This window comes from Microbacterium immunditiarum, from assembly GCF_013409785.1.
GTDB classification, from domain to species: domain Bacteria; phylum Actinomycetota; class Actinomycetes; order Actinomycetales; family Microbacteriaceae; genus Microbacterium; species Microbacterium immunditiarum.
In genome coordinates this window covers 2,502,241-2,557,936 of sequence record NZ_JACCBV010000001.1, presented here as the reverse complement: position 1 = coordinate 2,557,936, position 55,696 = coordinate 2,502,241, and the positions used below count along the sequence as shown (strand labels likewise).

The 55,696-nt window shown below is 70.3% G+C and carries 56 protein-coding genes, 1 tRNA gene and 1 pseudogene (2 of these 58 running past the window's edge); 19 read left to right on the top strand and 39 right to left on the bottom strand.

Features of this window, described 5'->3' with window-relative positions; translation table 11 throughout:
• Positions 1-1,011, top strand: the end of a protein-coding gene (gene polA, locus BJ991_RS11915; RefSeq protein ID WP_179490257.1) for a DNA polymerase I. The gene continues 1,632 nt to the left of window position 1, outside the view; the window shows 1,011 of its 2,643 coding nt (coding positions 1,633-2,643); its start codon lies off the left edge, out of view; the stop codon is at positions 1,009-1,011.
• A gap of 240 nt (positions 1,012-1,251) precedes the next feature.
• Positions 1,252-2,922, top strand: coding sequence for a DUF885 domain-containing protein (locus BJ991_RS11910; RefSeq protein ID WP_179490255.1), 1,671 nt, complete (start codon positions 1,252-1,254; stop codon positions 2,920-2,922).
• 37 nt (positions 2,923-2,959) lie between these two features.
• On the opposite strand, the gene BJ991_RS11905 is transcribed toward BJ991_RS11910, so the two are convergent.
• Positions 2,960-3,625, bottom strand: a complete 666-nt coding sequence (locus BJ991_RS11905) for a phosphoribosyltransferase (RefSeq protein ID WP_179490253.1) — start codon at positions 3,623-3,625, stop codon at positions 2,960-2,962.
• 130 nt (positions 3,626-3,755) lie between these two features.
• Here BJ991_RS11905 and BJ991_RS11900 point away from each other — a divergent pair.
• The 4 genes and pseudogenes from BJ991_RS11900 to BJ991_RS11885 form a co-directional block, all read left to right on the top strand.
• Positions 3,756-4,811, top strand: a pseudogene (locus BJ991_RS11900) (LLM class flavin-dependent oxidoreductase); the annotation flags it as partial.
• A gap of 40 nt (positions 4,812-4,851) precedes the next feature.
• The gene (locus BJ991_RS11895) at positions 4,852-6,222 is read left to right on the top strand and encodes an MFS transporter (protein ID WP_179490251.1); all 1,371 of its coding nucleotides are present in this window, start codon (positions 4,852-4,854) and stop codon (positions 6,220-6,222) included.
• Positions 6,223-6,242: 20 nt separating this feature from the next.
• Entirely contained in the window at positions 6,243-7,019 is a 777-nt protein-coding gene (locus BJ991_RS11890) for a GDSL-type esterase/lipase family protein (protein WP_179490249.1), read from the top strand.
• Positions 7,016-8,095, top strand: a complete 1,080-nt coding sequence (locus BJ991_RS11885) for an FUSC family protein (RefSeq protein ID WP_179490247.1) — start codon at positions 7,016-7,018, stop codon at positions 8,093-8,095. The genes BJ991_RS11890 and BJ991_RS11885 overlap by 4 nt, the downstream gene beginning before the upstream one ends.
• 15 nt (positions 8,096-8,110) lie before the next feature.
• Here the strand turns inward: BJ991_RS11885 and BJ991_RS11880 are convergent, their stop codons facing one another.
• Genes BJ991_RS11880 through BJ991_RS11870 form a run of 3 tightly spaced genes read right to left on the bottom strand, consistent with a single transcriptional unit; the run spans position 8,111 to position 10,492 of the window.
• Positions 8,111-8,671, bottom strand: a complete 561-nt coding sequence (locus tag BJ991_RS11880) for a dihydrofolate reductase family protein (RefSeq protein WP_179490245.1) — start codon at positions 8,669-8,671, stop codon at positions 8,111-8,113.
• Positions 8,672-8,717: 46 nt separating this feature from the next.
• The gene (locus BJ991_RS11875) at positions 8,718-9,560 is read right to left on the bottom strand and encodes a carbohydrate kinase family protein (protein WP_179490243.1); all 843 of its coding nucleotides are present in this window, start codon (positions 9,558-9,560) and stop codon (positions 8,718-8,720) included.
• Complete coding sequence (locus BJ991_RS11870; RefSeq protein WP_179490242.1) at positions 9,560-10,492, bottom strand: pseudouridine-5'-phosphate glycosidase; 933 nt, start codon at positions 10,490-10,492, stop codon at positions 9,560-9,562. The genes BJ991_RS11875 and BJ991_RS11870 overlap by 1 nt, the downstream gene beginning before the upstream one ends.
• Positions 10,493-10,776: 284 nt before the next feature.
• On the opposite strand from BJ991_RS11870, the gene BJ991_RS11865 reads away from it, so the two are divergent.
• A complete protein-coding gene (locus tag BJ991_RS11865) occupies positions 10,777-11,040 on the top strand; it encodes a DUF6458 family protein (RefSeq protein ID WP_179490240.1) in 264 nt (87 codons plus the stop codon).
• A 94-nt stretch (positions 11,041-11,134) separates the two neighbouring features.
• Here the strand turns inward: BJ991_RS11865 and BJ991_RS11860 are convergent, their stop codons facing one another.
• Genes BJ991_RS11860 through BJ991_RS18445 form a run of 3 tightly spaced genes read right to left on the bottom strand, consistent with a single transcriptional unit; the run spans position 11,135 to position 12,678 of the window.
• Complete coding sequence (locus BJ991_RS11860; protein WP_343048739.1) at positions 11,135-11,914, bottom strand: class I SAM-dependent methyltransferase; 780 nt, start codon at positions 11,912-11,914, stop codon at positions 11,135-11,137.
• Positions 11,911-12,276, bottom strand: coding sequence for a cupin domain-containing protein (locus BJ991_RS11855; RefSeq protein WP_179490238.1), 366 nt, complete (start codon positions 12,274-12,276; stop codon positions 11,911-11,913). Before BJ991_RS11855 ends, BJ991_RS11860 begins: the two co-directional genes overlap by 4 nt.
• 9 nt (positions 12,277-12,285) lie before the next feature.
• The gene (locus BJ991_RS18445) at positions 12,286-12,678 is read right to left on the bottom strand and encodes an NUDIX domain-containing protein (RefSeq protein ID WP_343048737.1); all 393 of its coding nucleotides are present in this window, start codon (positions 12,676-12,678) and stop codon (positions 12,286-12,288) included.
• A 328-nt stretch (positions 12,679-13,006) separates the two neighbouring features.
• Between BJ991_RS18445 and istA the strand changes: the two genes are divergently transcribed.
• Together istA and istB are read left to right on the top strand one after the other, a co-directional pair.
• Positions 13,007-14,212 (top strand): IS21 family transposase, encoded by a 1,206-nt coding sequence (istA, locus tag BJ991_RS11845; RefSeq protein ID WP_179489685.1) that lies wholly within the window; start codon positions 13,007-13,009, stop codon positions 14,210-14,212.
• Positions 14,212-15,000, top strand: a complete 789-nt coding sequence (istB, locus tag BJ991_RS11840; protein ID WP_179487034.1) for an IS21-like element helper ATPase IstB — start codon at positions 14,212-14,214, stop codon at positions 14,998-15,000. Before istA ends, istB begins: the two co-directional genes overlap by 1 nt.
• A gap of 368 nt (positions 15,001-15,368) precedes the next feature.
• Here istB and BJ991_RS11835 read toward each other — a convergent pair whose 3' ends face one another.
• From BJ991_RS11835 to BJ991_RS11800, 8 genes are all read right to left on the bottom strand, one after another.
• Complete coding sequence (locus tag BJ991_RS11835) at positions 15,369-15,788, bottom strand: PIN domain-containing protein (protein WP_179490233.1); 420 nt, start codon at positions 15,786-15,788, stop codon at positions 15,369-15,371.
• The gene (locus tag BJ991_RS11830) at positions 15,785-16,036 is read right to left on the bottom strand and encodes a type II toxin-antitoxin system Phd/YefM family antitoxin (RefSeq protein WP_179490231.1); all 252 of its coding nucleotides are present in this window, start codon (positions 16,034-16,036) and stop codon (positions 15,785-15,787) included. Before BJ991_RS11830 ends, BJ991_RS11835 begins: the two co-directional genes overlap by 4 nt.
• A 59-nt stretch (positions 16,037-16,095) precedes the next feature.
• Positions 16,096-18,474 (bottom strand): ATP-binding cassette domain-containing protein, encoded by a 2,379-nt coding sequence (locus tag BJ991_RS11825; protein ID WP_179490229.1) that lies wholly within the window; start codon positions 18,472-18,474, stop codon positions 16,096-16,098.
• A 74-nt stretch (positions 18,475-18,548) separates the two neighbouring features.
• Positions 18,549-18,959 carry a VOC family protein gene (locus BJ991_RS11820; protein ID WP_179490227.1) on the bottom strand — a complete coding sequence of 137 codons (411 nt, stop codon included), beginning with the start codon at positions 18,957-18,959 and terminating at the stop codon, positions 18,549-18,551.
• Between the two features lie 9 nt (positions 18,960-18,968).
• Positions 18,969-19,415 (bottom strand): helix-turn-helix domain-containing protein, encoded by a 447-nt coding sequence (locus BJ991_RS11815; protein ID WP_179490225.1) that lies wholly within the window; start codon positions 19,413-19,415, stop codon positions 18,969-18,971.
• Between the two features lie 49 nt (positions 19,416-19,464).
• On the bottom strand, positions 19,465-19,737 hold the full coding sequence (locus BJ991_RS11810) for a DUF6510 family protein (protein WP_246301090.1): 273 nt from the start codon (positions 19,735-19,737) through the stop codon (positions 19,465-19,467).
• Positions 19,734-20,459 carry an FAD-binding oxidoreductase gene (locus tag BJ991_RS11805; RefSeq protein ID WP_179490223.1) on the bottom strand — a complete coding sequence of 242 codons (726 nt, stop codon included), beginning with the start codon at positions 20,457-20,459 and terminating at the stop codon, positions 19,734-19,736. Before BJ991_RS11805 ends, BJ991_RS11810 begins: the two co-directional genes overlap by 4 nt.
• Positions 20,456-21,049, bottom strand: coding sequence for a sulfite oxidase-like oxidoreductase (locus tag BJ991_RS11800; RefSeq protein WP_179490221.1), 594 nt, complete (start codon positions 21,047-21,049; stop codon positions 20,456-20,458). Before BJ991_RS11800 ends, BJ991_RS11805 begins: the two co-directional genes overlap by 4 nt.
• A 183-nt stretch (positions 21,050-21,232) precedes the next feature.
• Between BJ991_RS11800 and BJ991_RS11795 the strand changes: the two genes are divergently transcribed.
• Positions 21,233-21,790: an HdeD family acid-resistance protein gene (locus BJ991_RS11795; protein WP_179490219.1), complete on the top strand. Its 558-nt coding sequence runs from the start codon at positions 21,233-21,235 to the stop codon at positions 21,788-21,790.
• 58 nt (positions 21,791-21,848) lie between these two features.
• On the opposite strand, the gene BJ991_RS18930 is transcribed toward BJ991_RS11795, so the two are convergent.
• The 3 genes from BJ991_RS18930 to BJ991_RS11785 form a co-directional block, all read right to left on the bottom strand.
• Positions 21,849-22,955, bottom strand: coding sequence for an alpha/beta hydrolase family protein (locus tag BJ991_RS18930; protein ID WP_425487534.1), 1,107 nt, complete (start codon positions 22,953-22,955; stop codon positions 21,849-21,851).
• A 125-nt stretch (positions 22,956-23,080) separates the two neighbouring features.
• Positions 23,081-23,842, bottom strand: coding sequence for a TolB family protein (locus BJ991_RS18925; protein WP_425487533.1), 762 nt, complete (start codon positions 23,840-23,842; stop codon positions 23,081-23,083).
• 1 nt (position 23,843) lies between these two features.
• On the bottom strand, positions 23,844-24,608 hold the full coding sequence (locus tag BJ991_RS11785; RefSeq protein ID WP_179490217.1) for an SDR family oxidoreductase: 765 nt from the start codon (positions 24,606-24,608) through the stop codon (positions 23,844-23,846).
• A gap of 122 nt (positions 24,609-24,730) precedes the next feature.
• Between BJ991_RS11785 and BJ991_RS11780 the strand changes: the two genes are divergently transcribed.
• From BJ991_RS11780 to BJ991_RS11765, 4 genes are all read left to right on the top strand, one after another.
• Positions 24,731-25,249, top strand: coding sequence for an NfeD family protein (locus BJ991_RS11780; RefSeq protein ID WP_179490215.1), 519 nt, complete (start codon positions 24,731-24,733; stop codon positions 25,247-25,249).
• Entirely contained in the window at positions 25,246-26,460 is a 1,215-nt protein-coding gene (locus BJ991_RS11775; RefSeq protein WP_179490213.1) for an SPFH domain-containing protein, read from the top strand. The genes BJ991_RS11780 and BJ991_RS11775 overlap by 4 nt, the downstream gene beginning before the upstream one ends.
• Positions 26,447-27,250, top strand: coding sequence for a glycerophosphodiester phosphodiesterase family protein (locus tag BJ991_RS11770; protein ID WP_179490211.1), 804 nt, complete (start codon positions 26,447-26,449; stop codon positions 27,248-27,250). Before BJ991_RS11775 ends, BJ991_RS11770 begins: the two co-directional genes overlap by 14 nt.
• A 136-nt stretch (positions 27,251-27,386) precedes the next feature.
• Positions 27,387-27,779 (top strand): RNA polymerase-binding protein RbpA, encoded by a 393-nt coding sequence (locus BJ991_RS11765; RefSeq protein WP_179490209.1) that lies wholly within the window; start codon positions 27,387-27,389, stop codon positions 27,777-27,779.
• A 5-nt stretch (positions 27,780-27,784) separates the two neighbouring features.
• Here the strand turns inward: BJ991_RS11765 and lnt are convergent, their stop codons facing one another.
• From lnt to BJ991_RS11720, 9 genes are all read right to left on the bottom strand, one after another.
• Positions 27,785-29,389 (bottom strand): apolipoprotein N-acyltransferase, encoded by a 1,605-nt coding sequence (lnt, locus tag BJ991_RS11760; RefSeq protein WP_179490207.1) that lies wholly within the window; start codon positions 29,387-29,389, stop codon positions 27,785-27,787.
• A gap of 21 nt (positions 29,390-29,410) precedes the next feature.
• Entirely contained in the window at positions 29,411-31,909 is a 2,499-nt protein-coding gene (locus tag BJ991_RS11755; protein ID WP_179490205.1) for a DEAD/DEAH box helicase, read from the bottom strand.
• Positions 31,906-32,667, bottom strand: coding sequence for a twin-arginine translocase subunit TatC (tatC, locus tag BJ991_RS11750; RefSeq protein ID WP_179492756.1), 762 nt, complete (start codon positions 32,665-32,667; stop codon positions 31,906-31,908). Before tatC ends, BJ991_RS11755 begins: the two co-directional genes overlap by 4 nt.
• Before the next feature lie 65 nt (positions 32,668-32,732).
• Positions 32,733-32,990, bottom strand: coding sequence for a Sec-independent protein translocase subunit TatA (tatA, locus tag BJ991_RS11745; protein WP_179490203.1), 258 nt, complete (start codon positions 32,988-32,990; stop codon positions 32,733-32,735).
• An 85-nt stretch (positions 32,991-33,075) separates the two neighbouring features.
• Positions 33,076-34,041, bottom strand: coding sequence for a helix-turn-helix transcriptional regulator (locus BJ991_RS11740; RefSeq protein ID WP_343048736.1), 966 nt, complete (start codon positions 34,039-34,041; stop codon positions 33,076-33,078).
• Positions 34,038-34,979, bottom strand: a complete 942-nt coding sequence (locus BJ991_RS11735) for a helix-turn-helix transcriptional regulator (RefSeq protein WP_179492752.1) — start codon at positions 34,977-34,979, stop codon at positions 34,038-34,040. The genes BJ991_RS11740 and BJ991_RS11735 overlap by 4 nt, the downstream gene beginning before the upstream one ends.
• Positions 34,980-35,099: 120 nt before the next feature.
• On the bottom strand, positions 35,100-36,059 hold the full coding sequence (locus tag BJ991_RS11730; RefSeq protein ID WP_179490201.1) for an FKBP-type peptidyl-prolyl cis-trans isomerase: 960 nt from the start codon (positions 36,057-36,059) through the stop codon (positions 35,100-35,102).
• Between the two features lie 40 nt (positions 36,060-36,099).
• Complete coding sequence (locus tag BJ991_RS11725; protein ID WP_246301088.1) at positions 36,100-37,143, bottom strand: tRNA (adenine-N1)-methyltransferase; 1,044 nt, start codon at positions 37,141-37,143, stop codon at positions 36,100-36,102.
• Entirely contained in the window at positions 37,140-37,820 is a 681-nt protein-coding gene (locus BJ991_RS11720) for an HAD family hydrolase (protein ID WP_343048734.1), read from the bottom strand. The genes BJ991_RS11725 and BJ991_RS11720 overlap by 4 nt, the downstream gene beginning before the upstream one ends.
• A 120-nt stretch (positions 37,821-37,940) precedes the next feature.
• Here BJ991_RS11720 and BJ991_RS11715 point away from each other — a divergent pair, with 120 nt between their 5' ends.
• Complete coding sequence (locus tag BJ991_RS11715) at positions 37,941-38,807, top strand: PAC2 family protein (protein ID WP_179490198.1); 867 nt, start codon at positions 37,941-37,943, stop codon at positions 38,805-38,807.
• 22 nt (positions 38,808-38,829) lie between these two features.
• Here BJ991_RS11715 and BJ991_RS11710 read toward each other — a convergent pair whose 3' ends face one another.
• The 5 genes from BJ991_RS11710 to BJ991_RS11690 form a co-directional block, all read right to left on the bottom strand.
• Complete coding sequence (locus BJ991_RS11710) at positions 38,830-39,660, bottom strand: undecaprenyl-diphosphate phosphatase (protein ID WP_179490196.1); 831 nt, start codon at positions 39,658-39,660, stop codon at positions 38,830-38,832.
• A gap of 69 nt (positions 39,661-39,729) precedes the next feature.
• The gene (locus BJ991_RS11705; RefSeq protein WP_179490194.1) at positions 39,730-41,025 is read right to left on the bottom strand and encodes a M20/M25/M40 family metallo-hydrolase; all 1,296 of its coding nucleotides are present in this window, start codon (positions 41,023-41,025) and stop codon (positions 39,730-39,732) included.
• 116 nt (positions 41,026-41,141) lie between these two features.
• Positions 41,142-41,226: transfer RNA gene (locus tag BJ991_RS11700), tRNA-Leu, on the bottom strand.
• Positions 41,227-41,306: 80 nt separating this feature from the next.
• Positions 41,307-42,419: a VIT1/CCC1 transporter family protein gene (locus BJ991_RS11695; RefSeq protein WP_179490192.1), complete on the bottom strand. Its 1,113-nt coding sequence runs from the start codon at positions 42,417-42,419 to the stop codon at positions 41,307-41,309.
• 133 nt (positions 42,420-42,552) lie between these two features.
• Positions 42,553-44,448 (bottom strand): DEAD/DEAH box helicase, encoded by a 1,896-nt coding sequence (locus tag BJ991_RS11690; RefSeq protein WP_246301086.1) that lies wholly within the window; start codon positions 44,446-44,448, stop codon positions 42,553-42,555.
• 120 nt (positions 44,449-44,568) lie between these two features.
• Here BJ991_RS11690 and BJ991_RS11685 point away from each other — a divergent pair, with 120 nt between their 5' ends.
• The 3 genes from BJ991_RS11685 to BJ991_RS11675 are packed head-to-tail and all read left to right on the top strand — an operon-like array spanning position 44,569 to position 47,188.
• On the top strand, positions 44,569-45,462 hold the full coding sequence (locus BJ991_RS11685; protein WP_179490189.1) for an SGNH/GDSL hydrolase family protein: 894 nt from the start codon (positions 44,569-44,571) through the stop codon (positions 45,460-45,462).
• Positions 45,463-45,468: 6 nt separating this feature from the next.
• Positions 45,469-46,293 carry a TrmH family RNA methyltransferase gene (locus tag BJ991_RS11680; RefSeq protein ID WP_179490187.1) on the top strand — a complete coding sequence of 275 codons (825 nt, stop codon included), beginning with the start codon at positions 45,469-45,471 and terminating at the stop codon, positions 46,291-46,293.
• 49 nt (positions 46,294-46,342) lie between these two features.
• Positions 46,343-47,188, top strand: coding sequence for a Sir2 family NAD-dependent protein deacetylase (locus BJ991_RS11675; RefSeq protein WP_425487532.1), 846 nt, complete (start codon positions 46,343-46,345; stop codon positions 47,186-47,188).
• A 124-nt stretch (positions 47,189-47,312) separates the two neighbouring features.
• Here the strand turns inward: BJ991_RS11675 and BJ991_RS11670 are convergent, their stop codons facing one another.
• The 5 genes from BJ991_RS11670 to BJ991_RS11650 are packed head-to-tail and all read right to left on the bottom strand — an operon-like array spanning position 47,313 to position 53,507.
• The gene (locus BJ991_RS11670) at positions 47,313-48,131 is read right to left on the bottom strand and encodes an aldolase/citrate lyase family protein (RefSeq protein WP_179490185.1); all 819 of its coding nucleotides are present in this window, start codon (positions 48,129-48,131) and stop codon (positions 47,313-47,315) included.
• Positions 48,128-48,628, bottom strand: coding sequence for a MaoC family dehydratase (locus tag BJ991_RS11665; RefSeq protein ID WP_425487531.1), 501 nt, complete (start codon positions 48,626-48,628; stop codon positions 48,128-48,130). Before BJ991_RS11665 ends, BJ991_RS11670 begins: the two co-directional genes overlap by 4 nt.
• A 44-nt stretch (positions 48,629-48,672) precedes the next feature.
• The gene (locus tag BJ991_RS11660) at positions 48,673-49,824 is read right to left on the bottom strand and encodes an acyl-CoA dehydrogenase family protein (protein ID WP_179490181.1); all 1,152 of its coding nucleotides are present in this window, start codon (positions 49,822-49,824) and stop codon (positions 48,673-48,675) included.
• Positions 49,825-49,848: 24 nt separating this feature from the next.
• Entirely contained in the window at positions 49,849-51,897 is a 2,049-nt protein-coding gene (locus BJ991_RS11655; protein WP_179490179.1) for an acetyl/propionyl/methylcrotonyl-CoA carboxylase subunit alpha, read from the bottom strand.
• A 5-nt stretch (positions 51,898-51,902) separates the two neighbouring features.
• Positions 51,903-53,507, bottom strand: coding sequence for a carboxyl transferase domain-containing protein (locus tag BJ991_RS11650; protein WP_179490177.1), 1,605 nt, complete (start codon positions 53,505-53,507; stop codon positions 51,903-51,905).
• A gap of 105 nt (positions 53,508-53,612) precedes the next feature.
• Here BJ991_RS11650 and BJ991_RS11645 point away from each other — a divergent pair, with 105 nt between their 5' ends.
• Complete coding sequence (locus tag BJ991_RS11645) at positions 53,613-54,209, top strand: SACE_7040 family transcriptional regulator (RefSeq protein ID WP_179490175.1); 597 nt, start codon at positions 53,613-53,615, stop codon at positions 54,207-54,209.
• Positions 54,210-54,275: 66 nt separating this feature from the next.
• Here BJ991_RS11645 and BJ991_RS11640 read toward each other — a convergent pair whose 3' ends face one another.
• Positions 54,276-55,688 carry a 2-oxo acid dehydrogenase subunit E2 gene (locus tag BJ991_RS11640; protein ID WP_179490173.1) on the bottom strand — a complete coding sequence of 471 codons (1,413 nt, stop codon included), beginning with the start codon at positions 55,686-55,688 and terminating at the stop codon, positions 54,276-54,278.
• A protein-coding gene (locus tag BJ991_RS11635) for an alpha-ketoacid dehydrogenase subunit beta (protein ID WP_179490171.1) crosses the window boundary here: on the bottom strand, positions 55,685-55,696 show its end. Its footprint extends 1,047 nt past the window's final position; 12 of the gene's 1,059 nt are visible here — the last part of the coding sequence; its start codon lies off the right edge, out of view; its stop codon occupies positions 55,685-55,687. The genes BJ991_RS11640 and BJ991_RS11635 overlap by 4 nt, the downstream gene beginning before the upstream one ends.

Sequence of the window (55,696 nt, the reverse complement as noted above, 5' to 3'; positions counted from 1 at the left end):
CTGCAGCTGCCGAAGACCCGCAAGACCAAGACGGGGTATTCGACGGATGCCGCGGTGCTCGCCGACCTGCAGGAGACGAACCCGCATCCGTTCCTCGACCTGCTGCTGCAGCACCGCGAGGCGACGAAGCTGCGTCAGATCATCGAGTCGCTCGACACCGCGATCGGGCCCGACGGGCGCATCCGCACCACCTACTTGCAGACCGGAAGCCAGACCGGCCGGCTCTCGAGCACCGACCCGAACCTGCAGAACATCCCGATCCGCACCGAGGAGGGTGCCCGCATCCGCGCCGCGTTCGAAGTGGGAACGGGCTACGAGGCGCTGCTCACCGCGGACTACTCGCAGATCGAGATGCGGATCATGGCGCACCTGTCGGGCGACCCCGGCCTCATCGAGGCGTTCAACTCGGGCGAAGACACGCACCGCTACGTCGGCGCGCGCGTCTTCGGCGTCGCCCCCGAAGACGTCACGCCGCTCATGCGCACGAAGGTCAAGGCGATGTCGTACGGGCTCGTGTACGGCCTGTCGGCGTTCGGCCTGTCGAAGCAGCTGCGGATCGACCAGTCCGAGGCGAAGCAGCTCATGATGGAGTACTTCGCGCGGTTCGGCGCGGTGCGCGACTACCTGCGCTCATCGGTCGAGCAGGCGCGCATCGACGGCTACACCGAGACGATCTTCGGTCGCCGCCGGCCCTTCCCCGACCTCACGAGCCCCAACCGCGTGCTGCGCGAGAACGCCGAGCGTGCGGCCCTCAACGCGCCGATCCAGGGCAGCGCGGCCGACATCATGAAGATCGCTCTCTTCCGCATCCACGACGAGTTCGTCGCCGAGGGTCTGCGGTCGCGCGTGCTGCTGCAGATCCACGACGAGCTCGTGGTCGAGGTCGCGCCGGGGGAGTGGGACGCGGCCGAGCGCATCGTCCGATCACGTATGGCGGATGCCGCGGAGCTGACGGTCCCGCTCGACGTTCAGATCGGCCGCGGCGCCGACTGGAACGAGGCCGGTCACTAGGCGCAAGCGGTTTTTCCGTGGTCGCGGGGCGGTCCCCGCGAGGACTCGCTGACGCTCGTCGGCGGCTTCGCCGCGCCCCCTGCTTGTTTGGTCGCGGGGCGGTCCCCGCGAGGACTCGTTGACGCTCGTCGGCGGCTTCGCCGCGCCCCCTGCTTGTTTGGTCGCGGGGCGGTCCCCGCGAGGACTCGCTGACGCTCGTCGGCGGCTTCGCCGCGCCCCCTGCCCCCTAGGCTGGACGGCATGACTGAACCACGGACTCCCACGGAGATCGACAAGATCGCCGAGACCTGGGTCGACACGCTCGCCGAGCTCGAACCGACGATCGCGACCTACATCGGCCGTTCCGAGTACAACGACCGCTTCGGCGACTACTCGCCCGAAGGCGTCGAGCGCGTCCTCGACGCGGCGCGCAAGACGCTCAAGGAGCTCGAGGCGGCCACGCCGGTCGACGACATCGACCTCGTCACGAAGGACGACCTCTCGAGCCAGCTCAAGCTCGAGCTGGATGTACACGAGGCCGGATGGCCGAAGCGCGACCTCAACGTGATCGCGTCGCCTCCGCAGGACATCCGCTCGGTGTTCGACCTCATGCCGACCGACACGGTCGACGACTGGTCCGTGATCTCGAAGCGTCTCAGCGCGCTCCCGGCAGCCATCGAGGGCTACATCGCGACGCTGCGCACCGGGATCGCCGAAGGCGTCGTTCCCGCGCGGCGGCAGGTGACGGAGGTCGTCACGCAGATCGCGCGCTACACGTCCGACAGCGGCTTCTTCGCGACCTTCGTCGGCGAGGCGAACCCGAGCGAAGGACAGCTCCCCGCCTCGCTCGCCCGCGACCTCTCCGACGCGGCGGGCAGCGCCCGCGTCGCGTACGACGAGCTTGCGGCGTTCCTGGGCAACGAGCTCGCGCCGGTCGCATCCGAGAAGGATGCCGTCGGCCGCGAGCTGTACGCCCTCCAGTCGCGCCGCTTCCTCGGCGCCACGATCGACCTCGACGAGACGTACGAGTGGGGCGTCGAGGAGCTCGCGCGCATGGTCGCCGAGCAGGAGGCCATCGCGAACGAGATCAAGGCCGGGGCATCCGTCGAAGAAGCCGTCGCGTTCCTCGAACAGGACGAGAAGCGCAAGCTGCACGGCACAGAGGCCCTGCAGCGCTGGATGCAGGAGACGAGCGACCGCGCGATCGAAGAGCTCGGCAAGACGCACTTCGACATCGCCGAGCCCATCCGTCGCCTGGAGTGCATGATCGCCCCCACGAAGGAAGGCGGCATCTACTACACGGGTCCGACCGACGACTTCTCGCGCCCCGGCCGCATGTGGTGGTCGGTCCCCGAGGGCGTCGACTCGTTCGACACGTGGCGAGAGCTCACGACCGTGTACCACGAGGGCGTCCCGGGACACCACCTGCAGATCGCACAGGCGGTGTACAACCGCGCGCAGCTGAACTCGTGGCGGCGCCTGCTCGCCGGCTCGAGCGGTCACGCAGAGGGATGGGCGCTGTACGCCGAGCGGCTCATGGACCAGCTCGGCTACCTGAGCGACCCCGCCGATCGTCTCGGCATGCTCGACGGGCAGCGGATGCGTGCCGCGCGTGTCGTGCTCGACATCGGCGTGCACCTCGAGAAGCCGCGCCCCGATGGCCAGGGCACATGGGACGCGGACTACGCACTGGCGTTCATGCGCCGCAACGTCAACATGTCCGACGAGTTCGTGATGTTCGAGGTGAACCGCTACCTCGGCTGGCCCGGACAGGCTCCGGCCTACAAGGTCGGCCAGCGCATCTGGGAGCAGCTGCGCGACGACGTCAAGGCGGCGCAGGGCGACGCGTTCGACATCAAGGCGTTCCACAAGCGCGCGCTCGACCTCGGCGGCGTCGGCCTCGACACGCTGCGGGCGGCGTTCGCGCGCTGATCCCCGCGACGGCCGGTTCCTGGTCCCCGTTGCGGGGTCAGGCACCGGCCGTCGTGTCTCCCGCGGCCGCCTCCGCGCCGCCGCTCGACGCGGCCAGCAATCTGATGACCTCGTCGTCGGTGGTCTGGCGGAAGTCGCGGAAGAACTGCCCGACGGCCCAGAAATCGCGGACGCGGTTGGGGCAGACGTACTCGTCGACGGCCTCCTGTTCTGGTGAGAAGTCGACCGGTGCCACCGGAACGGCGAGCACGATGGTCGATGCGCCTCGCGCCCGCAGCGAGCGACAGGCGACGGTCGCGGTCGCCCCGGTCGCGATGCCGTCGTCGACGACGAGCGCGGTCCTCCCCGAGACGTCGATGGCGGATGCCCCGAACAGCCGCGTCCGCCGGGCGAGCTCCTCGCGCTCCCTCTGTTCGACGGCGGCGAGCTCGTCGGGTGTTGTGAAACCCGTGCGCACGGCCTCCGGGCTGATGAAGCGCACGTCCTCGGCGATCGCGCCGACGGCGAACTCCTCGTGGTGAGCGGCGCCGAGCTTGCGCACGACCACCGCCGCCAACGGCAGCGACAGCACACGCGCGACCTCGGCGGCGACGACGACTCCGCCTCGCGGGATGCCGAAGACGATGGCATCCGTTCCCCTCCAGCGCTCCAATGCGGCGGCGAGCACTCGCCCCGCGTCGGCGCGGTCCGCGAAGATGGCCATGCCTCCAAGGTACGCCGACGCCCTCGCCGGCGGGGGAGGCCGTTGGTCCGGCGGTCGGTCGCGAGTCCGTCGGGAATGCGCACTGTGCGCGGCATGTTGCATGCGCGTGAATGCAAAGGAGACCATGCTCATGACCAACCAGCCCGACACCCCCTCCACTGCGGATGACGTCGCCTTCGGGCTCGACACATTCGGCGATGTGACTCTCGACGAGCAGGGAAACCGGCTGACCGGGGCCCAGGTGATCCGCAACATGGTCGAGGAGGCCGTGCTCGCCGACGAGCTCGGGCTCGCTTCGTTCGGGGTGGGGGAGCATCACCGGCGCGAGTTCGCCGTCTCGAGTCCCGAGATCGTGCTCGCGGCCGCCGCGGGGCGCACGCGCGGCATCCGTCTCGGCACCGCCGTCACCGTGCTCTCGTCCGACGACCCGGTGCGTGTGTACGAGCGCTTCGCGACGCTCGACGCGGTCTCGAACGGGCGCGCCGAGGTGACGCTCGGGCGCGGCTCGTTCATCGAGTCGTTCCCGCTGTTCGGGTACGACCTCGCCGACTACGAGATCCTCTTCGAGGAGAAGCTGGACCTCTTCTCGCAGCTGGTCACCGAGAAGCCGGTCTCGTGGCAGGGCCGCACGCGTGCGGCCCTCACCGACGCCGACGTCTACCCGAAGACCGAGAGCGGCCTCGCGGTGTGGGTCGGCGTGGGCGGTTCGCCCGAGTCGGTCGTGCGCGCGGCGCGGTATGGGTTCGGACTGACGCTCGCGATCATCGGCGGTCCTGCGGCTCGGTTCCGTCCGTTCGTCGATCTGTTCCACCGCTCGGTGGCGTCCTTCGGACACGACCCGCTGCCGGTGGCGGTCCACTCGCCGGGTCACATCGCCGAGACGGACCAGCAGGCGTGGGACGAGGCGTACCCGTCGTTCGAGGGCATGTACAACACGATCGGAAAGGAGCGCGGCTGGCCGACGTACAACCGCCTGCGCTTCCAGCACGACGTCGGGCCGGAGGGCGCGCTGTACGTCGGTTCGCCGGAGACCGTCGCGGCCAAGATCGCCGACACGATCCGCACGCTCGGAATCGCTCGCTTCGACCTCAAGTACTCGAACGGCACGCTCGCCCACGAGAAGCTCATGCGCTCGATCGAGCTGTACGGCACGCGCGTCGTGCCCATGGTGCGCGAAATGCTCGCACAGCGCGCGACGGCGGCCCGCACGGCTCTACGATTCACTCATGTCGGTCCCGACGCCACCCACGCCCGCCACGGCCGCGTCGCTGTCGCAGAGGCTGGATCGCCTGCCGTTCACGCGCGCGCACCTTCGTGTGCTCACCGGCTCGGGAATCGGGTGGGCCCTCGACGCGATGGATGTCGGGCTCATCTCCTTCATCCTTGCCGCGCTCGCCCAGGAATGGAGCCTGGCGCCCGAAGAGACCGCGTGGATCGCGTCGATGGGCTTCGTCGGCATGGCGGTCGGCGCCGCGCTCGGGGGACTGCTCGCCGACCGCTTCGGGCGCCGCCAGGTCTTCGCGCTGACACTCCTCGTGTACGGCGTCGCGACGGGTGCGAGCGCGCTCGTGGGCGGCATCGTGCTGCTGCTCATCCTGCGCTTCTTCGTCGGGCTCGGACTCGGCGCCGAGCTGCCGGTGGCGTCGACGTACGTGAGCGAGTTCGCGCCCGCGCGCATGCGCGGCAGGCTCATCGTGATCCTCGAGGCGTTCTGGGCCATCGGCTGGACAGCGGCGGCGCTCATCGGGTTCCTTGTGATCCCGGCATCCGACGCCGGCTGGCGCTGGGCGTTCGCGCTTGGTGCGATCCCCGCGGCGTACGCGCTGATCGTGCGGTGGGGGCTCCCGGAGTCGCCGCGGTGGCTCGAGCGGCGCGGTCGCCATGACGAGGCGGAGTCCGTCATCCGCGCGTTCGAGGAGTCGTCGTCCGTGACCGCCGAGGCGCCCCGACGCCTCACGACCGGCCCGATCGAGCTGCCGCCCGCCGCGCAGACCGCGCGCGAGCGACTCGGAGCGCTGTGGTCCGCGGAGTTCCGCGTGCGCACCGCGTGCCTGTGGCTCGTGTGGTTCTGCGTGAACTTCTCGTACTACGGTGCGTTCATCTGGATCCCGTCGATCCTGGTCGCGCAGGGCTACGACCTCGTGCGGTCGTTCGGCTTCACGCTCGTCATCACGCTCGCGCAGCTCCCGGGCTACGCGGCCGCGGCGTGGCTCATCGAGGTGTGGGGGAGGCGGCTGACACTGTCGGTGTTCCTCGCGGGCTCGGCTGTCTCGGCGATCCTCTTCGGGACGGCCGGCGCGGAGTGGTCGGTGCTGGCCGCGGGCATGGCGCTGTCGTTCTTCAACCTCGGCGCGTGGGGCGCGCTCTACGCCGTCACGCCCGAGATGTATCCGACCTCGCTGCGCGCGACCGGCTCGGGGTGGGCTGCCGGCGTCGGCCGCATCGCGTCGATCGTCGCCCCGCTGTCCGTGCCGCCGCTGCTCGCTTTCGGCGGCGCGCCCGTGCTGTTCATCGTGTTCGCGCTGTTCTTCGTGATCGCAGCCGCGAGTGCGTGGGGTCTCGTCGACCGGCGCGGACGGTCGCTCGACGACCGTTGAGCCGCCGTAGGCTGAGGGCCGTGGCATCCGTTCGATATGTCGCCATAGGCGACTCGTTCACCGAAGGAGTCGGCGACGAGCTTCCCGACGGGCGCGTGCGGGGATGGGCCGACCTCGTCGCGCAGGGGTGGGCGGATGCCGCGGGCGAACCCATCGAGTACGCGAACCTGGCCATCCGCGGCAAGCTCGTGTGGGCGATCGTCGAAGAGCAGCTCGAGCCGGCTCTCGCCCTGAAGCCCACGCACCTGTCGTTCAACGGGGGCGGCAACGACATGCTGCGCCCGCGCACGTCTATCGCGAGCGTCGCCGACGCGTTCAGCCTCGTGCTCAAGCGCTGCGACGACGAGGGCGTCACGCTGATCCTCCTGTCGGGGGCGAACCCCTCGGCGCAGCTGCCGCTCAGCCGCGTGATCCAGCGGCGCGGGGACCTGCTCTCGGCGGCGGTGGTCGCGCGCGTGAGCGAGCGGCCGGACGTCGTGCGCGCCCTCAACTGGCCCGATCGCGAGCTGTCGACGCCGCCGTATTGGTCGGAGGACCGCCTGCACATGAACGCGCGCGGTCATCACCGCGTCGCCGCGCGCGTGCTCGAAGCGCTCGGGCTGAATCCACCGGAGGAGTGGTGGTCGCTGCCGGAGCTGCCGCCCGCGGCGGTGCGCGGAGCCACGTACTATCGCGCGCACGTCGGGCCGTGGGTGCGACGTCGCCTCACGCGCACCTCATCGGGCGACGGACGCGAGCCCAAACACCCGGACTGGGTGACGGTCGAACCGTCACCCCACGAGACAGCCTCGTCATGAGGGTGCCGTCGCGCCACTGGGCTTCGCGCCTCTTCGGCGCGACGGATGCCGCGTGGAGCGTGTCGTTCGCCGTCCACATCCTCATCGGGCTGATCGTCGGGGTTGCTGTGCTGCTGCCGTTCTTCCCGACGCCGGCCGCGATGCTCGGGGGACTGTGCGCGGGGCTCGTGGCCGGTGTGGGCGCGCGCGTGCCCGCCGCGGTCGCCGGGTTGGTCGCGCTCATGACCGGTCTCGTCGCGCTCGTGTGCGCGGGGCTGGGGGTGCTCACCTCGCCGATCCCGGTGCTGGCCGCGGTCGCCATGGGCGCGATCGTGTTCTCCTCGTCGCTCGCTGCCGCGGGCGGGCCGCTCGGGGCCGGACTCGGCCTCGTGGGCTCCTTCACGTTCGCCTTCGCGACGTCGGTGCGCGTCCTCGGCGGCGAGCGTGCGGGCGGTGTCTCCGACCTTCTCGGCGTGGTCGCCGCCGGAGCGGCGGTCGGTGTCGTCGTCGGATTCGTATCGGCGTTGTTCCGCGCGAAGGGCCGGCTCGCGAGGCTGCCGCGGTCGGAGGAGTCGTTGAGTGTGCGGATGCTCCACGCGCTGCGCGCGCGTGATGAGCACTTCCGCGACGGGGTGCGACGGGCGATTCCGCTCGCCGTGGCGATGCTCGGCTTCAGCGCCTTCGGTGGACGGGATGCCTACTGGATCTTCCTCGCCGCGTTCACGATCCTCCTTCCGACGGGCAAGCCGCCCACCTCGGTGCTCATCACCCGGATCGCAGGGACCGTCGTCGGCGTTGTCGCGGTCGGCCTGCTCGCGCTCGTGGTTCCGACGATCGCCCTGGCGGCCATCGCCGTCGTCGCGCTCATCGTCGGGATCGCGGCGCAGGAGAGGTACCCGACGTACGGAGCCGCGCTGAGCTCGATCGGCGCGATCATGTTCGTCGGATTGCCGAGCGGCGCCGTCACGGAGTGGGCGGCGCACCGGCTGCTCGATACTCTCATCGGGTCGGCGCTGGCTGTCCTCGCGCTGCTGGTGCTGTGGCCGCGCGACCGACCGAAGCGCGAGGCGGAGGCGGGAGTCGGCGTGCCGGGGTGACTCGCGGGCGCAGCGTCAGCTCGAGATCGAGAAGGTGAGCTCGGCGAACTGGCCCATCTGCCGCACAGCCTGCAGCGTCAAGCGATCGGAGCCCAGGTTGCGAGGCAGCAGCGGCTTGCCGGACACGAGCGTCGCGGGCGCGACCGACACGCGGATCTCATCGAGCAGCCCCGCATCGGCGAACTGACCCGCGAGGTCGCCCCCGCCGACAACCCACACGTCACGATCGCCCGCCGCGTCGCGGATCTCGGGCCAGGCATCTTTCACATCGCCCGTGATGAACCGGATGTCGGCACCCGGCACATCCGGCAGCGTACGGCTCGTGAAGACGTAGGTCGGGCGATCGCCGTAGTACTTCGGCCACTTCTCGGGGTGCGCGAGGAGGTCTTCGTGTTCGACGACCCACTCGTAGGTGGACGAGCCCTGCACGAGAACTCCGATCCCGTCGAGGAACGCCGTGAAGTCGGCGTCGCCGCCCTCGCCGCCCGGAACAGCGAAGAGCCAGTCGAGGGAATGGTTGTCGTCTGCCAGGAATCCGTTCAGAGTCGTTGCGGTGTAGTAGACCACGCGATGCATGCCGACACGGTAGCGGCGGCCGCCGACATCCGCGCCCGTCGTCGAGCTAGAGCGCGCCGAGCTCGGTGAGCGCCCGACGGGCGAGGTCTGCACCGGCTCGCGCGGCGGATGCCACATCCGCTCCGCTCATCGCGGTCGCGATGTACCCGGCGGCGAACGCGTCGCCGGCACCCGTCGAGTCGATGAGACCTTCCACGGGCTCCACCGCAACGTGCACCTCGTCGCCGCCCACCGTGACGACCACGGGCTCGCCGCCGCGCTTGACGATGTACGCCTCGACGGACGAAAGGTCGAGGGCGAGGGCCCCCGCGCATGCGGCCTCGTCGCGGTTCGCGAACACGACGTCGGGGCGGACGCGCGCGATGAGGGCACGCAGCTCGCGGGTGCCCAGCTCGCGCATCGTGGCGACGCTCGAGAGGTCGAGACTCACGCGGACCGGTGGCCGAAGCATCCGGTCGATCGCCTCGACGACCGCGGAGCGCGACGGCTCCGTCGAGAACCCGTACAGCGGGACATGCACCCACTCGACGTCGTCGAGCCAGGCCGGATCGATCGGGCCGAGCTCAGCCGCAGCTCCGCGATCGGTGATCATCGTACGTTCGCCCTCGTCGTCGACGAGGATGACGATCGTCCCGGTGCGCCCACCCCGCTGCACGCGGACATCGACTCCGGCCTGCTCCAGCCTTCGCACGAGTGCATCGCCCGCGGGGTCGTCGCCCACGCACCCGATGAATCGAGTGGCGACGGATGCGGCCGCCGCTGCTGCGACGTTCGCGGCGCTTCCGCCGCGCGCGTGACGGATCGTGGCGACGTTGTCGGTGCCGCGTTCGAGCCCACCCGCGCGCCGGACGAGCACGTCGTCGATCAGGTCGCCGATCGTGAGCAGCATCAGCCGGCGGGGGAGAGGGGAGTGGTCGAGAGGGCGGCGGCGATGCGTGCGCCGAGTTCGACGTTGCCGCGGTAGACGTCGACGTTCACGTCGAGGCTTCGTCCGCCGGTCTCGCGCTGGACGAAGTCCAGCAGGAATGGCGTCGTGTCGTGGCCGCTCACGCCGAGCCGGTGCGCTTCGTCGAGGGCACGCGTGAGCACGTCGTCGTGGAGTTCGCGCGGAAGCTCGCGCTCGGCGCCGACGGGGTTCGCGACGAGGAGGGCGGAGCTGATGCCGAGACTGTCGCGCGCCTCGACGACTCGCGCGATCTCTCCGGGAGAGTCCACCGAGAAGTCCAGGTCATATCCGGAATCCGAGATGTAGAACCCCGGGTAGTCCGTCGTGCGATAGCCCACCACCGCGAGGCTCAGGGTCTCGAGACGCTCGAGCGTGAGCGGGATGTCGAGGATCGACTTCACCCCGGCGCTCACGAGCACGAGGGGGAGTGCGGCCAGGGTAGGCAGGTCGGCCGACTCGTCGAACGTCTGCTGCGCGCCTCGATGCACGCCGCCGAGCCCTCCGGTCGAGAAGACACGGATGCCGGCGCGATCGGCGAGGAACGCGGTGGCTGCGACCGTCGTGCCGGCGCTGAGCCCCTTCGCCATCGCGAGAGGCAGGTCCCGCAGGCTCGCCTTCATGACGCCGTCTGTGGTCGCGAGGCGCTCGATCTCGTCGGGGGATAGGCCCACGGTCGGGCGCCCGTCGACGACACCGATCGTGGCGGGCACGACCCTGAGCGAGCGCACGAGGTCCTCGGCCTCGCGCGCGACCGCGATGTTGCGCGGACGCGGGAGCCCGTGCGTGAAGATCGTCGATTCGAGCGCGAGCACGGGCGCGCCGCGCTCGATCGCGTCGCGCACCTCCTCCGAGATGGCGAGGGGAGTGGGTGGCACAGCGGCTCCTTCCGGGGTCTTCTCACACCCTATTCGCGAGCAACGAAGCCTCACGTGCAGAACTTCAGGGATCAGCGGCGGTCCCGGGTGGCGGGTCTGTTCGGATACCGGTGACGAGCGCACATCCGTGGAGTTCTGCACACCCGAGGAGGCAGCCGGAACCGGAGCATCCGCGATTTGTCAACCCCTTGGGTCCGATCGAGGCGACCCGGAATCGTGGATTGCGGGCCAAAACAGCCCGCAGCAGGGGAGGGGTGACCCCCGGACCCCGGAAAGGAGCTCGCATGAGCATCGGAGCCGGAATCGCGCTGTTCGCCATCGGCGCCATCCTGACGTTCGCCGTCAACGTCGAGACCGAGTGGGTGAACCTCGACCTGATCGGATACATCCTGATGGGCGCCGGAGTCGTCGTCTTCATCGTGGGGCTGGTGCTCCTCATGCGCCGCCGGCGATCCGACACGGTCACGCGCACCGCTGTGGACCCCGCCGCGGGCGAGCGGGTCACGCGCCAGAGCACGGCGACGACCGACGACGACCCGTACGTCTGAGTCGTCACAGAGGCCCGGGCCTGGGCATGACCCGCCGCCCGGGCCTCTGCTGTTTCCGTTGTTTCCGTGCGGGGTCGGTTCTGGCTTCGCCGAGTCAGCTCTCGGGAAGACGCCAGACGGAGATGTGCGAGTCGCTCTCGCTGGAGAACGGCGTCCTGTCCCAATCCCCGAATCGGCCCTCCAACTCGAAGCCCGCGATCCGGGCCATGAGGTCGAGTTCCGACGGCCAGACGTATCGGTAGTTGTGCGGGCTGTACCGGTAGCTGCCGTCGGATTGTCTCCGGTAGTGGTGCGAGATGGCGCGCTGCGACACGAGATCGTACGTATCGAAGCCGAGGTGCTGCTCTGAAACATCGAAGGGGACCGCATTCTGTCCTGGGGGCAGGCGTCGAAGTTGCGGCACGAGGACCTCGACGACGAATCGACCGCCGGGCCGGAGATGCCGGGCGGCGTTGCGGAAGCACTCCACCTGGGCGTCCTGGGTATAGAGGTTTCCGATCGTGTTGTAGACGAGGTAGACGAGCGAGAACTCTCCGTCCACGCGAGTGGTCGCCATATCGCCGATCGCGGTCGGGATGGTCTTCGTCTTCTTCATCAGCTGCTCGACCATCGCGGGTGAGTACTCGATGCCCGACACTTCGACCCCGCGGGACTGCAGGGGAACGGCCACACGACCCGTCCCGATCGCGAACTCGAGTGCTCGGCCGCCCTGTGCGAGCTCCGCGAGGAACAGCGTCGTGCGCTCGAGCAACTCCGGCGAGAACATGGGGTCGTCGGGCGAGTCGTATGCCTCGGCGTCTCGGGCCGTCCAGAGATCGCTGGGGACGTTGCGGTCGTCACGCGTGTGAGCGCTCTGCTGCACGGGACTGCTCACGGCAGCTCCCGCAGGGGAGAGGTCATCTCCCCGCCCGCTGAGCCTGTGTTCACGGTGCCCTTGGGTTCGAACAGGAGCGCGTGGACCTCCTCATCCGCCTTCGGGCGGTGTTCGACGCCGCGGGGGACGACGAACACGTCGTTCGGGCCGAGGACGACATCGCGATCGCGGAGCTGAATGATCAGTTCGCCGTTCAGGACCATGAAGAGCTCGTCGGTGTCGGGGTGGTCGTGCCACACGAACTCCCCGTGGATCTTGACGACCTTCACGTCGTAGTCATTGATGCTGGTGAGGCGGTGGGGCTGCCAGTAGGCGGTGATGCGGGACAAGGCGTCGTCGATGTTCCGAACGTCATCGCTCATGCGGCAATCCTATGGCGCGGTGCGGACGGCGTCCTCGAGAACGTCGTCGATCCATCGGTGGCGGTCGAGCCCGGCGATGTCGGCCTGTGTGACCCAGCGCGTCTCGATGAGCTCGGACGGCTCGAGCGCGAAGTCGGTCGAGGCCGGCTCGCAGCGGTAGGCGATCGTGACGTAGCCGACGCGATCGCCGTTCGGATAGCTCGTCTCGAGGGCGGCTCCGCCGTAGGCGCCCACGATTCCGCGGACCGCAACCGGCACGCCCAGTTCCTCGCGCACTTCGCGGAGGAGAGCGGCTTCGGGCTCCTCGCCGGGCTCGATGCTCCCGCCGACCAGGCTCCACAGCCCAGAGTCGCGCTGTCGCGCGACCAGGAAACGGTCGTCAACCTGAACCACGGCGGTCACGCCCGGGAGTAGGACATAATCGGTTCCTATTCGAGCGCGGAGCTCGCGGACATAATCGGATGCCGGCACGGATGCCACATTATCGGGGCAGTGCGTGCACCCCTCTTCACACCGGCCCCTCTTCCGCAGAGGAGGGCGGCTGCGACCGGAAGCGGGGCTCATTCATGCACTACTGGTGACGAGCAATATCACTTTGAGTATTGTCGACGTCGCGATCCCGAAGGAGTGGCCGCTCAATGGTGAGCGGGAATGGCCGGGTGTCGACGACGCTCCAGAACCCGGCCAAAACGACGCTTGAAAACTAGGCCACCCGGACCAGATTGGGTGGGTGATCTCCTTGGAAGATTGGGCGTTGATCAGGCGGCTTGTCGCGGACGGTGTTCCGCAGCGTCAGGTTGCTCGAGATCTCGGTATCGCGCGGGACACGGTCGCGGCGGCGGTGCGGTCTGACCGGCCGCCGAGGTATCAGCGGCCGCTGCAGCCGACGTCGTTCTCGCCGTTCGAGGCGAGAGTCAGAGCGTTGCTGGCGGAGCATCCGTCGATGCCGGCGACGGTGATCGCGGAGCGGCTTGAGTGGTCGGGGTCGATCACCTGGTTCCGGGAGAACGTGCGTCGGCTGCGGCCGGAGCACCGCCCGGTCGATCCCGCTGATCGGCTCAGTTGGGCAGCGGGTGATGCGGCGCAGTGCGACCTGTGGTTCCCGCCCCGGAAGATCCCGCTCGAGGACGGCACGGCGGTGCTGCTGCCGGTGTTGGTGATCGTCGCGGCGCATTCGAGGTTCGTGACCGCGAGGATGATCCCGACGCGCAAGACGGAGGATCTGCTGCTCGGGTCGTGGGAGCTGATCCAGCAACTAGGGGCGGTGCCGCGACGGCTGATCTGGGACAACGAGCCCGGCATCGGTCAGAAGGGGCGGCTCGCGCAAGGCGTCGCCGCATTCGCGGGGACCCTCGCGGCGAAGGTCGTGCAGCTGCGCCCCTTCGACCCGGAGTCGAAGGGGATCGTCGAGCGGCGCAACGGCTGGTTCGAGACCTCGTTCATGCCCGGCCGGGCCTTCGCCTCACCGGCGGACTTCAACGCCCAGCTCGCCGACTGGCTGGAGAACGCGAACGGCAGGGTCGTGCGGACCATCAAGGCACGTCCGGTCGATCTGATCGAGCACGACCGCTCGAGGATGCTGCCGTTGCCGCCGATCCCGTTGCAGCTGGGCTGGCGGGAACGGGTCAGGCTCGGCCGGGACTATTACGTCCGCCTCGATGCGTCCGACTACTCCGTCGACCCGCAAGCGATCGGCCGCATCGTTGACGTGACCGCAGACCTGGACCGCGTCCGAGTCAGGATGGATGGGCGCGTCGTCGCCGACCACGCCCGGGTCTGGGCGCGCGGAAGCATCGTCACGGACCCGGCTCATGTCGAGACGGCGCGACGGTTGCGGCAGCAGTTCCAGCAGCCCCGCCCTGCCGTCGTCGGAGACGACCTCACCAGGGATCTCGCTGACTACGACCGCGCCTTCGGGATCGAGGGAGTCGCCTGATGGCCGCCAAGCAGACCGACGCCGTCAAGCAGATCACCTATCTCGCCGGAGCGCTGAAAGCACCGAGGATCACTGAAGCGGCCGGCCGGATGGCCACCCAAGCACGGGACGCGGGCTGGTCGTTCGAGGACTACCTCGCCGCCGTCCTCGAACGCGAAGTCTCAGCGCGGAACGCGTCTGGCGCGGAGCTGCGGATCAAAGCCGCCGGGTTCCCCGCCCGGAAGACTCTCGAGGACTTCGACTGGGACGCTCAGCCGGCAGCCCGTCAGCAGATCGCCGGACTCGCCTCCGGAGGGTTCCTCCTCGAGGCGCAGAACGTCGTCCTGCTCGGCCCGCCCGGAACCGGCAAGACTCATCTCGCGACCGCTCTCGGGATCGTTGCCGCGAGGCACGGGCACCGGGTGTTGTTCGCGACCGCGACGGACTGGGTCACCCGTCTCACCGACGCTCACCGGCAGGGCCGGCTCCCGCAGGAACTCGCCCGGCTACGACGCTACGGGCTGATCATCGTCGACGAAGTCGGCTACCTCCCGTTCGAGCAAGACGCCGCAAACCTCTTCTTCCAGCTCGTCTCATCCCGCTACGAACACGCCTCATTGATCCTCACCAGCAACCTGCCGTTCTCTGGCTGGGGCGGCGTCTTCGGAGACCAAGCCGTCGCCGCCGCGATGATCGACCGGATCGTCCACCACGCCGACGTGCTCACGCTGAAGGGCGCCAGTTACCGGCTCCGCGGACGAGGCATCGACAGCCTCCCCAGCATCAAGACGCAAGATCCGGCAGACTGACGAAACGACGAATCGGTGGCCTAGTTTTCGCCCGTCGTTTTGGCCTGGTTCTCAACCGTCGCCGACACCGGGATCGACTGCGCGAATGGGGTCGGTTGGTGCCGTGTCTCATCGCTGGTCATTGCGGTGTCCTCCCAGTCGTGCCGCGATGCTGTCTCGCGTGACCGACCGGGTCGAGAGAACTGACCGTGTCTTGTCGAGCCGCGCACCCACATTCGACAAACCCCAGGTCAGAGGGTTGAACCGAGCGGCGACGGCCGATCCTCAAGCGGCGCGGCGAGGGGAGTAGCCCCGATTTCATCTAGTGCAATAATGCCTGGTCGAGTTGACATAATGTGCATTATCGGCGCGAGGTCATTCTGGGATGATCAGGCATCGACCCACGGATCGAGCATCGCGACGCCCGTGCGCTCCATGTCTTTGCGATTGCGATTGCGAGTGACGAGGATGAGGCCGTGGACGATCGCCGTCGCAGCGATGATGGCGTCCATCGCCGGCATCGGATCCGGCACGTGAAGACCCCCGGCGGCTCGTGCGACTCTCTCGTCCACGGCAAGCACCCGACCGTCGAACAGCGGAAGCACCGCTTCGTCCAGCCATTCACGCAGCGCACGTCCGCTCCGCTCGTCCTGACGCTCCTTGCGTCGCACACCGAGTTCGAGTTCGAGCACTGTGATGGAGCTGATCGCGAGGTCCGCGATTCGCTGACGCGCGATCCAGTCGGCCACCTGAGGCGACCGCCCGACGCGCGCGTCGCTGATCACGTTCGTATCGAGCAGGTACCTCACAGCTCAGGGACTCTGAGCTCGGCCGTCGTGCGGTCAGGCAGTTCGAGATCGATGGCTTCGCCGCGCGGCATCCGCAATCGGTCGCCGACGAACTCCGTGCCGCCCGTGAGTCGATCGAATTCCTCGGCGGTGAGCAGCACGTGCGACCGGCGCCCGTGATCCGTGATCACAACCGGGCCGTCCTCTGCGGCGCGCTTCGCGGCGCTGACATCGCGGTTGAACTCGCGGCTCGAGATCGTTGTGGTCATCGCTCCCCCTCCCTCGGCCTGGTCGATCGAATGTACCTATTGTACCTACGACTTCTCGCTCACGCTCCGACATACTCCGCCAGATGCTCGCCTGTCAGAGTCGACTTCGCCTCTACGAGGTCGGCCGGGGTTCCCTCGAACACGATCCGCCCGCCGTCGTGCCCCGCGCCCGGGCCGAGGTCGATGATCCAGTCCGCGTGGGCCATCACGGCCTGGTGGTGCTCGATCACGATGACGGACTTGCCGGAGTCGACCAGGCGGTCCAGCAGCGCCAGCATGTTCTCGACGTCGGCCAGGTGGAGACCTGTCGTCGGCTCATCGAGCACGTACACGTCGCCCGGCTCGCCCATCTGGATCGCGAGCTTGATGCGCTGACGCTCACCACCCGACAGCGTCGACAGCGGCTGCCCGAGCGTCAGATAACCCAGCCCGGCGTCTTCGAGGCGACTGAGGATCGCCACGGCGGCCGGAATCTTCGCCTCGCCCTCCGCGAAGAATTGCCGTGCCTCGCTGACGGGCAGATCGAGCACCTCGGTGATGTCCTTGCCGCCGAGCTTGTAGTCGAGCACAGCCGCCTGGAACCGCTTGCCGCCGCAGTCCTCGCACGGCGTCTCGACCGTGTCCATGAAGCCCAGCTCGGTCACGATCACGCCGGCGCCCTTGCACGTCGGGCACGCGCCTTCGGAGTTGGCGCTGAACAGGGCCGGCTTGACGCCGTTCGCCTTCGCGAACGCCTTCCGGATCGGCTCGAGCATTCCCGTGTACGTAGCCGGGTTGCTGCGACGCGACCCCCGGATCGCACCCTGGTCGATCGCGACGACGCCTTCGCGTTTCGACACGGACCCGTGGATGAGCGAGCTCTTGCCCGAGCCGGCGACGCCGGTGACGACCGTCAGCACGCCGAGCGGGATGTCGACGTCGACGTTCTGCAGGTTGTTGGCGTCAGCCCTGCGGATCTCGATGACGCCGCTCGCCCGGCGCACCGACGGCTTCAGCGATGCGCGGTCGTCGAGGTGCCGGCCCGTCAGCGTGCCACTCGCGCGGAGCCCTTCGACGGTTCCCTCGAAGCAGATCTCTCCCCCGCTCGCGCCCGCACCCGGGCCGAGGTCGACGACATGGTCGGCGATGGCGATCATCTCGGGCTTGTGCTCGACCACGAGCACCGTGTTGCCCTTGTCTCGCAAACGGATCAGAAGCTCGTTCATGCGCTGGATGTCGTGCGGGTGCAGGCCGATCGTCGGCTCGTCGAAGACGTACGTGACATCGGTGAGCGACGATCCCAGGTGCCGCAGCATCTTGATGCGCTGCGCCTCTCCCCCGGAAAGGGTCCCTGAAGGACGCTCCAGGCTGAGATACCCGAGTCCGAGGGTGACGAAGGCCTCGAGGTTCGCGCGAAGCGCGTCGAGGAGCGGGCCCGCCCCCGGGCGATCGAGGCTCTTCACCCATTCTGCGAGGTCGGTTACCTGCATCCGGCATGCGTCGGCGATGCTGACCCCGTCGATCTTCGACGATCGTGCACCCTCGGTGAGGCGCGTCCCGTCGCACTCGGGACAGGTGGTGAACGTCGCCACACGCTCGACGAAGGCGCGGATGTGCGGCTGCAGCGCGTCGAGGTCCTTCGACAGCATCGACTTCGTGATCTTCGGGATGAGGCCCTCGTAGGTCATGTTGATCCCCTGGATCTTGACCTTCGTGACCTCGCCGTAGAGGAAGAGGTGGCGCTGCTTCTCGGTGAAGTCTTTGATCGGCTTGTCGGCCGGGTAGAACCCCGACGCGGAGAAGCCCTTCACCATCCAGCCGTCCGCGGTGTAGCCGGGCACCATGATGGCGCCCTCGTCGAGCGACTTCGTCTCGTCGATCACCTGCGAGAGGTCGATGTCGGACACCGCTCCGCGCCCCTCGCAGCGCGGGCACATGCCGCCGAGGTAGATCGCCTCTTTCACGATCTTCTTCTCGCCGTTCGGCCCGACCATCACGCCGCTGGCCTTCTGCGTCGGGATGTTGAACGAGAACGCCGTCGGGCCGCCGATGTAGGGCTCCCCCAGCTTGCTGAACAGGATGCGCAGCATCGCGTTCGCATCGGTCACGGTGCCGACCGTCGACCGCGGATTGGCGCCCAGCCGCTCCTGGTCGACGATGATCGCCGTCGTGAGCCCCTCGAGCACATCGACGTCGGGACGCGGCACCGACGGCATGAAGCCCTGCACGAACGCGCTGTAGGTCTCGTCGATGAGCCGGCGCGACTCGGCGGCGATCGTGTCGAACACGAGCGAGCTCTTGCCCGAGCCCGACACGCCCGTGAAGGCGGTCAGGCGCCTCTTCGGCAGGTCGACGTCGACGTTCTTGAGGTTGTTCTCACGGGCGCCGCGCACGCGGATCAGCTCGTGGCTGTCGGCGAGGGGCGCGGCGGATGCTGCGGACGCGGGGGCGCTGGTCATCGGTCTCCATCCATTGAGCTCGTCGGCGCGGGGTCGAGCCTATCGACCCCGGCCGACACGGTGGGCTGGCGCGGTCAGGCGCGCTGGTCGATGCGGAGGATGTTGCCGGCCGGGTCGCGGAACGCGCAGTCCCGCACTCCGTACGGCTGATCGGTGGGCTCCTGCAGCACGTCGGCGCCGAACGCCTGAAGCTTCTCGAACAGGCCGTCGAGGTCGTCGGTGGAGAGTGTCACCGACGCGTAGCTCCCCTTGGCGATGAGCTCGAGGATCGTCTGGCGCTCGGCATCCGTGATGCCCGGGTCGACGGCCGGCGGATGCAGCACGATCGACGTCTCAGGCTGCCCGAGGGGTCCGACCGTGATCCAGCGCATGCCCTCGTAGCCGACGTCCTTGCGCACCTCGAACCCGAGCGCGTCGCGGTAGAAGGCGAGGGCGGCGTCGGCGTCGGTGTGCGGCAGGAACGCGTACTGAATCTTGATGTCCATGCCGCCACGCTAACCGGCGGGCACCTCGCGTGCTTCTCGATTCCTGATCGGCCTGACGACCTGCTTCGCATGGCACGAGGGCAGCTCGCCGTCGATGGACTCGGCGGCCCAACGCCGGTACGCGCTGGGCGACATGCCGACGAGCTCGGTGAAGCGCGTGCTGAAGGTGCCGAGGGAGGAGCAGCCGACCGTGAAGCACACCTCGGTCACGCTGAGGTCTCCGCGACGCAGCAGCGCCATCGCGCGCTCGATGCGACGCGTCATGAGGTACGAGTAGGGCGACTCCCCATACGTCGCGCGGAACCGGCGGCTGAGGTGACCGGCAGACATGTTCACGCCGCGCGCGAGCGCCTCGACGTCGAGCGGCTGGGCGAACTCGCGATCGATGCGGTCGCGCACGCGCCGCAGGAGTGCGATCTCATGCAGTCGCCGGAGTGCCTCGGGGTCGCTCGTCACGGTGGCGATGCTGTCACGAACCGCCGACAGAGTCCAGCGGATGCGCCTCTCACGGCCCCTCGAGCGTCACGAGCGAGCCGATCCGCAGTCGCAGCCTCTCGCCGTCGCGGAGCACGGTGAACAGCGTGTGCGTGCACGAGCGGCACCGCACGATCGCGGCGATCTCGTCGAGTTCGACGACGCTCTGTGCGAGCGGCTCGGCGGCGCCGCATCCGCCGCACGTCCCCGTCATCATCGTCATGTCCTGCGCGAAGAGCTCGGCGAGCAGCCCCGCGATCGCGTTGCCGTCGACGACCGAACTCGCGTTCTCGGCCCGCATCATGCACCTCCGAAGCGCTCGGTCCGGATCTTCGCCGCCGGATGCCCGAGCCTCACGAGCGCGTCGGCGACGTGCTCGACGAACGACGTCGGCCCGCACACGAACACGTCCGGCATCCGGTCGACCGGCCACACCGCCGACGTGATCACCTCGTCGTCGACGCGACCGACGCGGCCGGCCCATCCCGGCGGTCCGCCGCGGGTGTAGACCCACGTGAGGTCCAGTCCCCCGTCGCCCGCCAGGCGTTCCAGCTCATCGCGATATATCGCGGTTTCGGGTCGTCGCACCGAGTACAGCAGCCGGAACGGGACGCCGGTGCCGGCATCCGCCCTCGCCTTCGCCATCGCGGCCAGAGGGACGATGCCCGACCCGCCGGCGATGAGCTGCACGGGGTTCGCTCCCCCGGGCCGCCACACGAAGTATCCGCCCAGCGGCCCCTTGACCTCGAGCATGTCGCCCGGCTGCACGTCCCGCACGAGGTAGGGCGAGACCTCGCCTTCGGGCACCTCGTCGACCGCGAGCTCGATCGCGTCGCCGTCGCCGTACGACCCGAGCGAGTACGAGCGGACGGCCTGGTATCCGTCCTCGGCCGTGAGGCGCACATCGACGTGCTGCCCCGGTTCGCTGCCCGGCCAATCGGGCACGGTGACCCGCAGCACGCGCGCCGTCGGGGTGACGTCGGCGACCTCCGAGATCGTGGCCGGACGCCAATCGCCGACGATCACCAGTACCGCTCCTCCGTCCACGGATCGCCGTGCATGTTGTAGCCGTTCTGCTCCCAGAACCCCGGCGCGTCGTGCTCCATGAGGGTGAGGCCGCGCACCCACTTGGCGCTCTTCCAGAAGTACAGGTGCGGCACGATGAGCCGAGCGGGTCCGCCGTGCTCGGGATCGAGCGGCTCGCCTTCGAACTCGAACACGACCCAGGACTTGCCTTCGAGGAGGTCCTCCATCGGGACGTTCGTCGTGTAGCCGCCGTACGAGTGCGCCATCGCGTACCCGGCGTCCGTCTCGATGCCTTCGAACAGGGTGTCGATCGAGACGCCCCGCCAGTGCGTGCCGAGCTTCGACCAGCGCGTGACGCAGTGGATGTCGGTCGTGACCTCCTCGATCGGGAGGGCCATGAGCTCGTCCCACGTCCACGCCTTCGTGGCGCCGTTCTCGTTGCGGATCGCGAACCGCCACTCGTCGAGCTCCACCCGCGGAGTCGGACCCGCCGACAGCACCGGGAAGTCCTCGGTCAGATATTGTCCGGGAGGAAGCCGCTCATCGCTCTCACGACGTCGCGCGCCGAACCCCCTCGAGAACACCGCCATGCGCACCTCCGTGCTCGAGTGCCTGCAGGCACACGCTACTGCTCCGGCGGACCGATGCGCGAGGGCACGTTGAGACGAGGCGGATGGCACGACACACGCGCTGACCCTTGCCTGCTCTCCCGGCGGCGGGTCTAGTCTGAACCCACAAACCTTCTCAGGGAATTCCCAGAAAAGAGGTCGTGAATGTCCACCGCATCCGCAGCCGACAGAACGGCAGTCAACGGCATCCGCACCGCCCTCGGCGTCGGCGGCGTGCTGGCCGTCATCGTCGGCATCCTCATCCTCGCTTGGCCGGCGAAGACGGCGATGGTCGTCACCGCGATCATCGCGATCTACGCGATCGCCGCGGGGCTCGTGTACGCGGGCCTCGGCATCTTCTCGAAGCAGAAGGGCGGCTGGGCGCGCATCGGGCACATCCTGCTCGGAGTGCTGTTCATCATCGCGGGCATCGTGGCGCTGTTCAACCTCGGTGCGACGACGGCGTGGCTGGCGGTGTTCCTCGGGATCCTCGTCGGAATCATGTGGATCGTCGAGGGCATCGTCTCGCTGTCGACGCTCGGCGACGCCGCCTCGAAGGGCTGGACGATCTTCTTCGCGATCCTCAGCATCATCGCGGGCATCATCCTGCTCTTCTCGCCGGTGTGGGGCGTCGCAGTGCTGTGGTGGCTCCTCGGCATCGCGCTGATCGTGCTCGGCATCCTGAACATCGTCCGCGCGTTCCGCTTCGGCAAGGCCGCCTGACCCCGAACGGCGATGGGCCCCCGGAACCGAGCGTTCCGGGGGCCCATCGCATGGGTCGTCAGGATCCGGTGTTCACCGGCAGCTTGCGCTCCCACCAGTCGATGATCGCCGCGAACCGCTCGACGCGGTGGCGGGGCTGGCCAGACCGCGAGAGCTCGTGGTTCTCACCGGGGAAGATGAGCAGCTCCGCGTCGACGCCGTTGCGCACGAGTGCGCTGTAGTACCGGGTCGCCTGCTCGAGCGGGCACCGGAAGTCGAGCTCGGAGTGCAGGACGAGCGTGGGCGTGCGCACCTGGTCGACGACCGCCATCGGGCTCTGGCGGGCGATCGCGTCGGAGGCGACCCCGACGTACTCGTCTCCGAAGAACGAGCCGATGTCGCTCGTTCCCTGGAACGACGTCGGGTCGAGGAACCCGCGCTCGACGATCGCGCCGGCGAAGCGGTGGTCGTGCCCGATCACCCAGGCCGTGAGATAGCCGCCGTACGAGCCGCCCATCACGCCGACGCGGCCGCCGTCGAGCGCCGCGTCGGATGCGACGGCGCCGTCGAGGAAGTCGAGGACGTCGGTGAAGTCCACGGTGCCCATGGCCTGACGGATGCTCCGCCCGTGCTCGCGCCCGTAGCCGGCTGAGCCGCGTGGGTTGCAGTATACGACCGCGTACCCGGCGTTCACGAGCACCTGCGTCTCGTCGAAGAGGTGCACGCCGTACGAGGCGTACGGGCCGCCGTGGATCTGAAGGATGACGGGGAACGGCCCCTCGCCCTCGGGCTTGGCGATCCACCCGTGGACGGGGTAGCCGTCTCGCGCGTCGACCGTGGTCTCGGCGGGAGCGACCATCCCGGCCGCAGCGGCGCGGGCGCCGAACGCCGTCAGCACGCGCGGGGCGGCGCCGCCGTCGACGAGGAAGAGCTCTCCGTACGACTCGGGAGTCGCGGCGGCGGCGACGATCCGGTCGCCCGCAGCGTCATGGCCGCCCACCTCGACGTCTCCACCGAGCACCTCCGTCACCGCACCCGAGCGGGTGACGCGCAGCAACCGCACGCGCCCGCGCGTGCGGTCCTGCACGAGGAAGTCGTCGCCGAGCGGGGTGATGTGGCTTCCGACCTCCCCGAGGTCGATGGTCTCGGCATCCGTCACGCGCCGCGGACCGTCGGTCTCGAGCACCCACAGCGACGTGATCGGCGCGACGAAGTCGACGCCTGCGGGACCGACGTCGTCGCCGAGGAACGCGATCGTGCCGTCGTCGGCGACGACGACGCCGCCGATGCCGAGGTTCGCGTCGCGACCGATCAGTTCGCGCTCGCCCGAGCCGTCGGTGCGGACGGCCAGGAGCGGCGTGCGCAGGTCGCGGCGCGCGCGCTCGATCTCGTCGACGGTCGTGAGGATTCGTCGCCCGCGAACGCGATACCCGAGTGGGATCGGTCGCCGTGCGTGAGCTGTGTCGCCTCGGCGGCGACGATCTGGTTCTTCGGGGCCTCTTCGCCGTCGGGGACGACCGCGGGCGCCGGTTCGTAGAACGGCTCGGAGTCGGTCTGCGGCGCTGCCACGACGAAGACGTGAGCGGGGCGGTCGGCGAGGTAGCCGAGACCGTTGGCGTGCCAGCGGACGCCCGTGATGCGGCGCGGCGCCTCGGCGTTGGCCTCGAGTCCCTCGACGGTGCCGTAGCGGCCCTTCTCGGGCACACGGGCCGTGAAGCCGAGCAGACTCCCGTCGGGAGACCAGTCGAAGTCGCCGACACCCAGCGGGGCATCCGTCACCGGCACGGGCTCGCCGCCCGTCGCGTCCACGACGAACAGCTGCGGCTTGCCCTTGGCGTCGCCGCGTGTGAACGCGATGCGCGCGCCGTCGGGAGACAGACGGGGCGCGGCGTCGGCCTTGCCGCGCGTCAGGCGGCGGGGCGTGCCGTCCGGAAGCTCGACGCGCCAGAGCTGACCGACGTTGCTGTTGGCCGTGAGGTCGGGGCGCGACGTCGCGAAGGCCGCGTACGAGCCGTCGGGGGCGATGGCGGGCCGGCCGACCGAGATGAGGGCTTCGATGTCTTCGGCGCGCATCTCACTCCCCCGTGAACGAGCTGACGTCGCCCACGAGGCGGGTGTTGTCGTCGGGGATCGGGTCGATCGCGGCCTGCGCGACCTCGGCCGCGAACTCCGACACGTTGTAGAGGCGTCCGGCCGACTCGCGGCGCGACGCGATCGCACCGGGATTCGCGCGCTCGAGGAGCGTCGCGGTGATCGTGCCCTCGATCATGTCGCCTGAGACCACGACCAGTCCGATGCCGCGCTCGGCGAGCTCGGGGATGCGCTCGCGCAGGGCGTCCTCGCCCGCGCGCTTGGAGAGCGCCACGGGCTCGTACTCGGGCATCGTCGGCGTCGTCCGGATGAAGTGCGCCTGGTGGCTCGTGACGAACACGACGCGCGAGCCGTCGTGCAGCAGCGGCAGGGCCGCATCGAGCACGCCGAGCTGCGCGTCGCGGTTCAGCCGCAGCGCGTAGTCCTCGCCCATGCCGGACTCCATGCCGCCCGAGGCGTTGAGCACGAGGACGTCGAGGCCTCCGAACGCGCGCTCGACCTCCGCGAACATCGCGCCGACCGAGTCCTTGTCGGTGAGGTCGGCGCCGACGACGAGCACCCGCACCCCCAGTTCGCGCAGCTCGTTCGCGAGCTTCTCGGCGCGCGGCGCCTTGTTGCGGTAGTTGATGATGACGTCCGCGCCGGCCTGCGCGAGATAGCGCGCGGTGTCGGCGCCGATGCCGCGCGACGACCCGGTGACGAGGGCGGTCTTGCCGCGCAGCGAGTCGGGGGCCAGAGGCTGTGACATGGGGCACTCCTGGGGAATCGGATGCCGCGGCACACCGCGCCGGGCGGTCTCGACCCTATCAAGCGGCGTTCGGCTCACCGCCGGTGTTAGTGTTCAAGCAAGCCGACCGGACGGGAGGGGCGATGCTGCCGGATCTCACGCAATACACGTGGATCGCATGGCTCGTCCTGGCGCTGCTGTTCATCATCGTCGAGCTGCTCACGCTCGAGTTCACGTTCCTCATGCTCGCGGCCGGCGCGCTCATCGGCGGCCTCGGCGTGTGGCTGCTCGGCGGCCCGTGGTGGCTCCAGATCGCGGTCGCCGCGACGCTCTCGGTCCTCCTGCTCTTCACGATCCGGCCGCTCCTGCTGCGCACCCTGCGCCGCAGCTCCGCGCTCGTCAAGACGAACGTCGACGCGCTGCCGGGCCTCGGGGCACGTGTGACCGCGCGCTTCGTCGACGGGAACGGCTCCGTGCGCCTCGACAACGGCGAGACGTGGACGGCGCAGATCGCCCCCGGTCACGAATCGGCTTCGCTCGACGTCGGCGATCGCGTCGTCGTCGCCGCCGTCAAGGGCGCGATCGTCGAGGTCGAGCCCGCACCTGCTCCGTCTTCCTCTTCGCCTGCTCCCCCCGCACCCGACGAAGGGCTCCCCACATGAACACCGTCGATCCCGGCGCCTTCATCGGCCAGATCTTCATCGTCGTCCTGCTGATCGTCCTGGCGATCTTCGTGATCGTCGTGATCTTCCGGTCGATCCGGATCATCCCCCAGGCGTACGCGGGCATCGTCGAGCGACTCGGCCGCTACCAGCGCACGCTGCAGCCGGGCCTGAACCTCCTCGTGCCGTTCATCGACCGGCTTCGTCCGCTCGTCGACATGCGCGAGCAGGTCGTGTCGTTCCCGCCGCAGCCTGTGATCACCGAGGACAACCTCGTGGTGTCGATCGACACGGTCGTGTACTTCCAGGTCACCGACGCGCGCGCGGCGACGTACGAGATCGCGAACTACCTGAGCGCCGTCGAGCAGCTCACCACGACGACGCTCCGGAACGTCGTCGGCGGCCTGAACCTCGAAGAGGCGCTCACGAGCCGCGACGAGATCAACGGCCAGCTGCGCGTCGTGCTCGACGAGGCGACCGGCAAGTGGGGGCTTCGCGTCTCCCGCGTCGAGCTCAAGGCGATCGATCCGCCGCTGTCGATCCAGGACTCGATGGAGAAGCAGATGCGCGCCGAGCGCGACCGCCGCGCCGCGATCCTGACCGCCGAGGGCACCAAGCAGTCGGCGATCCTCCAGGCCGAGGGTCAGCGGCAGGCCGAGATCCTGCGCGCCGAGGGCGACAAGCAGGCGGCGGTCCTGCGCGCCCAGGGTGAGGCCGAGGCGATCGAGACGGTCTTCAACGCGATCCACGTCGGCGACCCCGACGACAAGCTCCTCGCGTACCAGTACCTCCAGACGCTGCCGAAGATCGCCGAGAGCCCGTCCAGCAAGCTGTGGATCATCCCGAGCGAGTTCACCGAGGCCCTCAACGGCATCGGGCAGGCCTTCGCCGGACGAGCGACCGGCAGCGACGGCGGGGTATCCGACGCGCGCGCACCCCGACGCTCGCGGATCGGCGCATCGGACTCGACGGCCGACGAGGCCCTGGCGGCGGCGCACGCGGCGGCGCATGCCGCGGACGAGATCGCGAGCGAGGCACGCGCCGACGTGAGCGGCAGGCTGCCCGAGGCGCAGTCGGACGCACCGGCCGCTCCCCCGGTCCCGCCCCTTCCGCCCCTTCCGCCGGTCCCGCCCGTGCCGCCTGCCCCCGCCACAGGCGACGACACGGACGGCCCGAACGACACGAACCGACAGGCGGATGCCGGGGCCTGAGCGCCCGGACCCAGGGGCGCGGCATCCGTGGTTCACCGCCACCGACGCGCCGCGTGTGCTCGCCCACCGAGGTCTCGTCGTGCCCTCCGACGCGCGCGACGGCGTCGTCGAGAACTCCTTCGCGGCGGTCGCTGCTGCGCACGCGGCCGGGGTGACCTACGTCGAGTCGGACTGCCATCTCACCGCCGACGGAACAGTGGTGCTCTTCCACGACGAGAGCCTCGTACGTGTCACGGGCGACCCCCGCGCCGTCGCGGAGGTGACGACGCGCGAGCTCGAGAGCCTCATGGAGTCGCGCGGCGGCCTCATCACGCTCGAGCAGGCGCTCGACGCGTTCCCGAGCCTGCGGTTCAACCTCGACGTCAAGGCAGCGGATGCCGCGACCGCCGTCGGCCGCATCGTCGCGAAGCACGGCGATCGCGTGCTCGTGACGAGCTTCTCGGACGCCCGACGGCGTGAGGCGCTGCGCACGGCGGAGGCGGGTGGCGGCATCCGTCCCGCGACTTCCCCCGGCACCGAGACCGTCGCACGCGTCCTCTCCGCCCTCGCCGTGCGCTCGGAGCGGCTCGTTCGCCGCACGCTCACCGGCGTCGACGCACTGCAGATTCCGGAGCGCCGGGGCGCTCTGCGGGTCGTGACGCCGCGCCTCGTTGAGGCCGCTCACCGGCACGGAATCGAGGTCCACGTGTGGACAGTGAACGACCCCGCCGACATGCGGCGCCTCGTCGCGATGGGCGTCGACGGAATCGTCACGGACCGCGCCGACATCGCGCTTGACACGCTGTCGTGAGAGGGCCGCTCGTCCGGCTGTACGTCCACTGTGAAAGGCCCGGTCGCGGGCTGTGAAAGCCCCCGCCGAGGCCCCCGTTTGGAGTATCCGCACAGGTCGCTTCGTTATACCTCTATAGCGACGAGAGGACCACACAATGGCAGACCGCAGCCTGCGCGGCATCCGGATCGGCGCCCAGAGCTTACAGAGCGAAGAGGGCGTCGTCTTCCACGAGCGCGCACAGCACATCTACTCGTGCACGTCGTGTGGACGTGACACGACTTTGACTTTCGCAGCCGAGGCCGAGGTGCCCCAGACATGGGAGTGCCGGACGTGTGGCGCCGAGGCGCTTCTGCGCATCGGCGACAAGACGGCGTCGGTCGACCACAGCGACGACAAGGCTCCGCGCACCCACTGGGACATGCTGCTGGAGCGTCGCACCATCCCGGAGCTCGAGGAGCTCCTCGAGGAGCGTCTCGCCTACATCCGCGCGCGTCGCGGTGCCGGCGAAGACGTCACCAAGGAGTCAGCCGACCGCATGACCGCGTGACGCGGTCACATCGGCTCTGAGACGCCGGTCCCTTCGGGGGCCGGCGTTTTCGCGTTCGCGCGCTGGCCCGCTGCGATGACGCCCGCGACGACGGCGAGGGCCGCGACGCTCCCCCACTCGAGCACCGCCTTGATCCACGGGCCGGCGACGACGGCGGGAGTGAGCCCTGTCCGCAGCTCGACGTCGGTGAGCATCGCCCCCGGCTCGTCAGCCGGCAGCGAGTCGATCGTCGTGCCGTCCGGGGCGATCACCTGGCTCGTCCCCACCGTCGAGATGTTCACGACCGAGCGGCCGGTCTCGATCGCTCGCAGTCGCGCGACGGCGAGCTGCTGCAGGTTCTCGTCGGTGCCGCGGAAGTCGGCGTTGTTCGTCTGGAAGAAGTACACGTCCGCGCCGTCGGCCGCGCCTTCCCACACGAGCGCGTCGTAGATGACGTCGAAGCAGATCGCGAGGCCCGCGCGGAACCCGTCGAGCTCGAACACGGGTGGGTTGACTCCGGGCGTGTAGTCGCGACCGATCATGTCGATGAGGTCGGGAGCGATCCCCCGGTAGAACGCGCGGTCGGGCACGTACTCGCCGAACGGCACCGGGTTGCGCTTGTCGTACCTCTGGGTCATGCCCTCGCCGGCGACCCACACGAAGGACGTGTTGAAGAACTCCTCGCCCTCGAGGCGCACCATGTTCGCGACGAGCGGCGCGTCGAACGAGCGCGAGACGCGATTCAACGCGGATGCCGCGACTGCCGAGTCTCGCGGATCGAGGTCGACCGAGCCCTCGGGCCACACGACGGCGTCGACGCCCTCCTCGCCGAACAGGGGCTCGGTCGCGTCGAACTGCGACGCGAGGACGTCGCCCCGCTGCCGAACGTCGAAGTACCCGGCCGGTCCGTTGCCCTGGACGCTCACCACGCGGATGTCGCCCTCCGGCGTCGTCTGCCATGCGGGGATGACCGCGAGTCCGACGAGCATCACGACGACCGCGCCGATCGGGATCACTCCCGCGCGGACGATGATCGCCCGCGACCGCCACGTCGTCATGCGCACGACCTCGATCACGACGGCCGTCAGGCCCACGACGAGGAACGAGAGCCCCGCCGTGCCGATCCACGAGACCACCTCGATGAGCGGCCCGCCCACCTGGCTCGTGCCGACCCTCCCCCACGGGAACCCGCCGTAGGGGAAGCCGCCCGTGACCTCCTCACGGGCCGTCCACAGCCCCGCCACGATGGCTGGGAGCACGGTCAGGCGCGCCCACCGCGTCGGCAGCACACGCGGAATCCAGCGATACGCGAGGGTGATCAGCAGTGCCCCGACGGCGACGAACAGGGACTCGAACACCGAGAGCGCGACCCACGGAAGCGGCCCCACCCATCGCGCCGTGAAGTCGACGTTCATGAGGTAGAACGCGACTCCGAACACCACGCCCACGAGCAGCGCGCCGCCTGCCGTGCGTCCGATGAGGCTCACGAGGGCGAGCGCGACCGCCGGGAACGCCATCGGCCACCACCCGACCGACGGGAAGGCGACGTCGAGCAGCAGCCCGCCGGCCGCCGACGCGACGACGGCGGCCCACAGCGGCAGGACCGGTCGCTCGGGCGCGGAGAGGGGCACGGATCAACCCTACGGGCGCGGTCAGACGGTCGTGTACGCGACGATGCCTCGGCGCACCGCCTCGAGCGCCTGGCGCGCCTTCGTGGCGACGGGCTGCTCGGCGACGAGCGAGAGCTGGTCGAGCAGGTCGATGGTCTGCTTCGCCCACCGCACGAAGTCGCCCGCCGCGAGGTCGGCCTCGGTCAGGACTCGGTCGAGCGGCATGCCGCGCGCCCACGAGTGCATCGCGAGCGCGAGGCCCGTGCCGAGCGGCTCGGATCCCGGCAGGCGGTGATCGCGCTCCAGGTCGTCGAGCTGCTGCCACAGCGTCTGCGTGTCGGCGAGCGCGCGCCGGAAGGGTCCGCGCGGGAGCCCGTGCTCACCCGGACCCGCCTCGTCGCGGCGCGGCTCGTACACGATGCAGCACGCCAGCGCCGCGAGCGATGCGACGTCGAGGTCGGACCACGTGCCGAGCCGCAGCGACTCGGCGACGAGCAGGTCGCGCTCTCCGTAGATGCGCCGCATCGTGCGGCCCGCCGGCGTGAGCGTCGTCGTCGCGTCGTCCGCGACGCGGACGTAGTCGAGCACCTCCAGCACCTCGACGACGCGGTCGAAGATCCGCGCGACCGTGCCGGTGCGCGTGTCGATCTGCTGCCGCAGGCGGTCGATCTGGCGCTTCAGCTTCCAGTACCGCTCCGCCCAGCGCGCGTGGTTCTCACGGTCGGGGCATACGTGGCACGGGTGCCGCTGCATCCGCTTCCGCAACGCGGCGATCTCGCGCTGACGCTTGTCGCGTGTCGCGCGGTTCGCGTTCGCGTCCTTGCGGTTGAGCTTCTCGAGGTCGCTGAGCTCGCGCCGGATGCCGGAGTACTCGGTGAAGTCGCCGCGGTCGCACGTCATCGCCTTCTCGTAGCCCGCGAGCGATTCCTCCTGCTCACGCACTTGACGCGCGAGTCCGACCACCGCCCGGTCGGCTTGGAACTGCGCGAAGGAGGACTCGAGGATCTCGCGCGCCCGTGCGCGGCCGAACTGGTCGATGAGGTTGACCGCCATGTTGTAGGTCGGCCGGAAGCTGGAGTTCAGGGGGTACGTGCGGCGGGAGGCGAGGGCGGCGACGGCCTGCGGATCGAGTCCCTCGGTCCACTGGATGACGGCGTGGCCCTCGACGTCGATGCCCCGCCGACCCGCTCGGCCGGTGAGCTGCGTGTACTCCCCCGACGTGATCGCGACGCGCGCCTCGCCGTTGAACTTCTCGAGCTTCTCGAGCACCACCGTGCGCGCGGGCATGTTGATGCCGAGCGCGAGCGTCTCCGTCGCGAACACGGCCTTGACCAACTTGCGCTGGAACAGCTCCTCGACGACCTCCTTGAACGCGGGAAGGAGCCCCGCGTGGTGCGACGCGACACCGCGTTCGAGGTTGTCGAGCCACTCGTAGTACCCGAGCACGGCGAGGTCCTCGTCCAGGAGAGTCCGCGTGCGCTCCTCGACCGTCCTGCGGATCTCGCGCCGCTCGTCGGGAGTGGTCAGTCGCAGGCCGGCTCTCCGCGCTTGCTGCACCGCCCCGTCGCATCCGGCTCGGCTGAAGATGAAGAAGATCGCGGGAAGCAGGTTCGAGCGGCGCAGCAGCTCGACGACGTCCGGACGGTCGAGCCGCTCGACCCGCCGCACGTTCGCGGATCGGACGGGTCGCTTGCCGCCCCGTTGCGGGCGACGTCGCGCCGCGTCGTAGCCCGCGTGGCGCGCGCTGGAGAGCGACTGGGCGCGGCGGTTGTTCTCGTACAGGGGCCCCTTGAAGGAGCGGATGCGCATGAGCTCCTGGTTCACCTGTGCCGTCGCGACGCCCGCGCGGTCGTCGAAGAGCGGGAGCAGGTCGCCGCGCACGAGCACGTGCTGCTCGAGAGGCACCGGCCGCGTCTCGGACACGATCACCTCGGTGTCGCCGCGCACGGTGTCGAGCCAGTCGCCGAACTCCTCGGCGTTGGAGACCGTCGCTGACAGAGACACGAGCCGCACGCTGCGCGGCAGGTGGATGATGATCTCCTCCCACACCGCGCCGCGGAACCGGTCGGCGAGGTAGTGCACCTCGTCCATCACGACGTAGCGCAGACCCCGCAGCGCCGGCGAATCGGCGTACAGCATGTTCCGCAGCACCTCGGTCGTCATGACGACCACGCGCGCGCTGCCGTTGATGTTCGTGTCGCCCGTGAGCAGACCGACCTCGTCGGCACCGTACACGTCCTGCAGCTCGCGGAACTTCTGATTCGACAGGGCCTTGATCGGCGTCGTGTAGAACGCCTTCGTTTCGGGCTCGCGCATCGCGAGGTGCACGGCGAACTCGCCCACGATCGTCTTGCCGGCGCCTGTGGGAGCGGCGACGAGCACCCCGCGCCCCTCCTCGAGCGCACGGCACGCCTCGAGCTGGAAAGGGTCCAGCTCGAACGGCTGCGACGCGGCGAACGCGGCCGCGATCGGGTGGTGCCGGTCGCCCTCCGCGGATTCGCGCGCCCGCGCGTAGCGCTCGGCAGGACCTGGGTCGGTCACGGCGCCCCGTCGCCGGGCAGGAGTGCCGCGTCGCGCTTGGCACGTCGGCGGTCGAAGATGAGCGAGACGGATGCCGCGGCGAAGAACAGCACCACGAGGATCCCGGCCAGCAGGAGCATGCTCACGACGTCTGCCGCCGGGGTCGCGAGGGCCGCGAAGATGCACGCGACCAGCACTGCGACCCGCCAGCCCTTGAGAATCGCCTTGCCCGAGATGATGCCCGCGAAGTTCAGCGCGACGAGGAAGACGGGCAGCACGAACGAGACGCCCACCACGATGAGGAGCTTGAAGACGAAGTCGTAGTAGTAGGCGGCGTCGAAGAACGACGCGGCGCCCTCGGGCACGAACGATGCCATGAGCTCGACGATGTGCGGCATGACCACGAGGCCCACGTAGCATCCGGCGAAGAAGAGCGGGATCGCCGCGGCGAGGAACCCGACCGTGTAGCGGATCTCCTTCCGGGTCAGGCCGGGCATGATGAACGCCCAGATCTGCCACATCCAGATCGGAGCCGACAGGAGCAGGCCGATCGCGAACGACATGCGCAGCCGCAGGTCGAAGGCCGACGTCACGGTCGTGAACATGAGCTCGACCTTGCTGCGCTCGTCGGACGTCTCGGCGATCGCGCGGATGGGCTCGGTGATGAGCCAGATGACCGGGTCCGTGATGAAGAACGCGACGACCATTCCCGCGACGACGCCGATCGCCGCGATCATGATGCGCTTGCGGAGCTCGACCAGGTGCTGGCCGAGCGACATGCGCTTGTCGCGCCGTGGGACGCCGGACTCTCCCACGCGCGGCGGTCCTGCCGTCGCCACGGCCGTCAGGACTTGGAGTCGGAGGTTCCGCCCGCGTCGGTGCGCACGTCGGCTGCCGGAGCCTCGGTCGAGGCGGCCGAACCGCTCGCGTTCGTGGCGGCGGGCGCCGCGTCGTCGTCCTTCATCGCCTTCATCTCGCCCTTGAACACGCGGGCGGACTGACCCATGCTCTTCGCCAGCGCGGGGAGCTTGGCCGCGCCGAACAGCAGCAGGATCACGGCGAGGATGATCAGGAAGTGCCACCCTGTGAGGCCTTGCAGCATTGTCGATTCCTTTCGGCGGGTCCGCTGACAGTGTAACCCTCCGCCCGTATCGGCGGCCGAGAGGCCTGGTCGACTCGCCGGGTGTTCAGTTGTACTGCGCGAGGCCGGCTTCGGCCCACGACCGCGCAGCGGCGCGCGCGCCCGCGGGCTCGAGCACCTCGACGGCGCCTCCGCGACGGGCCGCGAGCCGTTTGAGGCTCTGCTCGTCGGCGATGCGCATCGTGGCGACCGACCACTCGCCGTCCGTCTCGACGCGCGCGCGGTCGAGATAGTCCCCGAGAAGCGGGGCGACGGATGCGGGGAACCGCACGCGCGCGACGATGTCGCCCTTGCCCTCCTGGAACCAGTCGGGCACCGGGTCGTGCCCGTGCTCGATCGCGATATCGGTGAGCTCGATGTCGCTCACGCGGTCGAGGTGGAAGGTGCGCATCGCCTCGCGCAGGTGGCACCAGCCCTGCAGGTACCACTGGCCATCGGCGATGTGCACCTTGACGGGGTCGACCGTGCGCGTCGTGGGCGGGGCATCCGGCGCCTTGTAGGTGAACGAGACCGCCACGCCCTGCCGGACCGCGCGCGCGACCGCGTCGCGGACGGCGTCGACCGGGGCGGAGGCGACGATGACCTCCGCGGGCGCGCTCGACGCTCCGCGGGAGAGCTTGCGCAGGAGTCCGGTGAACAGGTCGGTGTCGCCCACGCCCGGGATCGAGCGCGCGAGCTGGAGGCCCGTGAGCAGAGCGGCCGCCTCGCGCGCCGTCAGCCGCGGTGCGCGCTCGAGGCCGACCGCGTTCGTGATGACGATGACGTCCTGCTCGTCGAGGAGGTCCCAGTCGATGTCGAAGAGGTCGTTCGGCATCTGCCAGTACCCGCTATCGCCCGGCAGGCCGATCATCGGCAGCTTCTCGACCATCGAGCGCATCTGCTGCGGCGTGACCTCGAACTCGTCGGCGGCCTCGGCGATCGACACCTCGCCCTTGGAGATGAGGTACGGCACGAGCTGCAGCATGAGGGCGGCGCGGTCGGTCGCGACGAGCGGCTGGCGGCGGGCGGTCACTGCGGATCTCCTTCGAACGCTCCGTGCACCTCGGCCGTCGCGTGCAGGCGCCGGATCACGTGGTCGCGGAGGTCTTCGGGCTCGACGACGCGCACCTCGGGACCGTACGACGCCAGCTCGTCGGCGAAGATGTTGATGTCGACGTAGTGCACGTGGATGCCCTGCTCGGCGGGCTCCGCACGGCGGCTGAGCCGCAGCGCGGCCTCGGAGCCGGGGTTCACCTCGAGCAGGGCCCTGTTGCGCGCGGCGACCGCGTCGAGGCCGGCGAGGGCACGGTCGCCGGCTCCCTCGCGCAGCTCGCGCGCGAAGCGCTGCCGCGTGATCGTGACGTCGCCCACGACGCGCGCCAGCAGGAACGTGCGGTCGGCGTCCATGTCGAGGTCGTTCGAGAACAGGTGCCACCGGCCCTCGAACTCGACGAGGGCGAGCGGCTGCACATGGCGCATCCGCGGTTCCGCCTCGCCTGGCTTGAGATAGGGGAAGGTCACGACGCGGCAGTGCTCGATCGCCTGCTGCAGCGGACCGAACGACGGCTCGCGCACGCTGATCCGCGGCGTGTAGCCGATGATCGGCTCGTCGACGTCGATCCCGAGCGCCCGGATCTTGCGGAGCCCCGTGCGGGCGTCGGCGGACATCGAGCTCTCGCCCCACACGGTGCCCGCGAGGTTCAGCAGCGCGACCTCGGCGGGTGTGAACGTGATGTCTTCGGGGAGCTCGTACTCGGTCGTGGGAACGCGGTAGCGCGCTTCGCGGAGATCGTCGGGATCTGCCCAATCGCCGATCGTCTCGATCGGCACGCCGAGCGCGCGCAGGCTCTCCTTGTCGCGCTCGAACATCTTCTCGAGGGCGTCCTTGGACGCGCCCGACTCGTACTGCTCGCGGTAGCCGGCCACCGACGTGAGGATCGTGTCCTTCGTGAGCCCCACGTCGGTCGCCATGAGGGCGACGACAAGGTTCACGAGCCGCTCATCGGGCGGGCTCTTCACGGCGACTTTGGCAGGCACTCCCTCATCTTAGGCGCCGGTGCGGCGCCCTTCCGGGGTTTCGCGGAGCGCGTTCTACTCGGCCGGAGCCGCGTCGATCCCGAGGATGTCGAACACGAACACGAGGGTCGAATCGGCGGGGATCCCGGACCGCTCCTCTTCGCCGTAACCGAGGTCGGGTGGCACCACGACGAGCACCTGCGAGCCCACCGTCGCGCCCTCGAGCGCCTCGGCGACGCCGGGCACGAGCGAGTCGAGCGTGAGCGATGCCGGCTCGCCGTCCCACGTGGTCTGGAACACCTCGCGGTCGGCCCACGTGAGGCCCGTGTAGTGGGCGCGGAACGGCGCATCCGACGACACGGCCTCGCCGTCGCCCTTCTTGATCGTCTGGACGACGAGGTCCGAGGGCGGTGCTCCGTCGGGGACGATGATGCCCGGGCGGCCGTTCGGCGCGCGGACGACGGAGGGGACGCCCCGATCGGCGTTGAACTGGTTGGCGCCGTCTGCGCGAGGCAGGAACACCTTGCGCACGTCAACCACGAGCACGGCCGAATCCTCTTCGGACATGCCGAAGCTCTCCGCAGCCTCGGGCGCGACGTCACCCGGCGGGAGCGCGGCGACGATGCGCGAGCCCTCGGTCGCGCACTCGACGATGCGGTCGAACGTCGGGAACGTCTGCTCCCACCGCGAGAGCGCGAACGCCCGCGACAGATCGCCGTCGTACGGCGTCGAGACGATCTCCTCGCCGGTCTCGGCGCTGATGACCGACACATCGACCACGGCGACCTGGTCGACCGTCGTGATCGGGGCGCCCTCACCACGCACGACGTCGCCCACGACGAGCTCGTCGGTGTGGAGCGGCGTGTAGACCTTGACGCGTGGCACGTCCTCCTGGTCGCCAGTCACCGTGACCAGGTTCGCCACCTCGGGATCGGCGGACGGGCGTGGGCACGCGTCGGCGGCGGACTGGGAGCAGCCGGTCAAGCCGACGGCGGCGAGGGCGACGACCGTGAGGGCAACGGGGATCTTGCGCACCGGAACAGTCTAGGCGGCATCGCGCGCCGCCCCTCACGCCCTACTCGGCCCGGCCATCCTCATCGGCCGCGGCCGCCTGCCGAGCACCCTCCGCGGCGCGCCGCGCCTCGCGCACGCGCTTGCGAAGGTTCTTGTCGGTGATCTCGCGGTCTCCGACGGCACCGGGCGTCCACAGCTCGACGTCCTCGTCGCTGTAGCTGGACTTCGACGCACGGCGCTTGCGCTCGGGCGGGATCGCACCCGGAGCGAGGCGGCGCGCCCACAGCAGGAACCCGGTGTGGGCCACCATCCGGTGGTCGGGGCGCACCGCGAGGCCCTCGACGTGCCATCCGCGCACCATCGTCTCGCTCGCGTCGGGCTCGGTGAACAGGCCGGTTGTGCGGATGTACTCGGCTACGCGGCTGAGCTGCGTCGCCGTCGCGACGTAGCAGACCACGACCCCGCCCGGCGTGAGCGCGTCGGCGACGGCGTCGATGCACTCCCACGGTGCGAGCATGTCGAGGACGACACGATCGACGGATGCCGCGCCCACCGTCTCCGGGAGCGCCTCCACGAGGTCGCCGACGACGACGTCCCAGTTGGCGGGCATCTCGCCGAAGAAGGTCTCGACGTTGGCCTTCGCCACGTCGGCGAAGTCGGCACGCCGCTCGAACGAGACGAGGCGTCCGGATGCGCCGACCGCCCGCAGCAGCCACAGCGACAGGGCACCCGAGCCGACGCCGGCCTCGACGACCGTCGCGCCGGGGAAGACATCCGCCTCGGCGAGGATCTGCGCCGCGTCCTTCGGGTACACGATCGCGGCGCCGCGCGGCATCGACATGACGAAGTCGCGCAGGAGGGGCCGCAGGGCGAGGTACTCGTGCCCGCCGCTGCCTTCGACGACCGAGCCGTCGGGCACGCCGATGAGCTGCTCGTGCCGCAGCACGCCGTGGTGGGTGTGCAGCTCGCCGCCGGGGCGGAGCGTGATGGTGTGCAGTCGGCCCTTCGGACCGGTGAGCTGCACGCGGTCGCCCACGCGGAACGGGCCGCTCGGGCGGGATGCGGGGTGGGGCATCCGGTTCTCGGTCAGCGGTTCGTCGGTCATCGGCGGACTCCTCTGAAGTGAGCGCCGTGCAGCGCGGCGATGTCGTCGGCGGTACGGCCCGAGAGCGTGGGCCACAGCGCGTGGGCGCCCGCGCCCTCGAGGCCGATGATGTTCGGGACGCCGATCGCGACCGCGCCTGCGGCCACCGCCGAGCGCAGTCCGTTGGGCGAGTCCTCGATCGCGATCGTGTCGGCGGGGTCGACGCCCAGCAGCTCGCTCGCACGAAGGTACGGGTCGGGGAACGGCTTCGGGCGGGCCACCTCGTCGCCCGCGACGATGATGTCGAACGCCTCGAAGTCGATGAGGTCGACGACCGACTGCGCCATGCGGCGCAGCGACATCGTCACGAGCGCCGTCGGCACTCCCGCGTCGCGCAGGCTCGCGAGCAGCTCGCGCGCGCCGGGACGGAACGGCACGCCCCTCGTCGTGAGCTGCGCGAGGACGTCGTCGGTGAGGCGGTTGACGATGTCGTCGACCGGCATCCGCACACCCGCGTCCTGGAAGATGCGCGCCGCGTCGTCGAGGCCCAGCCCCACCAGTCGGAGCGACTCCTCGTGCGACCACGACCCGCCGAAGCTCTCGACGAGCGGCGTCTCGGCGGCGATCCAGTACGGCTCGGTGTCGACGAGGGTGCCGTCCATGTCCCACAGGACGGCGGCGGGAAGGCGGGGATTCACCGCTCAATCCTAACGAGGGCCGCTCGGGGCCGACCGGCCGCACGGCAGCGGCCCCGTCCTCGGCCTCGACGCCTATCCTGGAACTGACCGACGGCGGGTGCCGCGGTCGGAGGGGGTCGTGTGGACGGACTGGGACGCCGAGTGCTCGTCGCCGCGTTCGACGGATGGAACGACGCCGGTGAGGCCGCTTCGTCCGCCATCGCGCAGCTGAAGACGAGCGGATCGTACGAACCCGTTTTCTCCGTCGACCCCGAGCTGTACTTCGACTACCAGTACACGCGCCCGCACGTCGAGATCGACGGCGAGGGACGGCGCCGGCTGAAGTGGCCCGAGGCCACGATCCATCGCCCGGTGCATGCGACGCGCGGCACCCAGCTGTGGCTGCTCACGGGAGTCGAGCCCGCGCGTGCGTGGCAGGCGTTCGCGGGCGAGCTCATCGACGTCGCGCTGCGCGAGGACGTCACGGGGTTCGTGAGCCTCGGCTCGATGATGTCCGACGTGCCGCACACCCGCCCCATCTCCGTGTTCGCGGGCAGCGACAGCGAGAAGGTCCGCCAGTCGCTGGATCTCGAGCGCAGCACGTACGAAGGACCGGTCGGCATCCTGAGCGTCCTCTCACACGCCGCGGATGCCGCGGGCATCCCCTCGGCGAGCCTGTGGGCCAGCGTCCCGCACTACGTCGCGGGCCACACGCCCTCCCCCAAGGCGACGCTCGCGCTGCTGGACCGCCTCGAAGACCTCACCGGGGCGCCCGTCGATCGCGGCACGCTCGCGACCGATGCCGCCGCGTGGGAGGCGTCGATCGACGCCGCGGCCGCCGACGACGAGGAGATGACGGAGTACATCCGCCAGCTCGAGCGCACGCGTGACACGTGGGACTCGCCCGAGGCATCCGGCGATGCCATCGCCCAGGAGTTCGAGCGCTACCTGCGCCGACGCGGCGACGGGCCCTCCAAGCCCGGCCGCGACGACCCGCCGCGACGCTGACGTCCCGCACCGCGCGACCGGCTCACAGCGGCTGGAGCACCCCCACGCTCAGCAGCACGAGGATCGTCGAGCCGAGCGCGACGCGGTACACGACGAACGGCAGGAAGCTGTGCTTCGAGATCCAGCTCATGAAGAACGCGATCACCCCGAGCGCCACGAGGAAGGCGACGGCCGTTGCGACGGCGGTCTCTCCGAGCGTGAAGACGCCCGGCTCGTCCCAGCTCTTGAAGAGCTGATAGAAGCCGCTGCCGAACACGGCCGGGATCGCGAGCAGGAACGCGTACCGCGCGGCCGCGGCCCGCTCGTAGCCCATGAGCAGGCCGGCCGTGATCGTGCCGCCCGAGCGTGACACGCCGGGGATGAGGGCGAGCGCCTGCGCGAACCCGTAGACGATGCCGTGCGGAACGGTGATGTCGTGCAGTCTGCGCCGCTTCGCGCCGATGTGGTCGGCGATGCCGAGCAGCACGCCGAAGAGGATGAGCATGCCGGCGACGAGCCACAGTGACCGGAAGACGGTCTCGATCTGGTCCTGGAACAGCAGCCCGAGCACGACGATCGGGATGCTGCCGATGATGATCAGCCACCCGAGGCGCGCGTCGGGATCGCTGGGCGGGATGCGTCCGAACAGCGCCTTGAACCACGCGCCGATGATGCGCACGATGTCACGCCAGAAGAACACGACGACGGCCGCCTCCGTGCCGATCTGCGTGATCGCGGTGAACGCCGCGCCCGGGTCCTCGGCGCTCGGCAGGAACTCGCCCACGATGCGCAGGTGCGCGCTCGACGACACGGGGAGGAATTCGGTCAGGCCCTGGACCAATCCCAGGATGATCGCCTCGAACAGATGCTGCATGCACGCCTTTCGGTGCGGGATGCCGCGGGCGGGGCATCCGTCGTGTCTGGTCGCTCGGGGCGACGTGAGTCAGTAGGTGCGGAGGAGGTCGGTGAGGACAGTCTTGCCGAACACGAGGGCGTCGATGGGCACGCGCTCGTCGACGCCGTGGAACATGCCGGTGAAGTCGAGGTCGGCGGGCAGCCGCAGGGGTGCGAAGCCGAAGCCCGCGATGCCCAGGCGCGAGAGCGCCTTGTTGTCGGTGCCGCCGCCCATGAGGTAAGGGATGACGGGCGTGCCGGGGTCGTGCCGGCCGAGGGTCGCGACCATCGCGTCGACGAGCGGGCCCTCGAACGGCACCTCGAGGCCGACGTCCTGCACGACGACCTCGACCTCGATGTCGTCGCCGACGACGCGCCGGATGTCGGCGAGCGCCGCATCCTCGGTGCCCGGGAGCACGCGCACGTCGATGAGGGCCTCGGCGCGGTCGGGGATCACGTTGTGCTTGTAGCCGGCGGTGAGCCCGGTCGGGTTGGTCGTCGTGCGCAGGGTGGAGCGGATGAAGCCGGATGCCGCGCCCGTCGCGTCGGCGAGGGCGTCGGGATCGTCGGCGGATGCCCCGGTGAGTGCCGCGAGCCCGTCGAGGAGCTCGCGGGTCGTGTCGGTCAGCCGCACGGGCCACTCGGTGCGGCCGAGTGCCGTGACGGCCTCGGAGAGCCGCGTGATCGCGTTCTCGGGGTGGTAGCGGCTGCCGTGGGCGGCGACGCCCCGAGCGACGAGGCGGAGCCAGATGAGGGCCTTCTCGCCCGTCTGCAGGAGGTAGGCGCGCCGACCTCCTGCGGTGATGGAGTAGCCGCCGACCTCGCTGATCGCCTCGGTCGCGCCCGCGAACCACTCGGGGCGGTCGCGCACGACGAGAGCGGAGCCCTCGACTCCCCCGTTCTCCTCATCGGCGAAGAACGTGAGGATCAGGTCGCGCTCGGGCTGCGCGCCCGCGCGAAGGATGTCGGCGACCGACGTGAGGATCATGGCGTCCATGTCCTTCATGTCGACGGCGCCGCGGCCCCACAGCATGCCGTCCCTGATCTCGCCTGCGAACGGGTCGACGCTCCAGTCCTCGGCGATCGCCGGGACGACGTCGAGGTGGCCGTGCAGCACGAGCGCCGGCTTCGAACGGTCGCGTCCCGGAACGCGCGCCATGACGTTGGTGCGGCGTGGGATCGGCTCGTAGAGCTCGGGCGTCAGCCCGATCGACTCGAGGTAGGCGCCGACGTACTCAGCCGCCTCGCGCTCGCCCTTCGAGCGGCCTCCGCCGTAGTTCGTGGTGTCGAAGCGGATGAGGTCTCGCGCGACCTCGACGACCTCGGGAAGGGGGGCTTCGGGCATGCGCTCCAACCTATCCTCTCGACGGCGAAGGCCCCCGAAGTCGTGGGGGCCTTCACTGTCGGGAACGAGCATTGAAACGAGATCTGGGCCCCTCGAAAGGGGCCCAGATCTCACTGTGCGCGAGGGGGGACTTGAACCCCCACGCCCTATACGGGCACTAGCACCTCAAGCTAGCGCGTCTACCTATTCCGCCACCCGCGCGAGGTGGTTTTCGGTTTCGCAACCGAGGATCGACGATATCACGTTCGGCGGCTCGGAACGAATCGAGCGGCCCGTCCCGGTCAGCCCAGTGTGACGCCGAACAGCAGACCGAGCGCGTAGGTGACGGCTGCGGCGCCGAAGCCGATCCCGAGCTGGCGCAGGGCGCGCCGCAGGGGCGGCCCTCCGGAGAGGAGTCCGACCGTCGCGCCCGTCAGCATGAGGGCGGTCCCCACGAGCACGAGGGCGGTGATCACCGCCGCGAGACCGCTCAGACCGACCATCCACGGCAGCACGGGGATGATCGCGCCGGAGGCGAAGAAGAGAAAGCTCGAGATCGCCGCTCCCCACGCTCGCCCGACCACCTCGTGGTCGTCGGGAACGCCGACGGGGCTGGTGATCGCCGGGGCGGTCTCGATGCCCTGGGCGACACGGATCACGCGGCGGGCGCGGGCTGTGGCATCCGCTTCGCTCATCCCCCTCGCCCGATAGACGAGAGCCAGTTCGTTCGCGTCGAGGTCGAGGTCGCTGAGCGCGTGGTGGGCGTCGTCGTTCGGCTCGGTCGCCGACAGCAGCTCGCGCTGCGACCGCACCGACACGAACTCGCCCGCCGCCATCGACAGGGCGCCGGCCAGCAGGCCCGCGATGCCGCTGAAGAGCACGAACTGAGACGCGACGCCGGTCGCGCCGATGCCCATCACGAGCGCGAGGTTCGAGACGAGACCGTCGTTCGCGCCGAACACCGCCGCGCGGAAGGTTCCGGACAGGCGGCGGCGTCCGCGAGCGGCGAGGGTGCGGATCACCTCGCTGTGGATCTTCTCGTCCGCCGCCATCGCCGCCGTCGCGAACGGCTCGTCGTCATAGGGCGACCGCCGCTCGGCGTTCTGCGCGAGGGCGAGGACGAAGATCCACCCGAAGCGTCGCGCCATCCAGCCGAGGACGACCGTGTCGAGGCTTCGCCGAGGGAGGCGCTTGGGCTCGCCGCCGAGGAGTGCGAGCCAGTGCGCCTCATGGCGTCCCTCGGCGTCGGCGAGGGACTCGAGGATCGCGCGCTCCTCCCCCGTGCGCCGGCTCGCGAGCTGGCGGTACAGGCGCGCCTCGGCACGCTCGTCGACGAGAAACCGCGCCCACCGCCTGCGGTCGCGGGCGCTCGGCGCGGGCGTCGGCGCGGGAGTCTGTGCGGCGGGCGCGCTCAAGTGGTCCTCCTATGAGGATTCTGTGTCCGGGGTTGCGTCCACGCTAGTCCCGGGCACGGCTCGGACTCCCGGAATCTCGCGGATTGACAGCATTTCGGGCCTCCGAACGGGCCCTCGGGATCGCGGGGGTGGCTCAGGAGTGCACGCGCTTCCGAAGCACGTCGATGCGCGCCTGCAGCTGCGCGACGGTCGCCTGCGCCACGGGCGGCCCGCCGCAGATCCGGCGCAGCTCGGCGTGCACGGCGCCGTGCGGCTCGCCCGACTGACGGGCGTACAGGCCGACGAGGCTGTTGAGGAGCTGCCGCTGCTCCTTGAGCGTGCGGTGGAGCGCCTGAGGCGGCACGGGCTCCGCAGGGACGCCCGGAGCGGACTGGCGGGCCTCGCGCGCCTTGCGGTGCCTCCCTTGCCGTACTTGTCGCTGCATGAGGAGCTCGTGCACGTGCTCGGGCTCGAGGAGCCCGGGCAGTCCGAGGAACTCCTCCTCTTCGGGCGTGCCGGGCACGGCGAGCTGGCCGAATTCGCGGCCGTCGTAGAGCACGCGGTCGAAGTGCGCGGCGGATTCGAGCGCCTGGAACGCGAACTCCTCGGTGAGGGCGTCGGATGCGTTGTCCTCGCGCGCCGCCGCCGCGAGCAGGTCCTCCTCGGCGTTCCAATCATCGTCGCCGTCCGTGTCGCGGTCGAGCGCGTGATCGCGCTGGCGCTCGAGCTCGTTCGCAAGGGCGAGCAGTTGCGGCACATTCGGCAGGAACACGCTCGCGGTCTCGCCGCGCCGGCGCGCCCGCACGAAGCGGCCGATCGCCTGCGCGAAGAAGAGCGGCGTCGAGGCGCTCGTGGCGTAGACGCCGACGCACAGACGCGGCACGTCGACGCCCTCCGACACCATGCGCACCGCGACCATCCAGCGCGACGTCCCCTGCGAGAACTCCTCGATGCGCGACGACGCCTCCGCCTCGTCGGAGAGCACGACCGTGGGTGCCTCGCCCGTGATGCCCCGCAGGACCTCGGCGTACGCCCGTGCGGCGGTCTGGTCCGTCGCGATGACGAGGCCGCCGGCATCCGGCACCTGCTCGCGCACCTCGCTGAGGCGGCGATCCGCCGACCGGAGCACGGCAGGGATCCACTCCCCCGCAGGATCGAGCGCCGTGCGCCACGCCTGGGCGGTGACGTCCTTCGTGTTGTCCTGCCCGAGCTGCGCCTCCATCTCGTCACCGGTCTTCGTGCGCCAGCGCATCGAGCCGGCGTAGACGAGGAAGATCACGGGCCGCACGACGCCGTCCTCGAGCGCCCTCGCGTAGCCGTAGCTGTAGTCGGTGCGCGAGACGCGGATGCCCTTGTCGTCGGGGTGGTACTCGACGAACGGGATCGGCGCGGTGTCGCTGCGGAACGGCGTGCCCGACAGCAGCAGGCGCCGGGTGGCTCGCGCGTAGGCCTCGCGAAGGGCATCGCCCCAGCTCAGCGCGTCGCCGCCGTGGTGCACCTCGTCGAGGATCACGAGCGTGCGCGCGTCGAGCGTGAGTCGCTGATGGACGGATGCCTTGACCGCGACCTGCGCGTACGTCACGGCGACGCCATGGAAGTGCCGCGCGGGCGCGACGTGGCGGTTGCTGAACGCGGGATCGAGCCGGATCGAGACGCGGGCCGCGGCATCCGCCCACTGGGTCTTCAAGTGCTCGGTCGGCGCCACCACGACGATCCGATCGACCACGCGCCGGCGCAGCAGCTCACTCGCGAGGCGGAGCGCGAAGGTCGTCTTGCCGGCGCCCGGGGTCGCCGCGGCGAGGAAGTCTCGGGGGCCCGCACCGGGACCGTCCGGACCGTCGAGGCCGAAGTACAGGTCCAGTGCCTCGGCCTGCCACCTGCGGAGGCGCTGCGCGGTGCCCCAAGGGGCGCGCTGCGGGAACGACGGCGAGAGGTGCTCGGCGGCGAAGGATCCGATGTGACGGATGCCGCGGTCGGCGCCATCCGCATGTCCGAGATCAGGCGACTCGGTGTCGGTCGCGCGCTCGGCGACCAGCGCCTCGTCGTCCATCGACGCCCTCCCCTCGTCTCGGCACAACGAGTCACCACGATAGACGAGCCCGGCGACGCCTCGGCGCCGACGTCCGCCGCGCGGGCTAACCTCGTAACCGGCCACAAGCGAGGAAGACGAATGACGACCGAAGACGATCCGCGCACTCCGTACGTCGCGAACGCGCAGCCGCACCCCTGGCGCCGCTACGTGGCCCTCGGCGACTCGTTCACCGAGGGAATCGGCGACCCCGAGCCCGACAGCCCGGGCGGCCACCGGGGATGGGCGGACCGAGTCGCCGAGGTGCTGTCGCAGCAGGTCGACGACTTCGCGTACGCGAACCTCGCGGTGCGCGGCAAGCTCATCGCGCAGATCGTCGCCGACCAGCTCGAGCAGGCGCTCGAGCTGAAGCCCGACCTCATCACGTTCTGCGCGGGTGGCAACGACGTGATCCGCCCCGGCACGGACCCCGACGAGATCGCACGCCAGTTCGAGGATGCGGTCATCCGGCTCGGCAGCTCGGGTGCGACCATCGTCGCGTTCACGGGGATCGACACGAACTTCACGCCGGTGTTCCGGCCGTTCCGCGGCAAGATCGCGATCTACAACGAGAACCTCCGTGCGATCGCCGACCGTTACGACTGCATCGTCGCCGACCAGTGGGCGCTGAAGGAGATCCAGGATCCGCGGTTCTTCGACGACGACCGCCTCCACCTGAACTCGCTCGGCCACCACGAGGTCGCCCGCATGGTGCTGCGCGCGCTCAACGTGCCGAACGACCTCCAGCCGATGCAGCCCGATCCGCTGCCGCGCCGCACGTGGCGCGCGGCGCGCGCGCACGACCTCGTGTGGGCGCGCGAGCACCTCGTGCCGTGGGTGCTGCGGCGCCTGCGCCACCAGTCGTCGGGCGACAACATCACGGCGAAGCGCCCGTCCCCGCTGCCGATGACGCTCGCCCCGGGCAGGAACGACGACGCGCCTCTGCCCACCGCAGCCGCGGACGACACGGCCCCCGCGCGCGACGACCGGGCGTAGGGCGACATGCCCGTCGTGCGCGTCGACGACCCCGCCGATGGGCGGCTCGCCGACTACCGCGATCTGACGGATATCGCGCTGCGCCGCGCGCTCGAGCCCGAGGGCGGGCTCTACATCGCGGAGTCGTCGAAGGTCATCTCGCGAGCTCTCGAGGCGGGCCACACGCCACGATCGTTCCTGGTGCAGGACAAGTGGCTGCCCGACATCGAGCGTCTGGCGGCGCCGCATCCGGATGCCCCGATCTTCGTCGTGCCGTCCGAGGTCGCCGAGCACCTGACGGGCTACGTCGTGCACCGCGGCGCCCTGGCGGCGATGCACCGGCCGCCGCTCGCGTCGGTCGGCGAGATCGTGAAGGGCGCGCGCATCGTCGTCGTGCTCGACGACATCGTTGACCACACGAACGTGGGCGCGATCTTCCGCGGGGCGGCCGGGCTCGGCGCGGACGCGGTGCTCGTGAGCCCCCGCTGCGCGGATCCGCTGTACCGGCGCAGCGTGCGCGTGAGCATGGGCACGGTCTTCCAGGTCCCGTGGACGCGCATGCCCGAGTGGCCCGTCGCGCGCGAGCTGCTGCACGAGGCGGGGTTCCGGCTCGCGGCGCTCGCCTTGGCGGATGACGCCGTGCCGCTCGACAGGTTCGCCGCGGATGCCCCGCCCAAGGTCGCGCTCATGCTGGGCGCCGAAGGCGACGGCCTCAGCCGTGCGGCGCTCGATGCGGCGGATGTCATCGTGACGATCCCGATGCGCGGCGGCGTCGACTCGCTCAACGTCGCGGCGGCCTCGGCGGTCGCGCTGTGGGAACTGGTCGGCGCGGGTGGGCGCGGGTCGGCGTAACATGCCCGAAAACGACGGGACCTAGACTCGCACGCGGAGGGGGTGATCCGTGAGCATCGCAACCGATCTGGCCGCGCTTCCCGCGCAGCAGCTCGACGCGGCGATCGCCGCGCTGTCCGGGCGCCGGATCGCCGTGCTCACGGGCGCCGGCGTGTCGACGGATTCCGGCATCCCCGACTACCGCGGCGAGGGCGCGCCCCGGCGCACGCCCATGACCGTCGAGCAGTATCTCTCGAGCGACGCCGCGCGGCGGCGGTACTGGGTGGGAAGCCACCTCGGCTGGCGCGCGTTCGCGACCGCGGAGCCGAACGCCGGCCACCGCACGATCACGACCCTCGAGCAGCGCGGCATCGTGTCGGGCGTCATCACTCAGAACGTCGACGGGCTCCACGTGCGCGCGGGAAGCCGGCGCGTCGTCGAGCTGCACGGCACGATGCGCCGCGTCTTCTGTACGCACTGCGGGCAGGTGTTCGACCGCCGCGACCTCGCCGTCCGCGTCGAGGCCGACAACCCGTGGATCGTGGTGCCCGAGAACGTGAAGCTCGGACCCGACGGCGACGTTCTCCCCGAGAGCTGGGAGGGCTTCCGCGTGCCGTCGTGCACCGTGTGCGGAGGCGTGCTCAAGCCCGACGTCGTGTTCTTCGGCGAGTTCATCCCGGCCGAGAAGTTCCGCGAGGCCGAGCAGCTCGTGCACGCCAGCGAGGCGCTCGTGATCGCCGGCTCGTCGCTCGTCGTGAACTCCGGCATCCGGTTGCTCGAGCGGGCGCGGCGGAGACGGATGCCGGTCGTCATCGTCAACCGCGGCGAGACGCGCGGCGACTCGCGCGCCACGGTCAAGATTGAAGCCGGCACGAGCGAGGTGCTCACGGCTCTCGCCGACGCGCTCGAGGCCTGACCCGAGCATCCGTGCGCCGAGGCGAGCGTAGGAGATGGGACGACGGTAGGACGGATGCGTCGGCGCCCGTCCTACGCCCGCACCATCGCCTACGCTCGCGTTCGCCGCGTGCCAGGTGCCCGGCTCAGGACTCCGCGCGCCGTACGATCCCGCGCGCGTGCCGGAGGACGGGCTCGTCGACCATGCGCCCCTCGTGCTGGAAGACGCCCCGCTGCCCCTCGGCCGCCGCAAGGACGCCGCGCGCCCACTCGAGCACCCCCTCGTCGGGGCGGTACGCCTCGCGGATCACGGGGACGTGGCTCGGATGGATGCACGCGGTCGCGGCGAAGCCGCTGGCGGCGGCGTCGCGCGACTCGCGGCGCAGGCCCTTGAGGTCGGCGATGTCGAGGTGCACGGCGTCGATCGCGGCCTTGCGCCGCGCTCCTGCGGCGATGAGGACGCGGCTGCGCGCGTAGCGCGCGACATCGCGGTACCTCCCTCGGTCGTTGCGGCTCGCGGTGCCGCCGAGCGAGGCGACGAGGTCTTCGGCGCCCCACATGAGCCCGACGACGTTGTCGAGGGCCGCGATGCGCTCGGCCGCCTGCACACCGCGTGCGGTCTCGCACAGCGCGATCACACGGAAGCGCGGGTCGAGACGGCCGATCCGCTTGGGAGACTCCGCCTTCGCGACCATGATGGTGCGGTAGTCCGTCTGCGACAGGGTAGAGAGGTCGGCGACGATCGCGTCGCTGTCGAGTGGATTCACCCGCACGATCACGCGCGAGGGGTCGAGCTCGGACTCGATCACCGCGCCGCGGGCCGCCGCCTTGGCATCCGGGCTCACCGCGTCCTCGAGGTCGAGGATCACGCCGTCCGAGCGCTCCAGCGCCTTCTCGAAGCGCTCCGGGCGATCCGCGGGGCAGAAGAGGAGCGCTGGACCCAGGTCGAACGTCGTGCCGTTCACGCCTTCCCTCCCGCGCTCTCCTCCGTCTGCGGCACGCACCACATGAGCGCGATCCGCGTGGCGACGCCGACGACCTCGCCCTGCTGGTTGCGGCCCGTGTGGCGCAGCGTCACGATGCCCTGTCCTGGCCGTGACCTCGACAGGCGCTTCTCGACGACCTCCGTCTCGGTGTACAGCGTGTCGCCGTGGAACAGCGGTGCCGGGAACGAGATGTCCGTCATGCCCAACTGGGCGACGAGGGTGCCCTGGGTGAGCTGCGAGACGGATGCCCCGACCATCGTCGACAGCGTCCACATCGAATTCATGAGCCGCTGCCCAAACGGCCGCGACTCGGAGTACGCGGCGTCGAGGTGGAGCGCCTGCGTGTTCATCGTGAGAGTCGAGAACAGGACGTTGTCGGCCTCGGTCGCCGTGCGCCCCGGTCGGTGCGCGTAGCGCGCACCGACTTCGAGCTCGTCGTAGTAGAGCCCGCGTTGCACGATCGGCTCGCCGGTCACCCTCGTCACGCTACCGTCCGGGCGTGCCGAGTTCGACGGGTCGCTCACTCGAGCCCCAGCGCGCGAGAGATCACGAGCAGCTGCACCTCGTTCGTGCCCTCGCCGATCTCGAGGATCTTCGAGTCGCGGTAGTGGCGGGCGACCGGGAACTCGTTCATGAACCCGTTCCCGCCGAAGATCTGGGTCGCGTCGCGCGCGTTGTCCATCGCGGCGTCGCTCGCGGTGATCTTCGCGACGGCGGCTTCCGTCTTGAACGGCTTGCCCGCGTCGCGCAGGCGCGCGGCGTGATGCCACGCCAGCCGCGCCGTGTGCACCCGGGCCTGCATGCGGGCGATGGTGAACTGGATGCCCTGGCGCCGCGACAGCGTCTCGCCGAACACGACGCGCTTCTTCGCGTAGTCGACGGCTGCGTCGAGGCATCCCTCCGCTGCCCCGGTCGCCAGCGCGGCGATCGCGATCCGTCCCTCGTCGAGGATGTGCAGGAAGTTCGCGAAGCCGCGGCCGCGCTCGCCCAGCAGATTCTCCTCGGGCACGCGTGCCCCCTGGAACGTGAGCGGGTGGGTGTCGGACGCGTGCCAGCCGACCTTGTCGTACGCGGGCTCGACGGTGAAGCCGGGAGTGCCGTTGGGCACGATGATCGTCGAGATCTCCTTGCGACCGTCCTGCTGGCCCGTGACGGCCGTGACCGTCACGAAGCGCGTGATGTCGGTGCCCGAGTTGGTGATGAACTGCTTCGAGCCGTCGATGACCCACTCGCCGCTCTCGAACCGTGCGGTCGTGCGCGTCGCGCCGGCGTCGGAACCGGCCTCCGGCTCGGTGAGCCCGAACCCGGCGAGGGCCCGGGCCGCGGTGAGGTCGGGCAGGTGCTCCTGCTTCTGCTCCTCGGTGCCGAAGCGGAAGATCGGCATCGCGCCGAGGCTCACGCCGGCCTCGAGGGTGATGGCGATCGACTGGTCGACGCGTCCGAGGGCCTCGATCGCGAGGCACAGCGCGAAGTAGTCGCCGCCCTGCCCGCCGTACTCCTCCGGGAACGGCAGGCCGAACAGGCCCAGGTCGCCCATCTGCTTGACGACGTCGAGCGGCAGCGTCTTCGTGCGATCGGCCTCGTACGAGCGGGGCGCGACGACCTCTTCGGCGAACTCGCGCACCATCGCGGCGAGCTCGCGCTCGTCCTCGGTGAGATTGTGGTGGTCCATGGCTCCTCCTCGTGGGATGGACGTTCAGCCGACCGCGGTCTCGGTCGGTGTGACGGATGCCTCGTGGGCCGGCGTCTCGGCCGCGTGGGCGACGACGGTGGCGAGCACTTGGTCGCGCGAGACCTGCTCGCCGACGGCGGTGCGCAGCCGCACGACGCCGCCGTGACCCGCGATGACCGGGTGCTCCATCTTCATCGCCTCGATCGTGACGACGCGGGCACCCGCGACGACCTCCTCGCCGTCGGCGGCGTGGATCGCGACGACGGCGCCCGGCATGGGCGCGCGCAGCTCGGGGTCAGACGCCCCGGCTTCATACCCGAGACGTGCGAGCCGCACCTCCATCGCCTCGCGGCGCGTGAGGGGGCGAACCCGGTGGGTGGCGCCGTCGGCGTGCACCCACACGCTGCCGTCGCGGGCGGAGGCGGCATCCGCTGTGTCGTTCCCGCGCGCCCCGGCGTGATCGGCGACCTCGACGACCTCTCCCCCTTCGAGCTGGAACCTCTGCACGGGGAGCACCGGCTGCCCGGAGACACGCCACCCGGGGAGGGCGCGCCACGCACCGCCCGCGCGCCCGCGAGCGGACGGGCCCGCGTCGAGCGCACGACGTGCCGACGTCGCTTCATCGTGCGCTCGACGCGAAGTCGTGCGCTCGCGCAGGAAGGCGGCAGCCGCCGCGAGTGCCTCTTCGGACGGCACGGGCACCTCGAACGGCGGCATCCGGTCGATGAGCCCCGTGTCGAGATCGCCGTCGCGCACGGCGGGCTGGGCGATGAGCTCGCGCAGGAACGCGATGTTCGTCTCGACGCCGAGCACAACCGTGTCGGCGAGCGCGGAATCGAGCGCGTCGAGCGCGGCCGCGCGATCGGCGCCGGACGCGATGACCTTCGCGATCATCGGGTCGTAGTCGCTCGTCACGGCGGAGCCGCTCTCGATCGCGGCATCCGTTCTCACGCCTTCTGCGGCCCGCCACACCAGCACGTCGCCCGTCGATGGCAGGAAGCCGCGCTCGGGGCTCTCCGCGTACACACGCGCCTCGATCGCGTGACCCTCCAGTCGCACGTCGTCCTGCGCGAACGGGATCGGCTCACCCGCGGCGATGCGGACCTGCAGCTCGACGAGGTCGACACGGGTCACGAGCTCGGTGACGGGGTGCTCGACCTGCAGCCGCGTGTTCATCTCGATGAAGAAGAACTCGTCGGGGCGGTCCGCCGCGACGAGGAACTCGACCGTCCCCGCGCCGCGATAGTCGACGGATGCCGCGGCCGCGCACGCCGCCGCGCCGATGCGCCCCCGCGTGGCAGCGTCGATCACGGGCGACGGGGCCTCTTCGACGACCTTCTGGTGCCGGCGCTGGAGTGTGCACTCGCGTTCGCCGAGGTGGACGACCGCGCCGTGCGAGTCGGCGAGCACCTGCACCTCGATGTGCCGCGGACGCTCGATGAGTCGCTCGAGAAGGAGCGCGTCGTCGCCGAACGCTGCCGTCGCGACGCGGCGGGCTGTGGCGAGCGCCTCGGGCAGCTCGCTCTCGGACCGCACGACCTGCATGCCCTTGCCTCCGCCGCCCGCCGACGGCTTGACGAGCAGCGGGAAGCCGATCTCGCGCGCGGCGTCGGCGATCGCGGCATCCGACATGCCGACCGCCGAGAAGCCGGGCACGATCGGCACGCCGTACTCGGAGACGTGCTGCTTCGCGCGGATCTTGTCGCCCATGACCTCGAGCGCGCGCTCGCCCGGCCCGATGAAGACGATGCCGGCGTCGGCGCACGCGCGTGCGAACGCGGCGTTCTCAGCGAGGAACCCGTAGCCGGGGTGGATCGCCTGGGCTCCGGTCTCGCGCGCGGCCGCGATCACGGCATCGATGTTCAAGTACGACTCAAATGCCGCGGCCGGCCCGATCCGCACGGCGGTGTCGGCCTCGCGGACGTGCGGCGCGTTCGCGTCGGCGTCGCTGTAGACGGCGACCGAGCGGATGCCGAGCTCGCTCAGCGTGCGCAGGACGCGGCGCGCGATCTCGCCGCGATTCGCGACGAGGACGGTGGCGAAGCCGGCGTCGGTGATCGGGTTCGTGGTCATGGGGCTCACATCCGGAAGACGCCGAACTTCGGCTCGGGAAGGGGCGTGCGCGAGACGACGTCGAGGGCGAGCCCGAGCGTGTCGCGCGTGTCGAGCGGATCGATCACGCCGTCGTCCCACAGGCGCGCGGTCGCGTAGTAGGGGTTGCCCTGCTCCTCGTACTGCGCGCGGATGGGCGCCTCGAAGGCGGCCCGGTCGTCGTCGCCCCAGTCCTCGCCGCGTGCGGCCAGCTGGTCTGCCTTGACGGTCGACAGGACGGATGCCGCCTGCGTCCCGCCCATGACCGAGATGCGGCTCGCGGGCCAGGTCCACAGGAAACGCGGCGAGTACGCGCGGCCGCACATGGCGTAGTTGCCCGCGCCGAAGGATCCGCCGATGACGACCGTGAGCTTGGGGACTCGCGTCGTCGCGACGGCGGTGACCATCTTGGCGCCATCCTTCGCGATGCCGCCCGCCTCCGCGTCCCGCCCGACCATGAAGCCGGAAATGTTCTGGAGGAACAGGAGCGGTATGCCGCGCTGGTCGCACAGCTCGATGAAGTGGGCGCCCTTGAGCGCCGACTCGCTGAAGAGCACGCCGTTGTTCGCGACGATGCCGACCGGATGCCCGTGGATGCGGGCGAACCCGGTGACGAGCGTGTCGCCGTACTCGCGCTTGAACTCGTGGAGCTCGCTCGCGTCGACGAGGCGCGCGATGACCTCGCGCACGTCGTACGGCTGGTTCACGTCGACGGGGACGACGCCGTAGAGGTCGGAGGGATCGACGGCGGGGGCGACGGTGTCGAGGACGTCCCACGCGGGCTCGTCGGACGGCGGGAGCGTCGCGACGATGTCGCGCACGATCTCGAGCGCGTGCTCGTCGTTCTCCGCGAGGTGGTCGACGACGCCCGAGCGGCGGGCGTGCAGCTCTCCCCCGCCGAGCTCCTCGGCCGTCACGACCTCGCCGATGGCCGCCTTCACCAGCGGCGGGCCGCCGAGGAAGATCGTGCCCTGGTTGCGCACGATGACCGTCTCGTCGCTCATCGCCGGCACATACGCGCCACCTGCCGTGCAGGATCCGAGCACGGCGGCGATCTGCGGGATGCCCTCCGCCGAGAGGCGCGCCTGGTTGAAGAAGATGCGGCCGAAGTGGTCGCGGTCGGGGAAGACCTCGTCCTGCTTCGGCAGGAACGCGCCGCCCGAGTCGACGAGGTAGATGCACGGGAGCCGGTTCTCGAGCGCGATCTCCTGAGCGCGGAGGTGCTTCTTGACCGTGAGCGGGTAGTACGTGCCGCCCTTCACCGTCGCGTCGTTGCACACGACCATGACGTGCCGGCCGTGCACGAGGCCGATCCCGGCGATCACGCCGGCGGCGGGAGCGTCTCCTCCGTAGAGGCCCTCGGCGGCGAGCGGCGCGATCTCGAGGAACGGGCTGCCTTCGTCGAGGAGCCTGTTCACTCGGTCGCGCGGCAGAAGCTTGCCGCGGGCGACGTGACGCTCGCGGGACGCCTCGGGGCCGCCCCGCGCGGCCTTCGCGAGCCGCTCGTGCAGCTCTTCGGCCAGCGCGCTCTGCGCCTCGTGCGTTCGCGCGAAAGTCGCGTCGTGGGCGACCAAGGTCGTCAGGGCGCTCATGTCATCTCCGTCGACGTCACGATTCCGTCACACAGGTTGTCGCCGCGCGATGGGACTGGTTAGTGTTCACTAACTGAGCAATCAGGTTAGCGAGGATTAACTGAAATGGCAAGGGGTCTCACTGAGCGTGGTCGCGCCAAGGCCGACCGCCAGACCGCGCTTCTCAAGGAGGCGGCCCGGCTGTTCGCGGCGCGCGGCTTCAGCGGTGTGAGCCTCGAAGAGCTCGGCGCCGCCGTCGGAGTGAGCGGCCCGGCGGTGTACCGCCACTTCGCGAACAAGCAGGCCCTGCTCGGCGCGATCCTCGTGAGCGTGAGCGAGCGCCTGCTTTCGGGCGGCCGCGCGGTCGTCGAGTCGGCTTCGACGCCGCTCGAGCAGCTCCGCGCCCTCATCGAGTTCCACGTCGCATTCGCGCTCTCCGACGCCGACGTCATCCGGGTGCAGGATCGCGACCTCGCGAGCCTCGCCGACGAGGACCGCCACGCCGTGCGGCGGCTGCAGCGCGAGTACGTCGAGCTGTGGATCGAGGTGCTGGCGGCGGTGCATCCGGATCGCCCGGTCAACGACCTTCGCGTGCGGGCACACGCGTGCTTCGGCCTCATCAACTCGACCCCGCACAGCGTGCGCGCGCTGCGCGACGCGCCCGCCGACGAGGACGTCTCGCAGATCCTCGAGTCGATGGCCTTCGCGGCGCTGACCGCGTAACCGCACGGCCGCAACGCGGAAGGCGGCGGCGGGACCCCTCGATCCGCGCCGCCGCCCCCCCGAGACTCAGCCGAGCAGCATCGCGCGCCCGGGCTCGCGGAGCACGTCGCCGACGTCCACGAGGAACTTCGACCCCTGCTCGCCGTCGACCAGGCGGTGGTCGAACGACAGGGCGAGCGTCATGACGTCGCGCAGCGCGATCTCGCCGCGGTGCTCCCACGGCTGGCGGCGGACCGCTCCGACCGCGAGGATGCCGGCCTCCCCCGGGTTGAGGATCGGGGTGCCCGCGTCCACGCCGAAGACGCCGACGTTCGTGATCGAGAACGTGCCGCCCATCATGTCGGCCGGCGTCGTCTTGCCGGCGCGGGCCGTCTCGGCGAGGTCGCGGATCGCGTCGGCGAGCTCGACGAGCGTGAGGTCTTGCGCGTCCCTGATGTTCGGCACCACGAGGCCCCGGCCGGTCGCGGCTGCGATCCCGAGGTTGACGTAGTGGTGCTCGACGATCTCGCCGGCGGCCTCGTCCCACTTCGAGTTGAGCTCCGGATGCTTGCGCAGCGCGAGGCACACGGCCTTCGCGGCGACGGCGAGCACGCCGATCTTGTGGCCCTGCAGCGAGCGGTCGGCCTTGAGCGACTCGATGAGCTCCGTCGTCGCCGTGACGTCGACCGTGAGGAACGTCGTCACGTGCGGCGCCGTGAAGGCGCTGCGCACCATCGCCTCGGCCGTATGCTTGCGCACGCCCCGGATCGGGGTGCGCGTCGTGCGCTCGCCGGTCGACGCAGCGGAGCGCGGTGCGGGCGCGGCATCCGCCGACACGGGCTCGGCTCCCGGCATCGTGCCGATGCGCGCCGCGTACGCCTCGACATCGGCGCGCGTGATGATTCCCGACGCACCGGATGCCTCGACCAGCGCGAGATCGATGCCGAGGTCCTTCGCGAAGCGTCGCACCGGAGGCGTCGACCGCGGCCGCTCGACGGGGCGCTCGGGCTCGGCGATGCGGATCGCGTCGTGCGGAGCGGCCTCGAGCACCGCCGTGTCGGTGCCGTTGCCCGCCGGGGCGTGCGAGGCGACCGAGCGCGCCCGGCGCTGCGGGCGCGCGTTGCCGCGCGGGGCGGCGCCGTACCCGACGAGGTTCGGCTGTGCCTTCTCTTCGGCGGCCTCGGGCGCGGCATCCGTCTTATCGGCAGCCGTCGCAGATGAGGCCGCTGCGGATTCGGGCGACGTGGCGGATGCCTCGGCCCCCGCCACGTCGAACGTGATGAGCGGCGAGCCGACCTGCACGACGTCGCCCGCCTGCGCGTGCAGCGTGCGCACGGTGCCGGCGAACGGGGACGGCAGCTCGACGACGGCTTTCGCCGTCTCGACCTCGGCGATCGTCTGGTTGAGGGCGACCTCGTCGCCCTCCGCGACCGTCCACTGGACGAGCTCGGCCTCGGGGAGGCCCTCGCCGAGATCGGGGAGCAGGAACTCCTGGATCACAGCACACC

What these genes read in the sequence shown, in the direction of transcription:
- BJ991_RS11910 (WP_179490255.1), top strand. Translation starts at nt 1,252, where the DNA reads ATGACTGAACCACGGACTCCCACGGAGATCGACAAGATCGCCGAGACC.
- BJ991_RS11905 (WP_179490253.1), bottom strand. Translation starts at nt 3,625, where the DNA reads ATGGCCATCTTCGCGGACCGCGCCGACGCGGGGCGAGTGCTCGCCGCC.
- BJ991_RS11895 (WP_179490251.1), top strand. Translation starts at nt 4,852, where the DNA reads ATGTCGGTCCCGACGCCACCCACGCCCGCCACGGCCGCGTCGCTGTCG.
- BJ991_RS11885 (WP_179490247.1), top strand. Translation starts at nt 7,016, where the DNA reads ATGAGGGTGCCGTCGCGCCACTGGGCTTCGCGCCTCTTCGGCGCGACG.
- BJ991_RS11880 (WP_179490245.1), bottom strand. Translation starts at nt 8,671, where the DNA reads ATGCATCGCGTGGTCTACTACACCGCAACGACTCTGAACGGATTCCTG.
- BJ991_RS11875 (WP_179490243.1), bottom strand. Translation starts at nt 9,560, where the DNA reads ATGCTGCTCACGATCGGCGACCTGATCGACGACGTGCTCGTCCGGCGC.
- BJ991_RS11865 (WP_179490240.1), top strand. Translation starts at nt 10,777, where the DNA reads ATGAGCATCGGAGCCGGAATCGCGCTGTTCGCCATCGGCGCCATCCTG.
- BJ991_RS11855 (WP_179490238.1), bottom strand. Translation starts at nt 12,276, where the DNA reads ATGAGCGATGACGTTCGGAACATCGACGACGCCTTGTCCCGCATCACC.
- istB (WP_179487034.1), top strand. Translation starts at nt 14,212, where the DNA reads ATGGCCGCCAAGCAGACCGACGCCGTCAAGCAGATCACCTATCTCGCC.
- BJ991_RS11830 (WP_179490231.1), bottom strand. Translation starts at nt 16,036, where the DNA reads ATGACCACAACGATCTCGAGCCGCGAGTTCAACCGCGATGTCAGCGCC.
- BJ991_RS11825 (WP_179490229.1), bottom strand. Translation starts at nt 18,474, where the DNA reads ATGACCAGCGCCCCCGCGTCCGCAGCATCCGCCGCGCCCCTCGCCGAC.
- BJ991_RS11820 (WP_179490227.1), bottom strand. Translation starts at nt 18,959, where the DNA reads ATGGACATCAAGATTCAGTACGCGTTCCTGCCGCACACCGACGCCGAC.
- BJ991_RS11810 (WP_246301090.1), bottom strand. Translation starts at nt 19,737, where the DNA reads ATGATGCGGGCCGAGAACGCGAGTTCGGTCGTCGACGGCAACGCGATC.
- BJ991_RS11800 (WP_179490221.1), bottom strand. Translation starts at nt 21,049, where the DNA reads ATGGCGGTGTTCTCGAGGGGGTTCGGCGCGCGACGTCGTGAGAGCGAT.
- BJ991_RS11795 (WP_179490219.1), top strand. Translation starts at nt 21,233, where the DNA reads ATGTCCACCGCATCCGCAGCCGACAGAACGGCAGTCAACGGCATCCGC.
- BJ991_RS18925 (WP_425487533.1), bottom strand. Translation starts at nt 23,842, where the DNA reads ATGCGCGCCGAAGACATCGAAGCCCTCATCTCGGTCGGCCGGCCCGCC.
- BJ991_RS11785 (WP_179490217.1), bottom strand. Translation starts at nt 24,608, where the DNA reads ATGTCACAGCCTCTGGCCCCCGACTCGCTGCGCGGCAAGACCGCCCTC.
- BJ991_RS11780 (WP_179490215.1), top strand. Translation starts at nt 24,731, where the DNA reads ATGCTGCCGGATCTCACGCAATACACGTGGATCGCATGGCTCGTCCTG.
- BJ991_RS11775 (WP_179490213.1), top strand. Translation starts at nt 25,246, where the DNA reads ATGAACACCGTCGATCCCGGCGCCTTCATCGGCCAGATCTTCATCGTC.
- BJ991_RS11770 (WP_179490211.1), top strand. Translation starts at nt 26,447, where the DNA reads ATGCCGGGGCCTGAGCGCCCGGACCCAGGGGCGCGGCATCCGTGGTTC.
- BJ991_RS11765 (WP_179490209.1), top strand. Translation starts at nt 27,387, where the DNA reads ATGGCAGACCGCAGCCTGCGCGGCATCCGGATCGGCGCCCAGAGCTTA.
- tatC (WP_179492756.1), bottom strand. Translation starts at nt 32,667, where the DNA reads ATGTCGCTCGGCCAGCACCTGGTCGAGCTCCGCAAGCGCATCATGATC.
- tatA (WP_179490203.1), bottom strand. Translation starts at nt 32,990, where the DNA reads ATGCTGCAAGGCCTCACAGGGTGGCACTTCCTGATCATCCTCGCCGTG.
- BJ991_RS11735 (WP_179492752.1), bottom strand. Translation starts at nt 34,979, where the DNA reads ATGGCGACCGACGTGGGGCTCACGAAGGACACGATCCTCACGTCGGTG.
- BJ991_RS11725 (WP_246301088.1), bottom strand. Translation starts at nt 37,143, where the DNA reads ATGACCGACGAACCGCTGACCGAGAACCGGATGCCCCACCCCGCATCC.
- BJ991_RS11710 (WP_179490196.1), bottom strand. Translation starts at nt 39,660, where the DNA reads ATGCAGCATCTGTTCGAGGCGATCATCCTGGGATTGGTCCAGGGCCTG.
- BJ991_RS11705 (WP_179490194.1), bottom strand. Translation starts at nt 41,025, where the DNA reads ATGCCCGAAGCCCCCCTTCCCGAGGTCGTCGAGGTCGCGCGAGACCTC.
- BJ991_RS11690 (WP_246301086.1), bottom strand. Translation starts at nt 44,448, where the DNA reads ATGGACGACGAGGCGCTGGTCGCCGAGCGCGCGACCGACACCGAGTCG.
- BJ991_RS11685 (WP_179490189.1), top strand. Translation starts at nt 44,569, where the DNA reads ATGACGACCGAAGACGATCCGCGCACTCCGTACGTCGCGAACGCGCAG.
- BJ991_RS11680 (WP_179490187.1), top strand. Translation starts at nt 45,469, where the DNA reads ATGCCCGTCGTGCGCGTCGACGACCCCGCCGATGGGCGGCTCGCCGAC.
- BJ991_RS11660 (WP_179490181.1), bottom strand. Translation starts at nt 49,824, where the DNA reads ATGGACCACCACAATCTCACCGAGGACGAGCGCGAGCTCGCCGCGATG.
- BJ991_RS11655 (WP_179490179.1), bottom strand. Translation starts at nt 51,897, where the DNA reads ATGACCACGAACCCGATCACCGACGCCGGCTTCGCCACCGTCCTCGTC.
- BJ991_RS11650 (WP_179490177.1), bottom strand. Translation starts at nt 53,507, where the DNA reads ATGAGCGCCCTGACGACCTTGGTCGCCCACGACGCGACTTTCGCGCGA.
- BJ991_RS11645 (WP_179490175.1), top strand. Translation starts at nt 53,613, where the DNA reads ATGGCAAGGGGTCTCACTGAGCGTGGTCGCGCCAAGGCCGACCGCCAG.